Source organism: Streptomyces sp. NPDC025618 (assembly GCF_055558795.1).
In genome coordinates this window covers 1-46085 of sequence record NZ_JBVHLW010000033.1, presented here as the reverse complement: position 1 = coordinate 46085, position 46085 = coordinate 1, and the positions used below count along the sequence as shown (strand labels likewise).

The window sequence follows — 46085 nt, the reverse complement described above, 5'->3', positions numbered from 1 at the left end:
GTTCCGGGTCCGCGGATCACCGCGGTGCGCCCAGCTTGCCGCCGGAGCACGGCGGCGGGGAGGCCCGGCCGAGGGGGGGGGGGGGGGGGGGCCCCCCCCCCCCCCCCCCCCCCCCCCCCCCCCCCCCCCCCTCAGCCCCGGACGCGCACTCCGTAGCGCGTCCGCAGATGGCGCAGCTCCCAGCAGGAGACGGCCGTGACCGACAGCGGTCCGCCGAGGAACGCGGCGATCTTCACCAGCAGCGGCCCGTTCGGCAGCCCGTCGCCCAGCGAGACGAGATTGAGCACCCAGACCAGCACCACGGTCAGCACGGCCGGGAGGGCCGCGTGCACATCGGCGGTGTTGAAGGCGTACCGCGCGGCCGCGCCGGAGGAGAAGAACAGGAACGCCGCCATCCACAGCAGGACCGGCAGCAGCACGAGCGGCACCACCGCCGCCCCCAGCATTCCGGCGGTGCCGCCCAGCATCGCCATGCAACGGCCGCTCTGGCTGACGGTGTAGAGGCAGGCCACGGAGGCGGCCACCGCGCCCACGTACCAGCCGACGGCCTTCAGCGGATGGCGCAGCCGGGAGCGCAGCAGCGGGCGGTGCTCGGCCGGGGCGTACCGGATGAAGCCCAGGATCACGAGCGGCCCCACCAGGATGAGGATCAGCGGGGCCAGGAAGAGCTTGCTGACGCCGTCCTTGAAGACCCCGCTCCAGCCGCCGTCTATGCCGTACGTCCAGATCAGCAGGAACGAGGCCGCGGCGCCGATGAGGGCGCGGCCCTTCTGCACCCTGTCGATCGTCGGGTCCATGACACGCCCCGGGCCGGATGCGGTGAAGATCGAATCGGCCTTGACCCGCGCGGACCGGAGAAAGGCGCCGAGGCAGCCGCTCCGGCGGTTCGGCACCCGGGGCACCGGCGGAAAGCCCGGCCCCCACTGCGGCTGACGTGGACGCGGCTGTCTTCTCGCCATCGGTGACCCCCCTTGATCAACAACCCGGGAAGTCTATCCGCGGAAAGGACCGCCACGTCCGGTGTCCGAGGGCCGGGAGGGCCGGGCCGGGAGCACCCCCGTGACCACCGCGGCCACCGTCACCGGGCCGGACGTACGCCCCGCCAGCACCCCGGCCACGGCCGCCCGCACCTCACGCACCGTCTCCAGCGCACGGCGCCCCTCCGTCACGGCGAACTGCGCCTGCGCGTGGCACTTCCCCTCGCCGTCGTCGATCCGCACCGCCCGCCCGAAGAGCGGCACCAGGCCCGCCACGCCCGGCACGGAGAGCACGGCCCGGACGACCCCCGCGTCCCCCTCGGGGTCGGGAGGCTCTTCCTCCGGAACGGCCGCCTGGGCCGTCAGGCCCTCCAGCAGCTCCGTCGCCCGCAGGTCGACCGACTCGACCGCCGCTCCGAGCGTCCCCGAGGCCGCGGTCCGTACCGCCCTGCGCAGCTCGTCCGCGACCACCGGCAGCGGCCGGTCGAGCGCGGCCGCGAAGTCCGCCACCACGCGCAGCGGTCCCACCGGGAGGGCGCTCGGCGGGGGCGGTACGGCGGGCCCGGCCGCCGACGCCGGGTCGGCGAGCGAGAGCCGGAGCGCGCCGAGGCGGGCGTCCGGCACGGCCGCGGCCGCCGCCCGGCGCAGCGCGCCCGCCGCGGCCGACTCCACGATCCAGGCGCCGTCCGCGACGTCGCCGAGCGGCAGCAGCCTGCCGGGCGCGAGCTGCCCGCGTACGGCCTGTGTCCATCGGTCCGCGTCCACCGTCACCTCTCAGCCGTCAGGTGAGCCAACGAATCCAGCCTGCCGTACGCCGCGGCGCCCGCCCGTACGACTCACTCGAGCGGCAGCTTCCCCCGGTCTCCCGAGCGCGACGGGTGAACCCCACCTATGGTGGCAAAAGGAACCGTGGACCGTGATGTCCTCCCCCGGGAGAGAGGCGATCGACGATGACCGACACCACATCGAAGGAGCCGCTGGGCGCACCGGCCGACCGGGGCCGGACGACCATCGCCGACGGAGTCGTGGAGAAGATCGCCGGGCTCGCCGCCCGTGACGTGGTCGGTGTCCACGCGATGGGCAGCGGCCTCGCGCGCACCTTCGGCGCCGTGCGGGACCGGGTGCCGGGCGGCGCGAAGTCCGTGGCCCGGGGGGTGAAGGCGGAGGTCGGTGAGGTCCAGACCGCGCTCGATCTGGAGATCGTCGTGGATTACGGGGTCGCCATCGCGGATGTCGCGCGCGCTGTGCGGGAAAACGTCATCTCGGCGGTGGAGCGCATGACCGGCCTGGAGGTCGTCGAGGTCAACATCGCCGTGAGCGACGTCAAGCTGCCCGATGAGGAAGACGACGAGCCGGAGCCGAGGCTCCAGTAAGGAGCGCACGATGAGCATGGCCGTGGTGGGCATGATCGCCGGCATGGCGCTCGCATTCGCCGGGTACTTCGGTGGGTTCGGGGCGTTCCTGCTGGTGGCGGCCCTGGGCGCGATCGGTTTCGTGGTGGGCCGCTTCCTGGACGGCGATCTGGACCCCGGCGACCTCTTCCGTTCGCGGGAGCGGGACGACCGGCGGCGGTGAGGGGCCCGTGGACCGGGCGAGGGGTGCGGTGAGGACACGTGGTGGAAGCTGCTGAGCGCGGTGCGACCCATATCGCCGACCGCGTCGTCGCGAAGATCGCTTCGCAGGCGGCGCGCGAGGCGCTGCACGGCACGGGACCGGGGGTGGACGAGCCGGAGGGGGAGGACCGCAAGCCGCCGTACGCCACGGTGGCCGTGCGCGACGACTCCGCGCGCGTACGGGTCTCGGTGGAGCTCGGCTATCCCTCGGACATCCGCGCGCAGTGCGGTGCGGTACGCCGCCGGATCGCCGAGCGGGTGGGGGAGTTGGCGGGCATGGACGTGCCCGAGGTGGCCGTCACCGTCGAGCGGCTGCACTCGGCGCACACGCGGGGCGCGGGGCGGGAGAGGGTGCTGTGAGCGGCGACGGACTCGACACCGAGGGCGGCGCGCCGGCCGTCGAAGCCGCGGAGGCGCAGGGCGACGCCGCCCGCGCCGGACGGTTCTGGTCCGTCCGGCGGCTGCCCGCCGCGCTGGTCGCCGCGGTGGTGCTGGCCGCCGCCGGGCTCCTCCTCTACGACGTGGCCGCCGTCCGCGCCCACCGCCCCGCGATGGGCTGGCGCCGGCGGCTCGCCCACGAACTGGCCACCCGGGAGCTCGGGAACGCCTGGGTCGTCGCCTGCGCGGCCGTCGCCGTGCTCGCCGGGCTGTGGCTGATCGCGCTCGCCGCCACCCCGGGCCTGCGCGGTCTGCTGCCCATGCGCCGTGGCACTCCCGACGTACGGGCCGGGCTCGACCGCTGGGCGGCGGCGCTGGTCCTGCGGGACCGCGCGATGGAGATCTCCGGCGTGCAGTCCGTGCGCGTCGACGTCGGCCGCCGCCGGGTGCGGGCCCGCGCCGTCTCCCACTTCCGCGACCTGGACGACGTACGCGACGACCTCGGCACCGTACTGGCCGACGGCGTACGGCAGTTGGGCCTCGCCCGGAGCCCCGGGCTCTCGGTGCACGTGCGACGACCGGTGAAGAGGTGAACCCGCGGTGTTGAGGACCGTCAACCGGGTGCTGGTGGGGCTGGCCGGGGTCGTGCTCGTCGCGCTCGGCGCCGCCGTGCTCGTCGGCTCCCTGGACCTGCAACGGCACTGGCACTTCTCCCTGCCGTCCGCCTGGCCCTTCGACGGACCGCACGATGTGCTGCTCGGCGAGTCCGCGCGGCGGAAGTGGCGAGGGGAGGGCTGGTGGTGGCCCGCGGTGATCGCCGCGCTGGGCGTCGTGGTGCTGCTGGCCCTGTGGTGGCTGCTGGCACAGCTGCGGCGGCGCCGGCTGCGCGAGGTGCTGGTGGACAGCGGCGGGGGCGAGGCGGCGGTCGTGCGCGGCCGGGCGCTGGAGGAGGTGCTCGCCGCTGAGGCGGAGTCCCTGCCCGGCGTCGACCGGGCCCTGGTCCTCCTCTCCGGCCGCCGCTCGGCGCCGGAGGCGACGGTCTCCCTGACCCTCGCTCCGCACGCGTCACCGTCGGCGGCGCTGCTCGCGCTGGACGACGAGGTGCTGGCGCATGCGCGCGCGTCGACGGGTCTGGAACGGCTGCCGGCGCGGGTCCGGTTGGGTGCGGTGCGGCACCGGGCTGAGAGGGTGGAGTAGGGGGACGAGCTGGGGCGCGTGCCCCAGCCTCCGCCTGCGACGGGCCTTTTCCCCAGCCCCGCCCCTTCCCGGCTGTATCTGATGTGCGGCTCCGCCGTGTGGGGGGCTGCGCCCCAGACCCCGCAACACGCTTCGCGCGTTGTCCTCAAACGCCGGACGGGCTGAAATTGCGCACCCACATCAGCTAAAACCAGCCCGTCCGGCGTTTGAGGACGCGCCCACAGGGCGCTCCCGCCGCAGGCGGCAACGCACCCGCACCCAGACGAAAGGGGCAGCAGCCTGCTAAGGAAGCACGCCCCCATCCACCGGAATCATCGCCCCCGTCACATACGACGCCGCAGGCGACAGCAGAAAAGCCGCCGTCCTCCCGAACTCCTCCGGTGCCCCGTACCGCCGCAGCGGAATCGTCGCCTCGCTGGCCGCCCGCACACCTTCCGCGTCACCCGAGAGCGCGTCGAGCTCGCGCACGCGGTCCGTCTCGACGCGCCCGGGGAGCAAGCCGATCACGCGGATGCCGCGCGGGCCCACCTCCTGGGAGAGGGACTTCGCGAAGCCGGCGAGGCCCGGGCGGAGGCCGTTGGAGATGGTCAGGCCGGGGATGGGGGTGCGGACCGAGCCGGAGAGGACGAAGCCGATCACGCCGCCGTCGGAGAGTTCGGCCGCGGCCGTGCGGGCCGTGCGGACGGCGCCGAGGAAGACGGATTCGAAGGCGGCCCGCCACTGCTCGTCGGTGTTGTCCGCCGCGGACCCGGGCGGGGGCCCGCCCACGCTGATGAGGATGCCGTCGAAGCGGCCGAACCGCTCGCGCGCGGTGGCGATGAGGCGGGCGGCGGCCTCGGGGTCGGCGTTGTCCGCGGCGACGCCGAGCGCGCGGGGTCCCAGTTCCTCCGCGGCGGCCGTCACGGACTTCTCGTCCCGCCCGGTGATCACCACCTTCGCACCGTCGGCGACGAGTTCCCGGGCCGTGGCGTTGCCCAGGCCGCGGCTCGCGCCGGTGAGTACGTACACCCGGTCCTGCAGTCCAAGATCCATGCGCTCAGTCTGCCCTGCGGGGCCCCGGAAGGGCGAGGGTGGGGCGAGGGGTGACTACTCGGCGGTGGCCGCCGTCCGGGCCGCCTCGGGGTCCGGGCCGTCGGCGGACCGCGCGGCCTTCGCCGCCTTGGCGGCCTCCGCGTCCCGGTCCTTGCGCTCGCGGCGGACCAGGATCACCCAGCCGACGGGCACGAACGCGGAGAACAGCCACCACTGCACGGCGTAGGCCATGTGCGGCCCGATGCTGTCGTGGTCGGGCTCGGGCACGAGCTGGGGGCCCTTGTCGCCCGGGTCGGGGGCGGTGAGCTCGACGTAGCCGCCGAGCACCGGCCGGCCGAGGGCCTGCGCCTGGGTCCGGCTGTTGATGCGCATGACCTGGCGGGGCGGCAGGCCCCTGGTGTTCTTGATGCCGCTGGAGTCCGTCTCGTCGGCCTTGAGGCGGCCCGTGACGGAGACCTTGCCGGACGGCGGCGCGGGGACCGGGGGGAACTTCGTCAGGTCGTCACCCGCCGGGATCCACCCGCGGTTGACGATGAGCGTCTGTCCGGCGTCGGTGACCAGGGGGGTGAGGACGTAGTAGCCCTGCCGCTGCCCGTCCTTGTCGGTCCGCTGCCGGACCACGACCTCGCCCTTGGTGTCGTACGTCCCGTGGGCCGTGACCCGCCGCCATACGTCGTCGCCCGGCACGGGCCGGCCGGGCTTCGTCAGCTCGGTGACGGGGACCGGCTCGGCGGCCAGGCTGCGGGCCACCAGGTCGTTGTGCGCGACCCGGTTCTCATGGCGGTGGAACTGCCAGAAGCCCAGTTTGATCATCACCGGGATGAGGACGAGCCCCACGAGTGTGAGGATCACCCACTGCCGGGACAGCAGGAAGCGGTACACGCATTTGACGGTACCTGGCGGGGTTCGCCCCCCGGGCATCGGGTGCTTATTTGCCCTCGCGCGCCGGGACCACATGCAGCAGGAGCTGCATGAACGCCGCCTCGTCGATCACCGGGGTGCCGAAGGAACGCGCCTTGGCGGTCTTGGAGGTGGGGGAGCCGGGGTCATTGGTCACCAGCAGGCTGGTCAGCCGGGACACGCTGGTGGCGATGTGCAGCCCCGCCTCGATGGCCCGGTCCTCCAGCAGCTCGCGGTCGATGGAGGTGTCACCCGAGATCGCCACCCGCATGCCCTGAATGAGCTGTTCGCCCTCTTTGTACCTGCCGGGGTTGGGGTACGGGCACGCCGGGCGCTTGCGGCTCGCCCGCCAGGTCCCGGAGCGGTACGAAGGCTGGTAGCCGATGCCGGCGGAGCGCGTGGGGGCGGGCGCGTCGGACCACTCGGTCAGCGGCTGGCAGGCCAGCAGCGGCAGCCGCAGCCCGGTCTCGGCGGCGAGCTCCAGGCTCGGGCGGAAGGTCTCGGCGAGCACGCGCGCGTCGTCGAGGGCGTGGTGGGCGCGCTGCTGCACGACGCCGTAGTGCGCGGCGAGCGACTCCAGCTTGTGATTGGGCAGCGGCAGCCCCAGCTCCTTGGAGAGCGCGATGGTGCACAGCCGCTGCCGCACGGGAGCGGTGACCTTCGCCCGCGCGTACTCCCGGGCGAGCATCGACCAGTCGAACGCGGCGTTGTGCGCGACGAGCACCCGCCCGTCCAGCCGCTTCGCCAGCTCGTCGGCGATCTCCGGGAAGAGCGGCGCGTCCGCGAGGAGTTCGGTCGTGAGCCCGTGGATCCACACCGGCCCGGGGTCGCGCTGCGGGTTGACCAGCGTGTACCACTGATCCTCCACCTGCCCCCGCCCGTCCAGCTGATAGACGGCGGCCGACACTATCCGGTCGTCACGGGCGAGCCCGGTGGTCTCCACGTCGACGACCGCATACCCCTCGGGATACGCGGCCGGCCACGGGGTCGGCGATTCGTCGGCGGCACGGTCTACGAGCATGGTCACAGAGAATACGGGGCCGCACTGACAGCGTGGGTGGAGTGGGGCGGGAATGGGGCGGGTTGGGAGGCGCGAGGGTGATTTGGGTCACCCGGAAGAGAGTTGGCGAGTGCTGAGGGCCGCTCGCCCCACCCTGTCCTCCCCGGCCGGCGGAACCTCCGGTAACAGTCAGGAGTAACCCGTGGGTAACAACCCCTAGCGCCCCGCCCGGCGGCGCGTTTATCGTGCGGCCATGCCGCACCTTCCCGATGTCGTGCTGTGGTCCATACCCGCCTTCCTCCTGCTCACCGCACTGGAGTTGGTGAGCTATCGCCTGCACCCGGCCGAGGAGAGCCGGGCCGCGGGGTACGAGGCCAAGGACGCGGTCACCAGCGTCGGCATGGGGCTCGGCAGCCTCGTCTTCGACGCGCTGTGGAAGATCCCGATCGTCGCCGTCTACACCGCTCTCTACGAGCTCACCCCGCTGCGCGTGCCCGTGCTCTGGTGGACGCTGCCCCTGATGCTGCTCGTCCAGGACTTCTTCTACTACTGGTCCCACCGCGGGCACCACGTCGTACGGATCCTCTGGGCGTGCCACGTGGTGCACCACTCCAGCCGGAAGTTCAACCTCACCACCGCGCTGCGCCAGCCGTGGACCACGCTCACCGTGTGGCCGTTCTACCTGCCGATGATCGCGCTGGGGGTGCACCCGGCGGCGCTGGCGTTCTGCTCCTCGGCCAACCTCGTCTATCAGTTCTGGGTGCACACCGAGCGCGTACGGAAGCTGCCGCGGCCCTTCGAGTACGTCCTCAACACGGCCTCCCACCACCGCGTGCACCACGCCTCGCAAGGCGGCTACCTCGACCGCAACTTCGGCGGCATCCTCATCGTCTGGGACCGGCTCTTCGGCTCCTTCGTGCCGGAGGCCGAACCCCCGGTCTACGGCCTGACCAAGAACATCGACACCTACAACCCGCTGCGCGTGGCCACCCACGAATACGCGGCCATCCTGCGCGACCTGCGGGCCGCGAGGAGCTGGCGGGAGCGGGCCGGGCGGGTGTTCGCGGGGCCCGGCTGGCAGCCGGAGGCGGCCGTGGCCGAGCGGCCGTCCGGGACGCCGGCCCGCGCCCACGAGCCGGCCGCGTGAGCGGCGGCCGCGGAGCCCGCGCGCTCCAGGCCGCCTTCCTGGCCGTCGCCGCCGCCCATCTCTGCGCGCTGCTCGCCGGCTCCGTCGTCGCGCCCGTCACCAAGCCCGCGCTCATGCCGCTCCTCGCCGCGACCGTGCTCGCGCGCGGCGGGCCGCGGCTCCTCGCCGGGGCGCTGCTGTTCGGCTGCGGCGGTGACACCCTGCTGGGCGTCGGCGGTGACACCGTCTTCCTGCTCGGCATGGCGTCCTTCGCCGCCGGGCACGTCTGCTACCTCGCGCTCTGGGCCCGGCACGGCGGCCCGCGCGGCGGGCGGACGTACGCGCTGGCCGGTGCGTACGGCGTGGCCTGGCTCGGCACGGTGGTGCTGCTGTGGCCCGATCTGGAGGCGCGGCTGCGGATCCCCGTCGCGCTCTACAGCCTGCTGCTGACCGCGATGGCGCTCGGCGCGACCCGCGCCCGCGCGGCGGCCGCGGCGGGCGGGCTGCTGTTCCTGCTGTCGGACACGCTCCTCGCCACCGGCCTGGCCGACTGGCCACAGGCGCCCGTGCCCCAGTTCTGGGTCATGCTGACCTACCTCGCCGCGCAGTTCCTGCTGGCGGAGGGGCTTCTGAGGACGGTGCCCGCATCTGCGGCGCGGGAGGCTCCCGCGTACCGTGAGATGCGTACGACCTCCTGAGCACCACGACTTGAGCCGGCAAGGACGAGCACCATGCGCGCGACGACCATCCACGCTCCCCACGACATCCGGGTCGAGGACGTCCCGGACCCCCGGATCCAGCGGCCCGGCGACGCGATCGTACGGGTGATGCGGGCCTGCATCTGCGGCAGCGACCTGTGGGCCTACCGCGGTGAGGCGGCCCGGGAGCCCAGGCAGCGCATCGGCCACGAGTTCCTCGGCATGGTCATGGAGACCGGGTCCGAGGTGACCTCGCTCAAGCCCGGGGAGCTCGTCGTGGCGCCCTTCATGTGGTCGGACGGCGTGTGCGACTTCTGCGTCGAGGGGCTGACGACCTCCTGCGAGCACGGCGGCTTCTGGGGCGCGCCGGGCTCCGACGGCGGCCAGGGCGAGGCGGTCCGCGTGCCGTTCGCCGAGGCCACGCTGGTGCGGATCCCCGCCGAACTGGCCCCCGACACCCCCTACGGCGACAGCCGGCTGCTGGACGCGGTCCTCACGCTGTCGGACGTGATGGGCACCGGCCACCACGCGGCGCTGGGCGCGGGCGTGCGCCCCGGGGCCACGGTCGCCGTGGTCGGTGACGGCGCGGTCGGCCTCTGCGGGGTGCTGGCCGCCAAGCGGCTCGGCGCGGAGCGGATCATCGCGCTCGGCCGGCACGAGGCGCGGACCGCCATCGCCATTAAGTTCGGCGCCACCGACGTGGTCGCGGAGCGCGGCGAGGCGGCGGTGGCCGCGGTACGGGAGCTGACGCGCGGCCAGGGCGCGCACGCCGTGATCGAGGCGGTCGGTACCGAGCAGTCGATGCGGACGGCGCTGGGCATCACCCGGCCCGGCGGGGCCGTCGGTTACGTCGGCGTCCCGCACGGCAGCGGCAGCGGCCTCGACCTCCGGCTGATGTTCGACAACAACATCGCCGTCCGCGGCGGCGTCGCGCCCGTCCGCAGCTACATCCCCGAGCTGCTCCCGGACGTCCTGGACGGCACGATCGACCCGTCCCCGGTCTTCGACCTGACGGTGGATCTCGACGGCGTGCCGGACGGCTACCGCGCGATGGAGGACCGTACGGCCCTGAAGGTCCTGATCAAGCCCTGACGCCGGCCGGCGGGGGGAGCGGTGGCGGGTCCGCCGCCGTTGCTCCCCGGCTCTCCCCTCCGTCCGGGGCCCAGCACACCGGCCGGGCCCGGATGTGCCGTAGGCCGACGACCACGTGCGGCACATCCAGCCCCTCACACCCCCCGGGGCCCAAGGGCGGAGCCCCGGGGCGGGATCAGTCCTGGTCCTGGACCGCCGCCAGGGCGTCCACGATGCCGTAGCCGTAGAAGCCGTTGACCTGCGCCGTGCCCTTGCACGCGGTCTCGTCCTTGCCGCAGCCGGGGTTGTGCGCCTGCGCCTTGAGGATCCACTGGATCTCCTGCGGCGTCGACCGGGGGTGCGTGCTCTTCAGCAGCGCCGCCACGCCCGCCACGTGCGGACCGGCCATCGACGTGCCCTGGAGGAAGCCGTAGTCGCCGCCGGGCAGCGTGGAGAGGATGCGGCCGTCCTTGCCGGGCAGTTCGGGCAGCTGGTACTTGTCACCGCCGGGGGCGGCCACGTCGATCTGGCCCAGGCCGTAGTTGGAGTAGTACGCCTTGGCCGACTTCGCGCCGGTCGCGGCGACCGTGACGACACCGGGGAGCTGCGCGGGGACGTCGAGGCAGACCGAAGGGTCGATCTTGCGGGTCAGCGGTGACGTGCCGTCGTTGGGGCTGGACGCGTCGGTGAGCTCCTTGGCCGCCAGGTCGAAGGCAGAGTTGCCCGCGGAGGCGACGTTGACCGTGCCCTTGCTCTCGGCGTACTTCGTGGCGCGGCCGATGGACTCGGCTATGGCCTTCTGGTCGGGATCGTCCGTGCAGTTGAACATCCACGGGTCGACGTAATAGCTGTTGTTCGTCACCGCGATGCCGTGCTCCGCGGCGAAGACGAACGCGCAGACCACGCTCTCCGCGTAGAAGGAACTGGTCTTCGGCTGCGAGACCTTGATGGCCGAGACCCGCACGCCCGGCGCGACACCGGCCACGCCGATGCCGTTGCGGGCGGCGGCTATCGTGCCCGCCACGTGTGTGCCGTGGTAGTCCTTCGCCGGGTCGAAGGGCCGCCAGGCGCCGGGGCTGGTGTCGGCCTTGCCGGTGACGCAGCTCGCGGACTGGCTCCGGGAGAAGTTGGGGGCGAGGTCGGGGTGGGTGTCGTCCACGCCGGTGTCGATGACCCCGACGGTGACCTTCCGGCTGCCGTCGTCGACCTTGGCCGCCTCGTCCGCCTTGATGGCGGGCAGGTCCCACTGGAGGCCCTCCAGGGGCTCCTTGCCGGAGGCGAGCGAGCGGGAGGCGCTCAGGGCGCTGCTCTCGGGGGCCTGGACCTTCTCGGGCGGGCCGACGTCGGTGGTGGCGGACGGGACGATCGGCGCGGTGCGGGTGGCGCCCGCGGACTGCACGCCCGGTACGGCCCGGAGCGCCGCGGCGAAGCCGGGGTTCGCGGAGTGGGCGACGATCACGCCTATGCGCTCGTAGGAGGTCAGCACGCTGCCCCCGGCCGTGGTGACCGCCTCGCGCACCCGGGCGACGGTGGCCCGGTCGGCGGTGGTGTTGACGACGTACGACAGCACGGGCCCGTCCGTGGTGACGGGGGTCTTCGACGGCGGGGCGGCCGAGGCCGTGCCGGGGAGGAAGCCGAGCGAGGCGGTGAGGGCGAGCCCGGCGGGGAGGGCCAGCAGGCGGTGACGTCTGGTACGCGGGTCAGCCATGGGGTCTCCACATCATCCGAAAACCGCCGCGCGCCTGCCGCGCACGGACGGGTACATGACGAGTGAAGCTAGCGCCGGCCCCGGCCCCGGGCAATGATCCGCCCGCACAACGCCCTGATGATGCCGCTCTCCGACGGCATATGACGCTTCGTCAGGGCGGTGGCGGCAGGCTCGGGTCGCGCAACCCGTCGTAGCTCAGCGGAGGCAGCGGCACCCGCGGCCCGTACCAGCGGCCCGCGCGCGGGATCGTGGCCGACCGCCCGGTCGGCACCGCCGCTATGGGGGCCGTCAACCTGACGATCCCGAACGGTCGTCGGCCCGGGGGCCGCGGGGGAGGAAGTGGCTCATCGCTCACACCAGGGTCAACGAGGGTGCGGGCGGCCGGTGTCGCACCGCGCGCCCGCCCGCCCCGAATTCGCCGACGCTCCCCCTGTCGCATACTGCGACCTGCCTCTACGATGCGTGATCCAGATCACAGGCCAACGGTTCGCGCCTTCGTGCCACCCCCATCAGGAGAGACCGTGGATACCGCACCCACCACCGCCCAGGAACCGGAAGAGCCCGGCAGCCCCGACCTCGCCGTCGCCTCCGCCGAGCCCGACCCTTATCTCGCGATGCAGGCGAGCGAGGAATTCGGTGAACTGCGCCGCGCCCAGCGCTCGTTCACCTTCCCCCTCACCATCGCCTTCATCTCCTGGTACCTGCTCTACGTGCTGCTCTCCAACTACGCGGGCGGCTTCATGGGCACCCAGGTCGTCGGCAACATCAACATCGCCTTCGTCTTCGGCCTCGCCCAGTTCCTCACCACCTTCCTGATCGCCTGGTGGTACTCCCGGCACGCCGCCGAGAAGCTCGACCCCCGCTCCGAGGCCCTGCGCGCGCGACTGGAGGCCGGGGAATGATCCTCACTCTCGCCGCGGGCGCGGCCAGCGACCACCGCACGCTGATCATCACGCTCTTCTCGGTCTTCGTCGCCACGACCCTCGGCATCACCGTCTGGGCCGGCCGGCAGACCAAGGACGCCACCGATTTCTACGCGGGCGGCCGCTCCTTCACCGGCTTCCAGAACGGCCTGGCCATCTCCGGTGACTACATGTCCGCCGCGTCCTTCCTCGGCATCGCCGGCGCCATCGCGCTCTTCGGCTACGACGGCTTCCTCTACTCCATCGGCTTCCTCGTCGCCTGGCTGGTCGCCCTGCTGCTGGTCGCCGAACCGCTGCGCAACTCCGGCCGCTTCACCATGGCCGACGTGCTCGCCCACCGGCTCAAGCAGCGGCCCGTGCGCACCGCGGCGGGCACCTCCACCATCGTCGTCTCGATCTTCTACCTGCTGGCCCAGATGGTCGGGGCGGGCGCCCTGGTCGCCCTGCTCCTCGGCGCCACCGGCGAGGGCTCGCGCCGCTGGATCATCGGCCTGGTCGGCCTCGTCATGGTGCTCTACGTGACCATCGGCGGCATGAAGGGCACCACCTGGGTGCAGATCGTCAAGGCGGTCATGCTCATCGCGGGCACCCTGCTCATCACCGTCCTGGTGCTGAACAAGTTCCACTGGAACGTCTCCACCCTCCTCGGCGAGGCCGCCAAGGAGAGCGGCAAGGGCAAGGCGTTCCTGGAGCCGGGCCTGCAGTACGGCAAGGACGGCACCTCCAAGCTGAACTTCATCTCGCTCGGCCTCGCCCTCGTCCTCGGCACCGCCGGGCTCCCGCACATCCTGATCCGCTTCTACACCGTGCCCACCGCCAAGGCCGCCCGGAAGTCCGTGAACTGGGCCATCGGCATCATCGGCGCCTTCTATCTGATGACCATCGCGCTGGGCTTCGGCGCCGCGGCCCTGGTCGGCCCCAAGGCGATCACCGCGTCCAACGAGTCCGGCAACACCGCGGCCCCGCTGCTCGCCCAGGAGATCGGCGGCGGCGCGGGATCCACCGGCGGCGCGGTCCTCCTCGCCGTCATCTCCGCCGTCGCCTTCGCGACCATCCTCGCCGTGGTCGCGGGCCTGACCCTCGCCTCCTCGGCCTCCTTCGCCCACGACCTGTGGGCCAACGTCATCCGCAAGGGCCGCACCAGCGAGAAGGAGGAGATCCTCACCGCCAAGTGCGCGGCCGTCGTCATCGGCGCGATCTCCATCGTCCTCGGCATCTTCGCCCACCGCCTCAACGCGGCCGCGCTCGTCGCCCTGGCCTTCGCCGTCGCCGCGTCCGCCAACCTCCCCACGATCCTCTACAGCCTCTTCTGGAAGCGCTTCACCACCCAGGGCGCCCTGTGGTCGATCTACGGCGGCCTGGTCTCCTCGGTCACCCTGGTGATCATCTCGCCGGTGGTCTCCGGCAACCCCAAGGCGCTCTTCCCCGGGATGAGCTTCGACTACTTCCCGCTCGGCAACCCCGGCCTCGTCTCCATCCCGCTGGGCTTCCTGCTCGGCTGGCTGGGCTCGCTGCTCTCCAAGGAGCGGCCGGACCCGGTGAAGCACGCGGAGCTGGAGGTCCGCGCTCTCACCGGACACGGCGCGCACTGACGGCCTCATGGACCCGCCCGACGGCCCCTCGTCCCGCCAGGGACCGTACGCAGCCTCCCGGAATTCAACGAACTGTTGAACGTCAGTGGCATCGCGTACGCTGCGGAACACCGAACGAATACCGTTCCAGTCCGCGGGAGGGGCCGTAACCGTGCTCATCGACACCTACGGCCGCGCCGCCACCGATCTGCGCGTCTCCCTCACCGACCGCTGCAACCTCCGGTGCACCTACTGCATGCCCGAAGAGGGCCTCCAGTGGCTCGCCAAGCCCGACCTCCTCACCGACGACGAGATCGTCCGCCTCGTGCGCATCGCCGTCACGGCACTCGGTGTCACCGAGGTCCGCTTCACCGGCGGGGAACCCCTGCTGCGGCCCGGCCTCGTCCCCATCGTCGAGCGCTGCGCGGAGCTCCTGCCGCGCCCCCGGCTCTCCCTCACCACCAACGGCATCGGCCTCGCCCGCACGGCCGGCGCCCTGAAGGCCGCCGGGCTCGACCGCGTCAACGTCTCGCTCGACACCCTGCGCCCGGACGTCTTCCGCGCCCTGACCCGGCGCAAGCGGCACCAGGACGTCCTCGACGGCCTCGCCGCCGCCCGCGCGGCCGGCCTCACGCCGGTGAAGGTCAACGCCGTCCTGATGCCCGGCCTCAACGACGACGAGGCCCCCGAGCTCCTCGCCTGGGCCGTCGGACGTGACTATGAGCTCCGCTTCATCGAGCAGATGCCCCTTGACGCCCAACACGGCTGGAAACGCGAGGGGATGATCACCGCGGAGGACATCCTCGCGAGCCTCCGCACGCGCTTCCGCCTCACCCCGGAGGACGACGCCGAGCGCGGCTCCGCGCCCGCCGAGCGCTGGGTCGTCGACGGCGGGCCCGCCCGCGTCGGAGTGATCGCCTCCGTCACCCGCCCCTTTTGCGCGGCCTGCGACCGCACCCGGCTCACGGCCGACGGGCAGATCCGTACGTGCCTGTTCGCGCGCGAGGAGTCCGACCTGCGGGGCGTGCTGCGCTCCGGCGCGCCGGACGAGGAGATAGCCGAGTTCTGGCGGCACGCGATGTGGGGCAAGAAGGCGGGCTCGGGGCTGGACGACCCGTCCTTCCTCCAGCCCCGGCGCCCCATGTCAGCGATCGGCGGCTGACTCCCACTCCCGCAGGGGCACCACGTCCTTGAGGAAGCCGCGCAGATCAAGGAAGTTGGACAGGTGCTCACGGTGCTCGTCGCACGCGAGCCACGTCTTGCGCCGGTCGGGCGTGTGCAGCTTGGGGTTGTTCCACGCGAGCACCCACACGGCATCGGCGCGGCAGCCCTTGGCGGAACAGATCACAGCGGTATCGGGGGAGTTCACACCCCAGACTCTACGTGCCACGGCGCGGCCGGGAGCCACCTGGACACGGCGACGCCGGGCAGCCACGGGGGGAGCCGCCCGGCGTCGGTCTGTCGCTCCGACGGGGGATGCGGAGCGCTTAGGAAGTATGTCACGGGGTGACCGGCGCGCGGCACTGAAACCACATGATTGATCTGAGGTTTTCTTGAGCTTGGCGGCGTGTGCACCGGCCCGCGAGCCCACTCCCGCACATCAGTTGTGGTCACGCCCTTGATCGCCGGACAGCGGCCGGCCGTCGCCGCGGTCCGCTTCCGCCGCGGGTTCCGCCGGACCGGCCATGGGAGGGGGCATCAGCACCGGCCGGGTCGGCGCGGGGACGAAGGTGCCGGGCAGCGAAGGGGCGTTCTCCCGGCCCGCGTTGGCGATCACGACGGCGATATAGGGGAGCAGCGCCCCCAGGATCAGCGTGCCGATGGCCACATAGCGCTCGACGTTCCACAGCACCACGGTCAGCACCACCGAGAGGGTGCGGACGAGCATCGAGAAGACGTACCGCCGCTGCCGGCCGCGCACGTCCTCGGCCAGACCCCGTCGGGCCCCGGTGATCCTGATGACCTCCGGCCCGCCCAGCTTCCGCATCACGTTCCACCACCCGCTCGCCGCCGGGACGTGCCATTCGTCCAGGACGTATTCAACGTTACGCCGCGCCCCGCCCGCCCACGAGACCGGGGCGCCCCGTCCGACCCTCGCCCCGACCTGCATCTCTCTCATGCACGCGGCGTAGGGACCGGTCCGAAATGCGCCGTACCCCGGGCGGCCCCAGAATGGCGGGGCACGCCATATCGCGCCGCATGAGGAGGCGACATGAGCTGGTTGTGGGCCATCATCGTCGGTCTGGTGCTGGGCCTGATCGCCAAGGCGATCCTGCCGGGCAAGCAGCAGATCCCCATCTGGTTGACGATCATCCTCGGCATGATCGGCAGCCTGGTCGGCAACTGGGCGGCCACGGGCCTCGGCATCAACGACACCAAGGGCATCGACTGGGGCCGCCATCTGCTCCAGCTGGCCGGAGCGGTGCTCGTGGTCGGCATCGGGGACCGCCTGTGGGTGGGGTTGCGGGGCAACCGCAAGGCCCGGGCATGAAAGAGGCCGGGCGGGCCGGATGGACCGGCCCGCCCGGCGCCCGCTCGCGACCGGGGCCTACAGGCCGCGGAGCTCCGCGACCTTGCGGCCGGCCTTGAGATACACACCGGACGCCGCGGTGCCGAGCTTCGCCACGGCCTCCCCGACGACCTCGCCCAGCGGGCGGATCGCCTCGGACTCCGGGAGCACGACCGCCTCCTGGCCGCCGGAGTGCTCGACGATCAGCCGCAGACCGTTCTGCTTCGCCACCCGCCGCGCTGCGGAGGCGCTCGGCTGGAAGCCCAGCACCTGGCTGAGCACGGTCGTGGCCGCCTCGCCGCCGTGCTCGCCGAGCTCCACCACCGGCAGGCTCTCGACGTCGGTGAAGCTCTTCTTCGAGAACTGCGCGATGAAGCCGGCCCGGGCCGCCATCGCCGCCTCGACGCCGTACAGCGCGGTCACGACCTCGCCCGCCAGCACCTTCTTGAGGTCCATCGGGTGCAGCGACCGCTCCGCCACGCGGGCCAGGACGAGCGCGACCTCCTCGTCCGACCACTCCGTCCACGCCTTGAGGTACGGCTCCATCAGCCGGTCCGGCACCGACATGATCTTGCCGAAGACATCGTCGGCGGGCGCGGTCAGACCGACGTAGTTGCCCTTGGACTTGGACATCTTCGCGCCGGTGCCGTCCGTGCCCTCGATCAGCGGCATGGTCACCACGAGCTGCGGGCGCTGACCGCGCAGCTCCATGAGCTTGCGGCCCATCTGGAGGTTGAGCAGCTGGTCGGCGCCGCCCAGCTCCACGTCGCAGTCCAGCGCCACCGAGTCCAGGCCCTGCGCGATCGGGTAGAGCAGCTCCGACATGGTCAGACCGGAACCGGCGGCCAGCCGCGTGCGGAAGTCCTCGCGCTGGAGCAGCTGCGAGACCGGCACCTGCGAGAGCAGACCGAGCAGCTCGGGGAAGGTGTACGGCGCAAGCCACTCGCTGTTCTGGCGGAAGCTGACCTTCTCGAAGTCGAAGAACGGCCGGACCTGCTCGCGGTAGCCGGCCAGGTTCCGCGCGATGTCGTCGTCGGTGAGCGGCGGGCGCTCGGCCGTACGGCCCGTCGGGTCGCCGATCTTGGCGGTGAAGTCACCGATCAGCAGGGTGACGTCGTGCCCCATGCGCTGGAAGCGGTTGAGGATGATCATCGGCACGGCGTGGCCGAGGTGCACATCGGTGCCGGTCGGGTCGATGCCCAGCTTGATGCTCAGGCCCTTGCCCGCGGCCCGGCGCTCGTCGATGCGCGCGGCGAGCTTGTCCACGCCCGGCAGCACCTCGACCGTACGGGCCGCGATCAGCTCGGCCTGCTCCTTCGCCGACAGATCCGTCAGGTCGAGATAGCGCCGCGAGCCCGTCTCCGTGAGCAGCCGCTGGACGGTCTGGTCGGAGGAGAGGTCCTGCGCGAGGAGCTCGCTGGCGCGGGCGACGGATTCGCCGAGGCGTGTCATGACGTTCCTGGGGATCGAGAGGACGGATGAAGGAAGGAGAGAAGAGGAGGACGGGAGGGAGGGGGTGGGCGGACGCGCCCAGTCTATTCGGCCCGGCGGCGCGCCCCGGCTGTCCCACCCCCGCCCGCGCTCACACCCCCTGGCTGACCGAGCTCATGTTGAAGTCGGGCACGCGCAGCGCGGGCATCGCCGCCCGGCTGAAGTAGTCGCCCCACTCGCGGGGCAGCGTCGGCTCGGTGCGGCCCGCCTCCGTCGCCCGGGAGAGCACGGAGAGGGGGGACTCGTTGAAGCGGAAGTTGTTCACCTCGCCGACGACCTCGCCCTGCTCCACGAGATAGACGCCGTCCCGGGTGAGCCCGGTGAGCAGCAGCGACGCCGGGTCGACCTCGCGGATGTACCACAGGGAGGTCAGCAGCAGACCGCGCTCGGTGTCGGCCACCATCTCGTCCAGGGAGCGGTCGCCGCCCCCGTCCAGGATGAGGTTGTCGATGCCCGGGGCCACGGGGAGGTCCGTCAGGCCGGCGGTGTGGCGGGTCGTGATCAGCCGCTCGAGGACGCCCTCGCGGATCCAGTCCGTGGCGGCGAGCGGCAGCCCGTTGTCGAAGACCGAGGAGTCCTCGCCGGAGCTGCTCGTGAGCACGAACGGCGCGCACTGCAGACCCGGGTGGGCCGGGTCGCTGCGCAGCGAGAGCGGCAGCGCGGTCAGCTTCTCCCCGAGCCGGGTACCGCCGCCGGCCTTGGAGAAGACCGTACGGCCCTCCGCCGCCTCCCGGGCCGTCGCCGACCACGTCTGGTGGATCATGAGGTCCGCGACGGCGGTCGGCGGGAGCAGCGTCTCGTAGCGCCCGGCGGGCAGCTCGATCCTCGTACGGGCCCAGGCGAGCCGCCGGGCCAGCTCGGCGTCCAGCGCCGCCGGGTCCACGTCCGTGAAGTCACGCGTGGCGCGGCCCGCCCACGCGGAGCGCGTGCGGTCCGGGGACTTGGCGTTGAGCTCCAGGGTGCCGGTGGGCTGGTCGTGCCGGAGCCGCAGCCCGGCGGAGGAGCCCATGTAGTGCGAGTCCACCTGGTGCAGGGCGAAGCCGTAGAGCTCGCGGCCCTCGGCGCGGGCGCGGGCGAAGGACTCGCCGAGCGCGGGCGCGAAGGCGTCGAAGACCGCGGGGGAGGTCCCGGCGGGCGCGTCGGTGAAGTCGGGGGAGTGCGGGACGCCCGTCACCAGCGGCTGGGCGTCCTCGGCGGGGCCCGCCTCCCGGGCGGCGGCCTCGGCGGCCCGGACCAGCGGCTCCAGCTCGTCCGCGGTGACCGCCGAGCGGGAGACGACCCCGGAGGCCGTGCCCTCGGCGCCGTCGACGGTCGCGATCACGGTGACGGTGCGGCCGCGGGTGACGCCGTTGGTCGTGAGCGCGTTGCCCGCCCAGCGGAGATTGGCGGTGGAGTCCTCGCTCGCGATCACGACACAGCCGTCGGCACGCGACAGCTCCAGGGCGCGCTCGACGATCTCGTGCGGCTTGTTCCGGTTACGAGGGCTCACTGACCCGCCTCCTGCGTCGTGTTGAGACTGTGCTGGCCCGGGGGGCGCCCCCCGGACCCCCGGCCGGATCCGTGGTGCGCGCTCACTGACCCGCCTCCTGCGTCGTGTTGAGGATGTTGACGCCCTTGAAGAGCGCGGACGGGCAGCCGTGGGAGACCGCGGCGATCTGGCCCGGCTGGGCCTTGCCGCAGTTGAACGCGCCGCCCAGCACATACGTCCGCGGCCCGCCGACCGCCGCCATCGAGCCCCAGAAGTCCGTCGTCGTCGCCTGGTAGGCGAAGTCCCTGACCTGCCCGTCGAGGCGGCCGCCGCGGATCGCGTAGGCCCGCTGCCCGGTGAACTGGAAGTTGTAGCGCTGCATGTCGATCGACCACGACCGGTCCCCGACGATGTAGATGCCGTCCTCCACGCCCGCGATCAGCTCCTCCGTCGAGGGGCCGTCGGGCGCCGGCTGGAGGGAGACGTTCGCCATCCGCTGCACGGGCACATGCGCGGGGGAGTCGGCGAACGCGCAGCCGTTGGACCGCTCGAAGCCCGTGAGCTTCGCGATCCGGCGGTCGAGCTGGTAGCCGGTCAGAACGCCGTCCTTGACGAGGTCCCAGGACTGGGCCGCCACGCCCTCGTCGTCGTAGCCGATGGTCGCGAGGCCGTGCTCGGCGGTCCGGTCGCCCGTCACGTTCATGATCTTCGAGCCGTAGCGGAGGCTGCCCAGCTTGTCGAAGGTCGCGAACGACGTGCCCGCGTACGCCGCCTCGTAGCCCAGCGCCCGGTCCAGCTCGGTGGCGTGGCCGATCGACTCGTGGATCGTCAGCCACAGGTTGGAGGGGTCGATCACCAGGTCGTACGCCCCGGGCCGGACGCTCGGCGCGCGCATCTTCTCCGCCAGCAGCTCCGGCAGCTCCGCCAGCTCCGCGTCCCAGTCCCAGCCGGTGCCCGTCAGGTACTCCCAGCCGCGGCCGACGGGCGGCGCGAGGGTGCGCATCGTGTCGAAGCCGCCGGTCGCCGGGTCCACCGCCGTCGCCGTCAGCTGCGGGTGCACGCGGACGCGCTGCTGGGTGGTCGTGGTGCCCGCCGAGTCGGCGTAGAACTTGTTCTCCTGCACGGTCATCAGCGTGGCCTCGGTGTGCGACACCCCGTCCGCCGCCAGCAGCCTGCCGCTCCACTCCGCGAGCAGGGCGTTCTTCTCGGCGTCCGGCACCTCGAAGGGGCTGATCTCGTACGAGGAGACCCAGGTGCGGTCCGCGTGCACCGGCTCGTCCGCCAGCTCCACCCTCTCGTCGGACCCGGCCGCCGCGATCACCTTGGCCGACAGCTTCGCCATCGCGACGGCCTGCCCGGCCACCCGCGCGGCCGCGTCCATCGTCAGCTCGACGCCCGCGGCGAACCCCCAGCTCCCGCCGTGCACCACGCGCACCGCGTAGCCCAGGTCGGTGGCGTCCGACGAGCCCGCGGGCCGGGCGTCACGCAGCCGCCAGGAGGCGCTGCGCACGCGCTCGAGACGGAAGTCGGCGTGCTCGGCACCGAGCGCGCGGGCGCGGGCGAGGGCGGCGTCGGCGAGCGGCCGCAGCGGCAGCGCGAGGAATGACTCGTCGATGGAATGGGGCGTGGAACGGGGCACAGGGTCCTCCCGGAGGTCGTCCTGTGAATCATGCCGCCTCCCGGGCGACCCACGCACCGCGTTTCCGCTCGTCGGGCCGGGCCCGGGAAGCACCGCTTCTGTAGAGATCCAACAGTGTGCGCGGCGAGCCCCTGTCGCAGGTCGATTCCCTCTTCGATGACCACTACCGATACGTTTCGGTGTAGTCAGCAGCACCCATGGATGAAAACGGAAGGGTGATCCCTTGAGCCGCTCGGTTCTCGTCACCGGAGGAAACCGGGGCATCGGCCTCGCCATCGCCCGCGCGTTCGCGGAGGCGGGCGACAAGGTCGCCATCACCTACCGCTCCGGTGAGCCGCCGGAGGCGCTCGTGGAGCTGGGCTGCCTCGCCGTGAAGTGCGACATCACGGACCCGGAGCAGGTCGAGCAGGCTTACAAGGAGATCGAGGAGAAGCAGGGCGCGGTCGAGGTGCTGGTGGCCAACGCCGGCATCACCCGCGACCAGCTGCTGCTGCGGATGTCCGAGGAGGACTTCACCTCGGTGGTGGACACCAACCTCACCGGCACCTTCCGGGTCGTCAAGCGCGCCTCGAAGGGCATGCTGCGGGCCCGCAAGGGCCGCGTGGTGCTGATCTCCTCCGTCGTCGGCCTCATGGGCTCGGCGGGGCAGGCCAACTACGCCGCCTCCAAGGCCGGCCTGGTCGGCTTCGCCCGCTCGCTCGGCCGCGAGCTGGGCTCCCGCAACATCACGGTCAACGTCGTCGCGCCCGGCTTCGTGGACACCGACATGACCCGCGTGCTCAGCGACGAGCAGCGGGCGAACATCGTGAAGCAGGTGCCGCTCGCGCGCTACGCGCAGCCCGAGGAGATCGCCGCCTCGGTCCGCTTCCTCGCCTCCGACGAGGCCGCATACATCACTGGAGCCGTCATTCCTGTCGACGGCGGATTGGGCATGGGTCACTGAACGTCATGAGTGGAATCCTCGCAGGCAAGCGCATCCTGGTCACCGGCGTCCTCACCGAGGCGTCGATCGCCTTCCAGGCCGCGAAGGTCGCCCAGAACGAGGGCGCCGAGGTCATCCTCACCGGCTTCGGCCGTCTCTCCCTGGTCGAGCGCATCGCGAAGCGGCTGCCGAAGCCCGCTCCGGTGATCGAGCTCGACGTCAGCAACCAGGAGCACCTCGACGGCCTGGCCGACAAGGTGCGCGAGCACCTCGGCGAGGGCGTGGCCCTCGACGGCATCGTGCACTCCATCGCCTTCGGCCCGCAGGGCGCCTTCAACTTCCTCGAGGGCACCTGGGAGGACGTCTCCACGGCCGTCCAGGTCTCGGCGTACTCCTACAAGTCGCTGGCCATGGCCCTGCTCCCGCTGATGCGCGAGGGCTCCTCGATCGTGGGCCTGACCTTCGACGCGCAGATCGCCTGGCCGAAGTACGACTGGATGGGCGTGGCCAAGGCCGCCCTGGAGTCCACCAACCGCTACCTCGCCCGCGACCTCGGCCCCAAGGGCATCCGCTGCAACCTGGTCTCGGCCGGTCCGCTCAAGTCGATGGCCGCCAAGTCCATCCCGGGCTTCGAGGAGCTCGCGGACGTCTGGAACCACCGCGCCCCGATCGGCTGGGACCTGACCGACCCGGAGCCGGCGGGCCGTGGCGTCGTCGGTCTGCTGTCGGACTTCTTCCCGCGCACCACGGGTGAGATCGTCCACGTCGACGGCGGAGTGCACATGATGGGCGCCTGAGCCAGGGCCCCAAGGCGTACGAAGGCCGCGCGGCCGTCCGGTGGACAGCCGCGCGGCCTTCGCGTACGCGCATACGGGGAGCGACCGCCCGAGTCGAGAACCTCGCCCATCGCCCGCACACTGTTGGGGACGGGAGGAGGTGCGGAGATGAACTTCCCGCTCCGCCGGACGGCGGCCCTGCTGTTCGCCGGTGCCGCCCTGGTCGGTGCCGTGTGCCCGCCCGCCCTCGCGGCGCCCGCGCCGGTCGCCACGAGGGAGGCCGAGTGCGGCGTCCGGATCCGGGGCTCGCACGCCACGGCCGACTGTTTCAACGGCAACTCCACCATCGATCGTGTGCAGCTGCACATCGAGTGCGTCCGCTGGTGGGACCCGGACATGGACACCGCGCCCGCCGAGGTCACCCCGGCCCGCCACATCTCCCTCACCCAGCGCTGCTGGCTGGGCATACGCCACGCCTGGGTGACGCACGACCCCGGCTGACCCTCAGCGCACGCCCCGGCAGCCGTACGGATAGCGGCCCGCCTCCTCCTCCGCCGTCCGCTCGTCACCGTCCCTGATCGCGGCCACCAGCCTGCCGTGATCGGCCAGCCCCTCGGGCCTCATGTCGGTGCCGACGTCCGCGCGCAGGAACTGGCGGAGCACCCCGCCGAGATCCGCGTACACCTCCGCCAGCACCTCGTTGTGCGCCGCCGAGACCACCGCCGTGTGCAGCGTGGCATCGGCCTCCACGAACCGCTCCGCGTCCTGGGAGCGCCACGCCTCCTCGCGCCGTTCCAGCAGCGCCGTCAGCTGTGCGAGGTCCTGCTCGGTGCGCCTGCGGGCCGCCAGCCGGGCCGCCTGGGTCTCCAGGGCGCTGCGCAGCTCCGCCACGTGCAGCGGGTCCGCCTGCGCGAAGCGGCGGTTCATCACCCCGGCGAGCTCGCTGGTGGCGAGGACATAGGTGCCCGAGCCCTGGCGGATGTCCAGCAGGCCGTTGTGCGCCAGGGCGCGCACGGCCTCCCGCACGGTGTTGCGGGCCACGCCGAGCTGCTCCACGAGCGCGGGCTCGGTCGGGATGCGCGAGCCGACGGGCCATTCGCCGGACGTGATCTGGTTGCGCAGTTCCGCGATCACCTGGTCGACGAGCGGGGAGCGGCGGGGAGAGGTCAACGGCATTGTCGTGCTCCATTCATCCCATGATTCTATGATGCCGCTATGGCACACACGGCAGACGAAGAAGTCACGACGGCGGGCACCGCCGTACCGACCCCGGCCCCCGGCACCCCCGAGCCTGCCCCGGCGGCCGGGCGCGCCCCCGTCGGCTGGCAGGCCAGGCTCCTCGCGGCCGGCCTCGTCATCGCCGCGCTCAACCTCCGCCCCGCCGTCACCAGCCTCGGCGCCCTGATGAAGGAGGTCCGGGCCGGGCTCGGCATGGGCGGCGCGCTCGCCGGGCTGCTCACGTCCGTGCCCGCGCTGTGCTTCGCCCTCTTCGGCCTCGCCGCGCCCCGGCTGGCCAGGCGCTGGGGGCCGGCCGCGGTGGTCTGCGCCGGGATGACGGCCATCGCCGCCGGACTGGTGCTGCGGCCCTTCCTCGGCGGGGTCCCCGGCTTCCTCGTCCTGTCCGCCCTCGCGCTCGCGGGCATAGCCGTGAGCAACGTCCTCATGCCGGTCGTCGTCAAGCGCTGGTTCCCCGACCGGGTCGGGACGATGACCGGCCTCTACTCCATGGCCGTCGCGGGCGGCGCGGGCATCGCCGGGGCCGTCACCGTGCCGCTGACCCACGCGCTGGGCGGCAGCTGGCGGCTCGGCCTCCTCTCCTGGGCCGTGCTCGCCGCCGTCGCGGCGCTGACCTGGCTGGCGATCAGCGCCCGCGGGCGTACGGGCGAGGACGCCGCTCCCGCGCCCGGCGCCGCGCCCGCCGCCGTCGGCGCGAGCATCACCCGCAGCCCCACCGCCTGGGCGCTGGGCATCTTCTTCGGCCTCCAGGCCACCGGCGCCTACATCGTCATGGGCTGGCTGCCGGCGATCTTCCGGGACGCCGGGGTCTCCGCCTCCACCGCCGGTCTGATCTCCGCCCTGACGATGGTCGTGGGCGTACCGCTGTCCTTCATCCTCCCGCGCGTCGCCGCCCGCCTCTCCCACCAGGGCGTCCTGGTCGTCGTCCTCGCCGTGTTCGGGCTGTCCGGCTACACCGGCCTGTGGCTGGCCCCGGCGGGCGGGGCGTGGGTGTGGGCGGTGCTGCTGGGCATCTCCAACAGCGCCTTCCCGCTGGCCCTCACCATGATCGGCATGCGGGCGCGCACCGGCGCGGGCGTCGTACGGCTGTCGGCCTTCGCCCAGAGCGTCGGCTATCTCATCTCCATCCCCGGCCCGCTGCTCGTGGGCTGGCTCAACGGCGCCACCGGTGGCTGGAACTGGCCGATCGCCCTGATGGCATCGCTGATGGTGCCTCAGATCGTGGCGGGTGTGCTGGCCGGGCGCGACCGCACGGTGGAGGACGAGATCTGACCCGGCCGAAAGCCGCCGGGCGGGGGTGCGACACTGGTGGAATGCAGCAGCCCGTGCTCGACCCGAATCCCAAGAACGGCCAGAAGACGCTTCTCGCCATCCTCGGCGCGATGCTCGCGATCACCGTCGTCATCGCGGTGATCGCGACCCTCGCCTCACCCTGACCCGGCGGTTTCCCGCAGGAGGGAGGGGGGCTAACCCCCGTCCCCTAGGGGGGCCCGCTCAGGGGTAAGTGGGTGGTTCACCGGATGGGAGCGGGACGCCGTTCTCCGTAGGTTCGTAGTACACCGCGAGGCGCGGTGACCCACGGACCTACGCGGAGGAGAACCTCATGTCCGCCGGCACGAAGCACCGGACGCACGGCCCCGTGCAGACCAGACTGCCGTGGTGGGGCCTCCTGCTCCCGGCAGTGGCCTTCGTGACCCTCTTCCTCGTGCTGGCCTCGCCGGCGTCGTCGGAGGCCCACGCGACGAGCGGCGCGATGGCCTCCGTGGCTCGCGTCGCCGACTTCGTCCAGCACACGCTCGGCGGGTAGCTCGCACGTGCCACCGAGGGGGGAACGGCCTCCCAACACCCCGCGCCTCGCCGCCCTTTTCATGCGAAGCTGGAAAGCATGAGCGCCGAACCGACCCGCAGGATCGTCCTCCTCCGCCACGCCAAGGCCGACTGGCCTGACGTCGACGACCACGACCGCCCGCTCGCGGACCGCGGCCGCCAGGACGCCCCGATCGCCGGCCGCCGGCTCGCCTCCGCCGGCATCATCCCCGACCTGGCCCTCTGCTCCACCGCCGCCCGCACCCGCGAGACATGGAAGCTCGCCGTCCATGAGCTGCCGCAGCGCCCGCGCACGGTCTACGAGGACCGGCTGTACGAGGCGTCGGTCGGCGAGCTCATCGCCGTGATCAACGAGACGCCGGACGATGTGGCGGACCTGCTGCTCGTGGGCCACAACCCCGGCATGCACGGCCTGGCGGACGCGCTCGCGGGAAGCGCGGAGGGTGACGCGCTCGCCCGCCTGAACCGGACGGCGTTCCCGACGGCGTCGATCGCGGTGCTCACGCTCACGGGCTCGTGGAAGTCGGTCGAACCCGGCGGCTGCCGCTTGACGGCTTTCTGGCCGCCGCACGCGTAGGTAGCCCTGCCGCCGCCTGCGGCGGGCTTTTCCCCAGCCCCGCCCCTTCCCGAACTGGGGCTGCGCCCCAGACCCCGCAACACGCTTCGCGCGTTGTCCTCAATCGCCGGACGGGCTGAGTATTCAGCCCGTCCGGCGATTGAGGACGCGCCCGAAGGGCGCTGGGGTCCGGGGTCTCCCCGGTTTCGGGAAGGGGCGGGTAGGGGAAAAAGCCCGCCGCAGGCGCCACAAACCCGCACAAAGCAACGGCGAGCAACCCGAACCCACCGCCCCCATCACTCGTGCGTATTCGCCGCCTCAACCTCTTCCCGCGTCACGCCCAACAGATAAAGCACCGTGTCCAGGAACGGCACATTCACCGCCGTATGCGCAGCCTCCCGCACCACCGGCTTCGCGTTGAAGGCCACCCCCAGCCCCGCCGCGTTCAGCATGTCCAGATCGTTCGCACCGTCACCGATCGCCACCGTCTGCGCGAGCGGAACCCCCGCTTCCGCGGCGAAGCGGCGCAGGAGGCGGGCCTTGCCGGCGCGGTCCACGATCTCGCCGGTGACCCGGCCGGTCAGGCGGCCGTCGACGACCTCAAGGGTGTTCGCCGAGGCGAAGTCCAGGCCGAGCCGCTCCCGCAGGTCGTCCGTGACCTGAGTGAACCCGCCCGAGACCACGCCCACCTGATAGCCGAGCCGCTTGAGCGTACGGATCAGGGTGCGGGCGCCGGGAGTGAGCCGGACCTCGGCCCGTACCTTGTCCACCACGGACTCGTCGAGCCCGGCCAGCAGCGCCACCCGGGCGTGCAGCGACTGCTCGAAGTCCAGCTCGCCGCGCATCGCCTGCGCGGTCACCTCCGCGACCTCCGCCTCGCACCCGGCGTGCGCCGCGAACAGCTCGATGACCTCGTCCTGGATCAGCGTCGAGTCGACGTCCATCACGATCAGGCGCTGCGCCCGCCGCTGGAGCCCGGCCGCCACGACCGCCACATCCACCCCACGCGCCGCGGCCTCCATGGCCAGCGCGGTCCGCAGGGACTCGGTCTCCGCGCCGGAGACGGCGAACTCGACTGCCGTGACGGGGTACTTGGCGAGCCGGAAGATGCGGTCGATGTTGCCGCCGGTGCCGGTGATCCGGGCCGCGATCGCGGCCGTCGACTCGGCGGTCAGCGGGTGGCCGAGCACCGTGACATGGGAACGCCCCGTGCCACGCGGCCTGTTGTCGCCCCGGCCCGAGATGATCTCCGCCTGGAGGTGCAGCGAATCCGCCCAACTGTGCACCGTCGCCCGCAGCTCACCTTCCATCGGCCCCCCGCCCGACGGGGCGGTGACCAGCGCGCAGAGGGTGATGCGCCCTCGGGTGACGACCTGCTCGATGTCGACGACGTCGACGGCGAACGCGGCGAGCGTGTCGAACAGCCCGGCGGTGATGCCCGGCCGGTCCTTCCCGAAGATCTTGACGAGGAGGGTGGGTTCGTCGTCGCCGGTGACGGCGGTGGCAGGCGAGGTCTGCGATGCGCTCATGGTGGTCCCACCGTATCCGGCCCCGCGGGGGATCCGTACACCTGTCCCGCCGACCGGACGGCGAAGAACAGGGCTACGGCGCGTTAACTCTGTCCGTCCGGCCGCCCGGGCGGAGCTCCGGGCGGCCGTCCCGGAGGCGGCGGGCCCTCTCCGGGGGCGGGCGCACCGTAGCCGTACCCCCGGCGCGGCCGGGGCGGTGGCTTGGGCATCGCCGGCTGCGTCGGCGCGGTGTAGGGGCTGTCGGCCTGGGGGCTCCCTGGCTCCCGCATGTACGGATTCGTCTCGTCCCGCGCGGGTCGCCTGTACGGGTTCGTCTCGTCCCGCGCGGGCCGGTGGACCGGTGAAGGGTTGTAAGGGCCCGGCAGATAGGCCAGGTCAGGGTACGTACGGGCACCCGCGCGCCCGCCGCCGGGCCGCACCGCGCGCCTTCCCGCCGCCCCCACCGCGCAGGCCAGCAGGCCCCCCGCCGCCCCGGCGGCCGTGCCCCACAGCGCGCCCAGGCCCAGGGCCATCGGAGCGTCGCCCGTCAGCTCCAGGCCCGCCCCGGCGGCGTCGAAGCCCAGGACCGACAGGCCCGCGTCCGCCCTGACGCGGGTCGCCAGCACCAGCAGCGGCAGCGCGAGCGCGGTCGCCACGCCCAGTGACACCGCGCAGCGCCCCGCGAAGGCCAGGAGGCCCAGCTCGCCCCGGGGCGTGCGGACCGCGGTGAGCACCCCCGCCGCGAGGATCAGCAGCGCGCAGGCGAACCCCAGCAGCCACGCCCGGCTGTCGAGCTCCGCGAGCCGCCCCAAGGTCACCGGCTCGTCGGCCCTGGCGTTGAGCAGGTCGTCCAGCGGCGACGGCAGCACCTGGACGAGCGCGCCGGTGGCCGTGCCCCGCCAGGAGACCAGGAGCCCCAGCGGCACCCCGAGCCACACCCCGTTCGGTGTCCCGAGCAGCGCCGCGCCCAGCACCCGCCCGGGGTGGGCGTCGACCGTCGCCGCGTAGACCGCCGCCGCCAGCCCCGCGCCGACCGCGAGGACCAGCACCGTGCACAGCGCCGAGACCGCCGGGCGCACGCCCCGGTGCAGCACCTCCCAGCGGCGCGGCAGCGGTGCGCGCCGGGCGGCCAGCACGGTGATCAGCAGGACGCCGAGCACCCACACCGCCCCGCCGAGCAGCGAGGGGCCGGTCCGCACGGAGAAGCCCACCGACGCCTTGGCCCGCGCCAGCCCGGCGAGCCGGTCCGGCAGCCCGCCGCCGATGTTCCCGATGTCCCCGAGCCCCGGGATCACCAGGCCACCACCGCCGTTCGTGCCACCGAGGCCGAGCCCGCTGCCGTCGATCGTGACCGTGTCCGAGCCCACCCAGGCCAGCCCGCCGAGCAGCAGCAGGAAGAGCACGGCCACCGTGCCCGCCCGCAGGGCGAGTTCGCGCGGCGGCAGCGTGGCACCGGCGGTGCGCAGCGACCGCGCGAAGACCAGGCCCAGCAGGAGCGCGCCCGCCAGGCTCACGCCCAGTGGCGCGATTTCGATGGCGCTGTGCGCCGCGGCGCCCTTCAGACCGAAGGCTTCGAGATCGCCCGAAGGAGTGACGGAGCCGCCCACCGCGAGGACGACGGCGGCCGCGGTCATCGGACCCAATGCACCCGCCGTATCCGCACCGAGTAAATGCAGCCCGAGCGCCGCAATTCCCGCCATAGCAAGAAAAGCCCAGCTCACAGCGGCTATTGAGGTAAGAATCAGTTCCGCAGTGGAGAGGGAGCCGATCCTGCGCCCACGCCTTTTCCCGATCATCACGGACCCCCCGATCCCACCGCGCTGCCCGGATCCGCATGATCCGTACGTATCCGTGGTGGTAACCACTCTCAGGGTGTGTTTCGGGTCCGTCAACGGCGCTCGTCGAGGGGTCGCGCCCGTCCCCGACTTTCGGTTCGGGGACTGTGCCTGAAATAGTTCCTCCCGATGTTCGCCATCCCTAGACTCCCTGTGCAGGGGGCTCATCGGGGGACAAGTAGTGGGGCATGGAGTGCCGGAACTCGTACTGGAATTGAATGGACAGACCTGGACGCTCGATCCGTCCCGGTCGTACACCCTGGGGCGCGATCCGCAGGGTGACATGGTCTTGCAGGACGCTCGCGTCTCATGGAGGCACGCCACCGTGCGGTGGGGCGGGCGTGGCTGGGTCATCGAGGACCACGGCAGCACCAATGGCACATACGTGCAGGGGCAGCGGATCCACCAGATGGAAATCGGCCCAGGTTCGACCGTGCACCTGGGCAACGCGACGGACGGCCCGCGGCTGAATCTCGCCGCCGCCGGTGCCGGTGCCGGCGTCGGAGCCCCCGCCCCGGATCTCTACAGCGCGCAGACCGCGATGGCCGCCCCGCCGGCTCCGGCGCACCACCAGCCGCCGCAGCACCAGCAACCCGGGGCCGGCTGGCAGCAGCCGCAGCCTCCCTACCAGCAGCAAGGGCAGGACGCCTGGCAGCAGCACCAGCAGCAGCCGCACCAGCAGCAGCCGCAGGCGTATGTCCCGCAGCAGGCGCCGGAGCCCGCGCAGCAGCCGCCGGCGCACGGTGGCACCCCGCCGCAGGGCGGCGGCGCCCCGCCGGTCTACGGCGACCGCAGCCCGACCAGCTTCCACCAGATGGCCGTCGGCCGCGGTGTGATGCGCATCGGCCGTGCCCTGGAGAACGAGCTGGTCGTCTCCGACCTCCAGGTCTCCCGGCACCACGCCGAGTTCCGGGCCACCGGTGACGGCCGCTTCGAGATCGTCGACCTCGGCAGCCACAACGGCACCTATGTCAACGGCCAGCCGGTCAGCCGGCAGCTCATCGGCCCCCACGACATCGTCGGTGTCGGCCACTCCACCTTCCGCCTGGTCGGCGACCGGCTGGAGGAGTTCGTCGACACCGGCGACGTCTCCTTCTCCGCCCGCCACCTGACGGTCACGGTCGACGGCGGCAAGCAGATCCTCAAGGACGTCTCCTTCGGCGTCCCCGAGAAGTCCCTGATCGCCGTCATCGGCCCGTCCGGCTCCGGCAAGTCCACCCTGCTCAAGGCGCTCACCGGCTACCGCCCGGCCAACGAGGGCGACGTCCTCTACGACAACCGCAATCTCTACAAGCAGTTCGCCGAGCTGCGCCAGCGCATCGGTCTGGTCCCGCAGGACGACATCCTGCACAAGGAACTCACCGTCCGTAAGGCGCTGCGCTACGCGGCCAAGCTCCGCTTCCCCGGCGACACCGCGGCCTCCGAGCGCGAGGCCCGGATAGGCGAGGTGCTGACCGAGCTCAAGCTCGACATCCACGCGGAGAAGAAGGTCACCTCCCTCTCCGGCGGTCAGCGCAAGCGCGTCTCCGTCGCCCTGGAACTGCTCACCAAGCCGTCCCTGATCTTCCTGGACGAGCCCACCTCCGGCCTCGACCCGGGCATGGACCGAGATGTGATGCAGCTGCTCCGCGGCCTCGCCGACGACGGCCGCACGGTCCTGGTGGTCACCCACTCCGTCGCCGAGCTCGCGATCTGCGACAAGCTGCTGGTCATGGCGCCGGGCGGCTCCGTCGCCTACTTCGGGCCGCCCGAGGAGGCGCTCAACTTCTTCGGCTACGACACCTGGGCGGACGTCTTCTCCGCCTTCGAGAACTACCGCGACTACGACTGGTCGGGCCGCTGGCGCGGCTCGCAGCACTACCAGATGTACGCCGCGGACATCGACGCCGTCGCCCCGCAGTCCGTACACGTCCAGCCGCAGATGGTCCGCCCGCCCAAGCCGCAGAGCTGGGGCTCCCAGCTGTGGACCCTGATGCGCCGGTACATCTCGGTCATCGCCTCGGACCGCGGCTTCATGGGCCTGATGCTGGTCCTGCCCGCGGTGCTCGGCGGGGTGAGCTGTGTGATCCCCTCCGACTTCGGCCTCGCGCCCCCGGACAAGGGCCACTTCAACCAGGACGCCGGCACGATCATCCTGATCCTCGCGGTCGGCATGTGCTTCTCCGGAGCCGCCAACTCCGTGCGCGAGCTGATCAAGGAACGGGTCATCTACGAACGGGAACGCGCCGTCGGCCTGTCCCGCTCCGCGTATCTGATGTCCAAGGTCGTCGTCCTCGGCGCGATCACCGCGGTGCAGGCCGTCCTCATCTGCGCCATCGGCTTCTCGGTCCGCAAGCTGCCCGAGCAGGGCCTGATCCTCACCTCCGTGCCCGCGGTCGAGCTCTGCCTCGTGATCACCGCGCTCGGCTTCACCTGCATGATGATCGGCCTCGTGATCTCCTCCCTGGTGAAGACCAGCGAGAAGACCATGCCGCTGCTGGTGATGTTCGCGATCGTCCAGGTCGTCTTCACCGGCATCATGTTCAAGATCTACGATTCGCCCGGCATCGAGCAGTTCGCCTGGCTGATGCCGGCCCGCTGGGCCATCGGCGGCCTCGCCGCGACGCTGGACCTGTCGCACATCATGGCGCCGATGGACAAGAACGACCGCAACAACGTCGACCCGCTGTGGGCGCACACCGCGAGCCAGTGGGGCATCGACGTGGTCGTCCTCATCGCCCTCGGCGTCCTCTGCGGCTTCGCGGTCGTCCGGCTGCTGCGCCGCCACGAGCCCGAGGTCATGCGCAAGTAACGCCACCCCCACGAACGCCGAAGGGCGGCACCCGGACCGGGTGCCGCCCTTCGGCGTTCGTGCTGTCCGTCGAGGCCGCTCAGTAGGCGGAGTTGACGTTGTCCATCGAGCCGTACACCTTGGCCGCGTAGTTGCAGGCGGCGGTGATGTTGGCGACCGGGTCGTAGATGTCCCAGGAGGTGCCGTCGACGTGGTACGCCTTGAAGGTCGGGTCGATCACCTGGAGCAGACCCTTGGAGGGGATGCCCGCGGCGGCGTTGGAGTCCCAGTTGTTGATCGCCTGGGGGTTGCCCGTCGACTCACGCATGATGTTGCGCTTGATGCCGTCGTAGGTGCCGGGGATGCCCTTGGCGCGCATGATGTCGAGCGCCTCGTTGATCCAGCCGTCGAGGTTGTTGGCGTAGGTCTTCTTCGCGGGGGCCGGGGCGGGGGCGGCCTGGACCGGCTTGCGCTCCTCGGAACGGCTCGCGGCCTCCTTGTCGGCCCGCTCCTTGTCGGCCTTCGCCTTGGCGTCGGCCTCGGCCTTCTGCTTGGCCTCGGCCTCGCTCTTCGCCAGCTTGGCGGCGTTGTCCGACTGCTTGCCGAGCTGCTCCTGCTGGTCCTGCACGCCGAGGGCGGAGGCGCTCCACGCGACGGGCTTGACCGCGATCGACTGGGTGTCGGCGTCGGCCTTGCCGCCGGGGACGGCCGCGAACGCCAGGGCTGCGACACCCGCCGCGGCGATGCCGGCGGCGGAGAACTTGTGGACCTTCGTCAGACGGCTATAGCCGGAGATGGGGGAGCGCATGCTGAGCTGAACCTCTTCCAATCGCTTGAGTCGCAGTGGCCCGGATCGGCGCGTTCGAATGAGCGCCGCGTCTCGATCGACGGCGCCCTGCGACTGGGCAATTGTTAGCGGCCGCAAAATGCTGTGGCAAAGGTGTGACGTACTACCCGGCTTCGTTGCGGAGGGGCTCGCGCGGGGGTGCCGGAACAGGGCGGAATCGCCCCGGCTACCCGCTTACGGCGGCCTTACACATCCACTAGTCCGGGTCGTAGGTGATCTGCGTCCTATGCCGGGGCTCACACCGGGGACAGCCGTGCCTCACCCGGTGTGAGCGCCCTGGAGCTTTGCGTATGTGATCGTTTGCTCAGATCTCCACCAGCACCTGGTCCAGGCTCTTGCGGACCAGGTCCGGCACTTCGCAGTCCGTGGCCGGATACCCGACCGGGATCACCGCAAACGCCTTCTCGTTCACCGGCCGCCCCAGCACCTCGGACAGGAACCGCATCGGGCTCGGCGTGTGCACCAGGGCCGCCAGCCCCGACAGGTGCAGCGCCGAGAGCAGCATCCCGACCGCGATGCCCACCGACTCGTCCACGTAGTAGTGCTTGCGCTTGTCACCGCCCGCGCCCAGCCAGTACCGCTGCTGGAAGACGACGATCAGGGCGGGCGCGTCCGTCAGGTGCGGCTTGACCTCGTCCGTGCCCAGCGGCCGCAGCGCCGCCAGCCACTCCTCGCCCAGCCGCCCGTCGTAGGAGATCCGTTCCTCCTCCTCGGCGGCCGCGCGGATCCGCCGCCGCACCTCGGGATCCTTCACCAGGACGAACGTCCACGGCTGCTGGTGCGCCCCGGAGGGCGCGGTGGCCGCGCACGCGATCGCGTCCCTGACCACCTGCTCCGGCACCGGGTCCGTGGAGAACTGCCGTACGGTCCTGCGCCGGTCCATCCGCTCGCGCAGCTCGGCGGCGCGGGCCAGGGACTCGGCGGCGGGCATCCGCTCGGGGCGATAGGGCACCGGCCGGTAGGGATCGCCGTGGGTCGGTGTCCACTGTGTCGTTGGTATAGACATGCTCCGAGTCTGGTCCGCGACGGCGGCCGTGCGGGGCGGATCGCGGAAATCGCCCGCCGACCTCTCCGCATCCACCGGCCCGGACCGGCCCGGATCAGGGACCGACCAGGGCGGATCGGGGGGCGGACCGGGACCTCCGACCTAGGCCGCCGGTCCGGGGCCCGGGCCTCCGGCGGCCCGATACGCCCCCTGACCCACCTCGGTACCGTGACCACATGACCACCGGCCCACGCTCCGGCCTCACCGCCGTGAGCACCGCGCTCCTCGCCATGAGCAGGCACCTCCAGGTGCACGACGTCCTCAAGACGATCGTCGTCTCCGCCCGCGAACTCCTGGACGCCGAGTACGCCGCGCTCGGCGTGCCGGACGACCACGGCGGCTTCGCGCAGTTCGTCGTCGACGGCGTCAGCGAGGAGCAGTGGAAGGCCATCGGGCCGCTGCCCCGGCAGCACGGCATCCTCGCCGCGATGCTCCACGACGCCACCCCGCAGCGCCTCGGCGACGTCCGCGAGGACCCCCGCTTCGAGGGCTGGCCGGAGGCCCACCCCGACATGAGCGACTTCATCGGCATGCCCGTCGCCGACGGCGAGGAGATCCTCGGCGCCCTCTTCCTCGCCAACAAGAGGTGTCCCAAGCCGGCCGGCGGCTGCGCCTTCACCACGGAGGACGAGGAGCTCCTCGGCGTCCTCGCCCAGCACGCCGCCATAGCCCTCACCAACGCCCGGCTCTACGAGCGCAGCCGCGAGCTCACCATCGCCGGGGAGCGCGCCCGCCTCGCCCACGAGCTGCACGACGCCGTGGCCCAGAAGCTCTTCTCCCTGCGCCTGACCGCCCAGGCCGCCACCGCGCTCGTCGACCGCGACCCCGCGCGCGCCAAGGACGAGCTGCACGAGGTGGCCCGGCTCGCCGCCGAGGCCGCCGACGAGCTGCGCGCCGCCGTGGTGGAGCTGCGCCCCGCGGGCCTCGACGAGGACGGGCTCGTCGCCACCCTGCGCACCCAGGTCCAGGTCCTGGACCGGGCCCACACGGCCCACGTCACCTTCGCCTCCCACGGCGTACGGGCCCTGCCGGCCGCCCAGGAGGAGGCGCTGCTGCGCGTCGCCCAGGAGGCCCTGCACAACGCCCTGCGGCACTCCGGCGCCGAGCACGTGGACGTCACCCTCACCCGCGTCGGCCAGGGCGCCGGGCTGTGCGTCACCGACGACGGCCGTGGCTTCGAGCCCGGCACCGTCCGCCGGGCGGGCCGCCACCTCGGACTCGTGTCCATGCGCGACCGGGCGGCCGGTGTCGGCGGCAGTCTGACCGTTACCTCGGCGCCCGGGAAGGGCACCGCGATCGAGATGGAGGTGCCAGGTGGCTGAGGAAAGCGCGATCCGGGTGCTGCTGGTCGACGACCACCAGGTGGTCCGCCGGGGCCTGCGGACGTTCCTGGAGGTCCAGGACGACATCGAGGTGGTCGGGGAGGCCGCCGACGGTGCCGAGGGCGTGGAGCGGGCCGAGGAGCTGCGCCCCGACGTCGTCCTCATGGACGTGAAGATGCCCGGCACCGACGGCATCGAGGCGCTCCGCAGGCTCCGGGAGCTCGACAACCCCGCCCGGGTGCTGATCGTCACCAGCTTCACCGAGCAGCGGACCGTGATCCCCGCCCTGCGGGCCGGCGCGGCGGGCTATGTCTACAAGGACGTGGACCCCGAGGCCCTCGCCGGTGCGATCAGGTCCGTGCACGCCGGGCACGTCCTGCTGCAGCCCGAGGTGGCGGGCGCCCTGCTGTCCCAGGAGGAAGCGGGCAACGGCCAGGGGAGAGGCAACGCGCTCACCGAGCGCGAGCGGGAGGTGCTCGCCCTGATCGCCGACGGCCGGTCCAACCGCGAGATCGCCCGCGCCCTCGTCCTGTCCGAGAAGACTGTCAAGACCCACGTGTCGAACATCCTGATGAAGCTGGACCTCGCCGACCGCACCCAGGCGGCCCTGTGGGCGGTCCGACATGGCATCGGAGCCTGATCGCGGGTAAGCGGAACGTCGTCTTCAGATCAGAGATTCATACGGTCGTGTGGTGGTCCACCTGGCCCCGCAACCTGACCGTCCGTGACCCGTTTTCCATGGCGTACCGCGGCGGCTGGCCGTGGCAACGTTCCAGGAAGGTCATCAGAAGAGTGAAGAACATGAAGAAGGCCGCTGCTGTCACGATCGCCATCGGCGGTCTCGCGCTCGCGGGCGCCGGTGCGGCCTCCGCCAACTCGGCCGAGGGCAAGGCGGAGCAGTCCCCCGGCGTCGCCTCCGGCAACGTCGTCCAGGTGCCGGTCGGCGTGGACCTGAACGCCTGCGGCAACACCGTCAGCGTCGTGGGCGTGCTCAACCCGGCGTCCGGGAACCTCTGCGTCAACAAGTAGTCGACGTATCGTCTGCCCGGCTCCGCGCGGCTGCGGGTCCGGGCAGACGGGGGCGATCACTCGTCCGAATGAGGGCAAACACCGCCGATGGCCGTGCCATCGGCGGTGCGCTGGCGTTCATATCTACGCGACCCCGCGGCTGGGGTCGTCAAGGACATCAGCAGAAGGAAGACCCCTCCATGAACAGTGCCAAGAAGGTTGCCCTCGTCCTGGCCGCGACGGGCATGGCGCTCGGCGCCTCCGTCGGCGCCGCCGGCGCCCACGACTTCGACGGCGCCCTCGCCGACGGCGTCGCCAAGGGTTCGCCCGGCATCATCTCCGGCAATGTCATCCAGATCCCGGTGCAGGTGCCGCTCAACGTCTGCGGCAACACCATCGACATCCTGCTCGCGATCCTGAACCCGACGTTCGGCAACACCTGCGTCAACTCCTGATTCGACGCGCGCCGCCTCAGGGACCGGCAAGGCCCCGCGATCCTCGCGGGGCCTTGCCGCTGCCCTCGGGTGTCCTCAGGGTTTTTCAGACCCGCCGCTCGACCATCGCGTTGTACGCCGCCACCTGTGCCCGCCGGGCGACCCGCTCCACCGGTCGCAGCGCCTGGGCCCGCGCCGTCATCTCCGACGCGCTGACCGCACCGCCGTGCTCACGGCCCTGGCCGTCCCCCGGCGCGTACGCGATCGAGATCAGCGCGCCCACCCGCTGCGCCAGCTCCAGCACCCGCACCGCGCGCGGCGGATATCCGGGAGCGAGCACCTCGCGGCCCCGCTCGGCCCGTGCGCGATAGGCCTCCAACGCAGCCTGGGCCACCGGGCCCGAGCCCGCCACATCCAGCCGGGTGAGCGCCTCGGTCGCGTCGCGCAGCGCCTCCGCCAGCTCCCGCTCGGCCTCGCCGAGCGAGGGCACGTCCGCGGGCGGGGCCTCGCGCACGGGCAGGCAGTGCCACACCACCTCCACGTGCACATCACCGGCCGGGCCCGCCTCGTAGACCTCCGGCACAAGGCCCAGGGCGGCACCGCACGCGATGACCGCCTCCTCGGCCTCCAGGGCCCGCGCGTTGAACTCCGGCGGCCCGCTGAGGCCCAGCGGATGGCCGGGCACCGGCAGTGCGAGGCGCAGCCCCGTCGCCCCGAGCGCGCGGAGCCGGCCGAGAGCCAGCGTCAGGCCGACCGGCCCGGACTCCCCGGGCAGACCGGTGACGCGGTGCACGGCGTCGTCACCCGTGATCCGGTGCGCGGCGTCATCGGGAGAGGTGAATCCGGCAATGAGGGCATTTCCCCACGCAGTGAGCCGTCCTGAACGGTGTTCGTCGAGCATGGCCCCAGCCTAAGGACCGGCACCGACAACGGGTGGCGTAAGTTCTTCCCTGGGGGCTGTCCCTGGGGGCTTGGCCTTACAGGCGCAAGCGACGACGACACTGCAATGGGAGACAACGCGCTCATGAGCGAAGTGCTGGAACTGGTGGACGTATCCGTGGTCCGCGAGGGCCGGGCTCTGGTGGACCAGGTCTCCTGGTCGGTCAAGGAAGGGGAGCGCTGGGTCATCCTCGGCCCCAACGGCGCCGGCAAGACCACCCTCCTCAATGTCGCCTCCAGCTATCTCTTCCCCACCACGGGCACCGTCAAGGTCCTGGGGGAGAAGCTCGGCGCGGTCGACGTCTTCGAGCTCCGCCCCCGCATCGGCGTGGCCGGCATCGCCCTCGCCGACAAGCTGCCGCGCAGCCAGACCGTCCTGCAGACGGTCCTCACCGCCGCCTACGGCATGACGGCCACCTGGCAGGAGGACTACGAGGAGGTCGACGAGCAGCGCGCCCGCGCCTTCCTCGACGTCCTCGGCATGACGGAGTATCTGGACCGGAAGTTCGGCACCCTCTCCGAGGGCGAGCGCAAGCGCACCCTCATCGCCCGCGCGATGATGACCGACCCCGAGCTGCTGCTCCTCGACGAGCCCGCCGCCGGCCTCGACCTCGGCGGCCGCGAGGACCTCGTGCGCCGCCTCGGCCGCCTCGCCCGCGACCCCCTCGCCCCCTCGATGCTCATGGTCACCCACCACGTCGAGGAGATCCCGCCGGGCTTCACCCACGTCCTGATGATCCGTCAGGGCAAGGTGCTCGCCGCCGGCCCCGTCGAGCTCGAGCTCACCTCCCGCAATCTCTCCCACTGCTTCGGCCTCCCCCTGGTCGTCGAGCGTCAGGGACAGCGCTGGACGGCCCAGGGCCTGCCCCTCTCCTGACCCCTCGTCCCACCGCGCGCCCGTCCCCGCGCACTGTCCGGCGGCCGCCGCCACGCCTACCATGAACACGTGGACACATGGGTGTGGTGGCTGGTCGCCGCCGTCGGACTGGGCATTCCGCTCGTCGTCACCGCGATGCCCGAGTTCGGCATGCTCGCCGTCGGAGCCGTGGCCGCCGCCGTCACCGACCGGCTCGGGGGCGGTGCCGTCAGCCAGTTCGTCGTCTTCGCCGTCGTCTCGGTCGCCCTCATCGCCGTCGTCCGCCCGATCGCCAACCGCCACCGCTCCCAGCGCCCCGCCCTGGAGACCGGCGTCGACGCCCTGAAGGGCCGCCAGGCGATCGTCCTGGAGCGGGTCGACGGCAACGGCGGCCGCATCAAGCTCGCCGGCGAGATCTGGTCCGCGCGCTCCTACGACGCCGAGCGCAGCTACGAGGCGGGCCAGCAGGTGGACGTCGTCGAGATCGACGGCGCGACGGCCCTCGTGCTGTGACCGCCGCCGACCGCCCCCGCGCCACGGCGGGGCACACCCGGAAACGACCCGCGCACGGCTTGATATGCCCTCATTACCTGCACGGCGACGCCGCGTTCTGAAAGACTTCACCGGAGAGATCAACACCGACAGGCACGGGGAGCCACGATGGAACCGATCATCATCGTCCTGATCATCTTGGTGGTGCTCGTCTTCATCGCCCTCATGAAGACGGTCCAGGTGATCCCACAGGCCAGCGCCGCCATCGTCGAGCGCTTCGGCCGCTACACCCGGACCCTCAACGCCGGTCTGAACATCGTCGTCCCCTTCATCGACTCCATCCGCAACCGCATCGACCTCCGCGAGCAGGTCGTGCCGTTCCCGCCGCAGCCGGTGATCACCCAGGACAACCTCGTCGTCAACATCGACACCGTCATCTACTACCAGGTGACCGACGCGCGCGCCGCGACGTACGAGGTCTCCAGCTTCATCCAGGCCATCGAGCAGCTCACCGTCACCACCCTGCGCAACATCATCGGTGGCATGGACCTGGAGCGGACCCTGACCTCCCGTGAGGAGATCAACGCGGCTCTGCGCGGCGTGCTCGACGAGGCCACCGGCAAGTGGGGCATCCGCGTCAACCGCGTCGAGCTCAAGGCGATCGAGCCGCCCACCTCCATCCAGGACTCGATGGAGAAGCAGATGCGCGCCGACCGTGACAAGCGCGCCGCGATCCTCACCGCCGAGGGCATCCGGCAGTCCCAGATCCTGACCGCCGAGGGTGAGAAGCAGTCCGCGATCCTGCGCGCCGAGGGTGAGGCCAAGGCCGCCGCCCTGCGCGCCGAGGGCGAGGCCCAGGCGATCCGCACGGTCTTCGAGTCCATCCACGCCGGCGACCCCGACGAGAAGCTGCTCTCCTACCAGTACCTCCAGATGCTGCCGAAGATCGCCGAAGGTGACGCCAACAAGCTCTGGATCGTGCCCAGCGAGATCGGCGACGCGCTCAAGGGCCTGAGCGGCGCCGTCGGGAACTTCGGCCCCATGGGCCCGTCGCGCTCCGGCGGCGGCCAGAGCCCGAAGGTCACCAAGGAGACCCCCCGCCGGGAGCAGCCGCCCATCGACTGACGCCCGGCTCCGCGCCAGGTCAGCGACCCTCGACGGACGCCGGACCCTTCCTGCATGATCAGTAAGGCCCCTCGACCCCCTCAGGGCGGGGAGGCGACACACTGACCATGAAGGAGATGGCCTTGTCCATCTGGGAAGCACTCGCGATCTTCGCCGCAGGCATCGGCGCGGGCACCATCAACACCATCGTCGGCTCCGGCACCCTCTTCACCTTCCCGGTGCTCCTCGCCGTCGGCCTCCCCCCGATCACCGCGAACGTCTCCAACACCCTCGGCCTCGTCAGCGGCAACGTCAGCGGCGCCATCGGCTACCGCCGCGAACTGCGCGGCCAGCGCCGCCGCGTCCTCCGCTTCGGTCTCACCGCCCTGATCGGCGGCCTCGCCGGAGCGATCCTGCTGCTCGCGCTCCCCTCCAGGGCCTTCGACACGATCGTGCCCGCCCTCATCGGCCTCGCACTGCTCCTCGTCGTCCTCCAGCCCCGGCTCGCCCGGGCACTCGCCCGCCGCCGCGAACGCAACGGCACCGCCGACGCCCCCACCGACGGCGGCGTCGCCCTCCTCCTCGGCCTCCTGCTGGCCAGCGCCTACGGCGGTTACTTCGGCGCGGCCCAGGGCGTCCTCTACCTCTCCCTGATGGGCCTGCTGCTCCGCGACGACCTCCAGCGCGTCAACGCCCTCAAGAATGTCCTCGCCGTCGTCGTCAACGGCGTCGCCGCGCTCTTCTTCCTCTTCGTCGCCGACTTCGACTGGACCGCCGTGCTCCTCATCGCCGCCGGCTCCACCCTCGGCGGCCAGCTGGGCGCCAGGATCGGGCGCCGTCTGCCGCCCACCGCGCTGCGCGGCGTCATCGTCGTGGTCGGCGTCGTGGCCATCGCGCAGATGCTGCTGAAGCACTGACGAAAACGGTGAGGGGCCGGGGGGACAGTCCCCCCGGCCCCTCACCGCTCAGACGGACACCGCCACCCGGCCCGCCAGCCACTCCGGCAACCCCTCCCGCGCGCCCAGCGCGAGCACGAGCGCGTCCGCCGGGGTCGGCTCGAACGGCGCGGCCAGCAACCGCATCCCCGCCTGCTCCGGCGTACGGTCCGCCTTGCGGTGGTTGTCCTCCGCGCACGCCGCGACCGTGTTCAGCCAGCTGTCCTCGCCCCCGCGCGAGCGCGGCACCACGTGGTCCACCGTCGTCGCCCGCCGGCCGCAGTACGCGCACCGGTGCCCGTCCCGCACCAGCACCCCGCGCCGCGACCACGGAGCCCGTCTTCGGAACGGCACCCGTACGTACCGGCGGAGCCTGATCACCTGAGGCACCGGAACCTCGACCGCCGACGCCCGGACCCGCCGTCCCGGCCGCGCCTGCTCGACCACGGCCTTGCCCTGGAGCACGAGCACCACCGCACGCCGCAGCGACACCGTCGCCAACGGCTCGAAACTCGCATTGAGCACCAACGTCTCCCGCATCGCACACCTCCCGGCCCGTCCCCGCCCCAGCGGCAAAGATGGCTCAACTGTGCCCCTGGACAGATCGGCAGACAACGTAATTTCGGTGCGATGAAAGGGAGTTGAAGAACAAGGAAAACGGGGGGGGGACGCTCCGGACCCTTCCCCCGTGTGTCACAGGGCCCGGAGCGTACGACAGCGGACGCGGCCGCCCGGCGCGATGCCGGCCTCCGGCAGGCGGCCGGCGCACGCGCGCCCCGCCGCCCCCGCCACTGCGGTGTCCACTGTCCGACGGCCATGCGGAGCCGTCAGCCACGCACCACTGTGCGATCCGGGGCGGCGGGGCGCAACGGATTTTCCGGTCGGCCCCGCCGGTACGGGCCTCAGCCGGCGGCCGGCGCCTCGTACTCACCGATCAACTGCGCCCGGCCCAGGGTGTGGAAGCGCAGGTTGAAGCCCACGACCGCGGGCGACGCGTCGGCGTCCGGGCCCAGCTTCTCCTTGTCCACCGCGTAGACCGTGAACACGTAGCGGTGCGGGCCGTCGCCGGGCGGCGGGGCGGCACCGCCGAAGTCCCGCGTGCCGTAGTCGTTGCGCGCGTGGACGGCGCCCTCGGGCAGCCCCTTCAGCTCACCGCTGCCCGCCCCGGCCGGCAGTTCCGTCACCGACACCGGAAGGTCGAACAGCACCCAGTGCCAGAAGCCGCTGCCGGTCGGCGCGTCCGGGTCGAAGCACGTCACGGCGAAGCTCTTCGTGCCCTCCGGGAACCCCTCCCAGCGCAACTGCGGCGAGAGATTGCCCCCGGAGAAGACCTGGGCGTCGCCCAGCGTCCCACCGGGCGTCAGATCATCGCTCACCACCGTGAACGAGGCCACCGGCGGGTGGAATTCATGGGGGAGCGGCGGTCGCTTCTGCTCGGGCACTTCGGTGCCTCCTTCTGCGCGCGGACGATGAAACCGCCAGCCTAACCAGGCACCGCCCGCGCGGGCTGCGACCATACGGAGTGTGCTCCGACAGCTTCTTCTCTCCCGCCGACGACCGGCCGGGCGCGCCCTGCGCGCGCTGACCGCCCTCCTCGCCGCCCTGCCCCTGCTCCTGCTGCCCGCCTGCTCGTCCGGCGGCCACAAGAGCGGGAAGACGACCTCGACCGCGAGCCCGGCGCGCGACACCCCGGGCTCCGCCGGGGCCCCCGCCTGGGCGAAGGGCATGCGGACGATCACCCCGGACCGGCTGCCCCCCGAGGCCCGCAAGACCCTCGAACTCATCGACAAGGGCGGCCCCTTCCCGTACGACAAGGACGGCACCGTCTTCGGCAACTACGAGAACCGGCTGCCGAAGCAGGCCCGCGGTTACTACCACGAGTACACCGTCCCCACCCCCGGCTCCCGCACCCGCGGCGCGCGCCGCATCATCACCGGGAACCACGCCGAGCGCTTCTACACCGGCGACCACTACGAGACCTTCGAAGCGGTGGTAAAACCATGACCGGCCCACTGCCCGCACCCGGCCTCACCGGCCTCTTCATCGGCACCGTCCCGCCGGGGCTCTACCGGCTGCCGCCCACCGAGACCGCATCCCGCGTCATCTCGCTCGCCGCCGAGGCCGACTGGCGGACGGCCACCGTGCCGCTGGGGGGAGTGACGGGCAAGGCCGGTTTCCTCGACCGCTGCGCGACCGCCCTCGACTTCCCCCAGTGGTTCGGCCACAACTGGGACGCCCTCGCCGACTGCCTCACCGACCTCTCCTGGTGGCGCGACGAGAGCAAGGCCCGCGGCTACCTCCTCCTCGCGGAGGGCTGGGACGCCTTCCGCGAGGCGGCCCCCGAGGACGCCCGCACGGCGGAGGCGGTCCTCGGCGACGCCGTCGACTACTGGGCCGACGGCGAGTCACCTCTCGCGGTCCTGCTCGGCTGACCTCGCACCCGCCGTACGGACCGGTCTCCTTCCGGCCCGTACGGCGCGGGCGACGGCCCCGGTCAGAACCAGTTGCGCCCGCCGCCGACCTCCGCGAGCCACTGGTGGAGGTAGGCGGCCCAGTCCGTCTGTCCGTACGACGACAGGTCGACGGTGAACGAGCGGTATGTGTCACTGCCCTCGCTGAAGAGCCCGGACTTCTTGTCCATCTCCAGCACCACATCCATCTCGCGGTCGTCCGCGACGAACGACAGCTCGACCTCCTCCAGGCCGCGGTACTGCGACGGCACCCGGAACTCGATCTCCTGATAGAAGGGCAGCCGCTGCCGCGTCCCGGAGATATGGCCCTGCTCCAGATCCGCGCTCTTGAACGCGAAGCCCAGCCGGCCGAACGCGTCGAGGATCGCCTGCTGAGCGGGGAGCGGATGCACGTGCACCGGATCCAGGTCGCTGGAGTCCACGGCCCGGGCGATCGCCAGATGAGTGGTGACACCGACCCGCATGCCGGTCAGGTGCCGCCCCAGGAAGGTCGTCACCGGCGTCTCCCAAGGCACCTCCAGCCCGAACGGCACCACGTGCACCGCACCGGCCTGCACCTCGAAGGCGCCACCCAGCTGCACACGGGTGAATTCGACGTCCTTCTTGTACTCCTCCTCGCCGCCCTCGACCTCCACCCGGGCCTGGAGCCCCACGGACAGCCCCTGGATCCGCTGCGCGACCGAACCGCCCTCGATCCGCACCTCGCCCTGGACGACCCCGCCGGGGAGGACGTTCTCCTCGAACAGCACCGTCTCGACCGAAGCACCCCCGGCCCCCAGACTCGCCAGCAGCTTCTTGAACCCCATGCCCCTCTTCTTCCTCCCCGAGCCCGCCCGTCTCACGGGCCCTTCCAGTACGCTCGATCAGCATGATCGCCGCGCCTGACCGTATGCCAATCGCCCGGCACTTCTTCGACCGTCCCGTGCTGGAGGTCGCCCCCGACCTGCTCGGCCGCACCCTCGTACGGACCAGCCCGGCCGGATCGATCGAGCTCCGCATCACGGAGGTCGAGGCATACGCGGGCCAGGCGGACCCCGGCTCGCACGCCTACCGCGGCCGTACCGAGCGGAACGCCGCGATGTTCGGACCCCCGGGTCATGCGTACGTCTACTTCATCTACGGCATGTGGTTCAGCCTGAACCTCGTCTGCGGCCCGGAAGGCACGGCGAGCGGAGTCCTGCTGCGGGCCGGCGAGGTACTCAAGGGCGCGGAGCTCGCCCGCGAGCGACGCCCGAAGGCACGGAAGGACCGCGAACTCGCCCAGGGCCCGGCACGCCTGGCCACGGCGCTCGACGTCGACCGCAGCCTCAACGGCGCCGATCTCTGCGCGGGCCCCGACGCACCGCTGTCCCTCCTCACGGGCCACCCGATCCACCCCGGCCGGCTGCGCAGCGGCCCCCGGACGGGAGTGGGCGGCGAGGGCGCGACCCACCCGTGGCGCTTCTGGGCGGACGGCGACCCGACGGTCAGTCCCTACCGCGCACATGTGCCGCGCCACCGGGGCAAGAGGGACGCGTAGGAACGGTGCTTGACTCCGGGCCGCGGAAGACCTAACGTAGCCCGAGCCGCTTGAGACGGACGGCGCCTTGTGCGCGGACCGGTCGGCGGCACAACCACTACTGACGAGGACCACCCCGGATCGGGGTCTTATTTCGCTGTGCCGAAATATGACTCGATCGGCTCGATTAGGAGCCGCACGGGAAAGCCGCTAAAGTGGTGGACACGCCGGAAGGCGCGAGAAACCCCGCTCCAACAGGGGGCCGGAAATGAATTCCGAACCGACTGCTTCTTCTGGAAGCGGGGGGCACGGAAAACGGATCTGGTAAGGTTGGAAACACGAAATACCGAAGGGAAGCGCCCGGAGGAAAGCCCGAGAGGGTGAGTACAAAGGAAGCGTCCGT

Annotated in this window: 52 protein-coding genes; 31 read left to right on the top strand and 21 right to left on the bottom strand. The window is 72.1% G+C overall.

What is annotated here, in order from left to right; genetic code table 11:
* Positions 1-131 precede the first annotated feature (131 nt).
* Both ACZ4A5_RS24330 and ACZ4A5_RS24325 read right to left on the bottom strand, forming a co-directional pair.
* Positions 132-797 carry a hypothetical protein gene (locus tag ACZ4A5_RS24330; protein ID WP_467587990.1) on the bottom strand — a complete coding sequence of 222 codons (666 nt, stop codon included), beginning with the start codon at positions 795-797 and terminating at the stop codon, positions 132-134.
* 195 nt (positions 798-992) lie between these two features.
* Positions 993-1742 (bottom strand): hypothetical protein, encoded by a 750-nt coding sequence (locus tag ACZ4A5_RS24325; protein ID WP_467587987.1) that lies wholly within the window; start codon positions 1740-1742, stop codon positions 993-995.
* A gap of 185 nt (positions 1743-1927) precedes the next feature.
* On the opposite strand from ACZ4A5_RS24325, the gene ACZ4A5_RS24320 reads away from it, so the two are divergent.
* Genes ACZ4A5_RS24320 through amaP form a run of 5 tightly spaced genes read left to right on the top strand, consistent with a single transcriptional unit; the run spans position 1928 to position 4165 of the window.
* Positions 1928-2350 (top strand): Asp23/Gls24 family envelope stress response protein, encoded by a 423-nt coding sequence (locus ACZ4A5_RS24320; protein WP_467587984.1) that lies wholly within the window; start codon positions 1928-1930, stop codon positions 2348-2350.
* 10 nt (positions 2351-2360) lie between these two features.
* Positions 2361-2552 carry a hypothetical protein gene (locus ACZ4A5_RS24315; protein ID WP_366008410.1) on the top strand — a complete coding sequence of 64 codons (192 nt, stop codon included), beginning with the start codon at positions 2361-2363 and terminating at the stop codon, positions 2550-2552.
* Positions 2553-2593: 41 nt separating this feature from the next.
* Positions 2594-2950: an Asp23/Gls24 family envelope stress response protein gene (locus tag ACZ4A5_RS24310; protein WP_467587981.1), complete on the top strand. Its 357-nt coding sequence runs from the start codon at positions 2594-2596 to the stop codon at positions 2948-2950.
* Positions 2947-3561: a DUF6286 domain-containing protein gene (locus tag ACZ4A5_RS24305; RefSeq protein WP_467587978.1), complete on the top strand. Its 615-nt coding sequence runs from the start codon at positions 2947-2949 to the stop codon at positions 3559-3561. The genes ACZ4A5_RS24310 and ACZ4A5_RS24305 overlap by 4 nt, the downstream gene beginning before the upstream one ends.
* A gap of 7 nt (positions 3562-3568) precedes the next feature.
* Entirely contained in the window at positions 3569-4165 is a 597-nt protein-coding gene (gene amaP / locus ACZ4A5_RS24300) for an alkaline shock response membrane anchor protein AmaP (RefSeq protein WP_467587974.1), read from the top strand.
* 282 nt (positions 4166-4447) lie between these two features.
* On the opposite strand, the gene ACZ4A5_RS24295 is transcribed toward amaP, so the two are convergent.
* The 3 genes from ACZ4A5_RS24295 to ACZ4A5_RS24285 are packed head-to-tail and all read right to left on the bottom strand — an operon-like array spanning position 4448 to position 7118.
* Positions 4448-5197 (bottom strand): SDR family oxidoreductase, encoded by a 750-nt coding sequence (locus ACZ4A5_RS24295; protein ID WP_467587971.1) that lies wholly within the window; start codon positions 5195-5197, stop codon positions 4448-4450.
* Positions 5198-5251: 54 nt separating this feature from the next.
* The gene (locus ACZ4A5_RS24290) at positions 5252-6079 is read right to left on the bottom strand and encodes an SURF1 family cytochrome oxidase biogenesis protein (protein ID WP_467587967.1); all 828 of its coding nucleotides are present in this window, start codon (positions 6077-6079) and stop codon (positions 5252-5254) included.
* A gap of 46 nt (positions 6080-6125) precedes the next feature.
* The gene (locus ACZ4A5_RS24285; RefSeq protein WP_467587964.1) at positions 6126-7118 is read right to left on the bottom strand and encodes a DEDDh family exonuclease; all 993 of its coding nucleotides are present in this window, start codon (positions 7116-7118) and stop codon (positions 6126-6128) included.
* A gap of 232 nt (positions 7119-7350) precedes the next feature.
* Here ACZ4A5_RS24285 and ACZ4A5_RS24280 point away from each other — a divergent pair, with 232 nt between their 5' ends.
* The 3 genes from ACZ4A5_RS24280 to ACZ4A5_RS24270 are packed head-to-tail and all read left to right on the top strand — an operon-like array spanning position 7351 to position 10013.
* Positions 7351-8244, top strand: a complete 894-nt coding sequence (locus tag ACZ4A5_RS24280; RefSeq protein ID WP_467587960.1) for a sterol desaturase family protein — start codon at positions 7351-7353, stop codon at positions 8242-8244.
* Entirely contained in the window at positions 8241-8921 is a 681-nt protein-coding gene (locus tag ACZ4A5_RS24275) for a lysoplasmalogenase family protein (protein ID WP_467587957.1), read from the top strand. The genes ACZ4A5_RS24280 and ACZ4A5_RS24275 overlap by 4 nt, the downstream gene beginning before the upstream one ends.
* Positions 8922-8954: 33 nt before the next feature.
* Positions 8955-10013: a zinc-dependent alcohol dehydrogenase family protein gene (locus tag ACZ4A5_RS24270; protein ID WP_467587954.1), complete on the top strand. Its 1059-nt coding sequence runs from the start codon at positions 8955-8957 to the stop codon at positions 10011-10013.
* Between the two features lie 175 nt (positions 10014-10188).
* Here the strand turns inward: ACZ4A5_RS24270 and ACZ4A5_RS24265 are convergent, their stop codons facing one another.
* Complete coding sequence (locus ACZ4A5_RS24265) at positions 10189-11700, bottom strand: S8 family peptidase (protein WP_467587951.1); 1512 nt, start codon at positions 11698-11700, stop codon at positions 10189-10191.
* A gap of 151 nt (positions 11701-11851) precedes the next feature.
* Entirely contained in the window at positions 11852-11992 is a 141-nt protein-coding gene (locus ACZ4A5_RS24260) for a hypothetical protein (protein ID WP_467587948.1), read from the bottom strand.
* 322 nt (positions 11993-12314) lie between these two features.
* On the opposite strand from ACZ4A5_RS24260, the gene ACZ4A5_RS24255 reads away from it, so the two are divergent.
* From ACZ4A5_RS24255 to moaA, 3 genes are all read left to right on the top strand, one after another.
* Entirely contained in the window at positions 12315-12602 is a 288-nt protein-coding gene (locus tag ACZ4A5_RS24255; RefSeq protein ID WP_467588042.1) for a DUF485 domain-containing protein, read from the top strand.
* A complete protein-coding gene (locus tag ACZ4A5_RS24250) occupies positions 12599-14215 on the top strand; it encodes a solute symporter family protein (protein WP_467587945.1) in 1617 nt (538 codons plus the stop codon). Before ACZ4A5_RS24255 ends, ACZ4A5_RS24250 begins: the two co-directional genes overlap by 4 nt.
* 151 nt (positions 14216-14366) lie before the next feature.
* Positions 14367-15356, top strand: coding sequence for a GTP 3',8-cyclase MoaA (moaA, locus tag ACZ4A5_RS24245; RefSeq protein ID WP_467587942.1), 990 nt, complete (start codon positions 14367-14369; stop codon positions 15354-15356).
* Here the strand turns inward: moaA and ACZ4A5_RS24240 are convergent.
* Together ACZ4A5_RS24240 and ACZ4A5_RS24235 are read right to left on the bottom strand one after the other, a co-directional pair.
* A complete protein-coding gene (locus tag ACZ4A5_RS24240; protein WP_398867076.1) occupies positions 15339-15563 on the bottom strand; it encodes a hypothetical protein in 225 nt (74 codons plus the stop codon). The two genes, moaA and ACZ4A5_RS24240, sit on opposite strands and share 18 nt — an antisense overlap.
* Before the next feature lie 231 nt (positions 15564-15794).
* Entirely contained in the window at positions 15795-16313 is a 519-nt protein-coding gene (locus ACZ4A5_RS24235) for a DUF3099 domain-containing protein (protein WP_467587938.1), read from the bottom strand.
* A gap of 93 nt (positions 16314-16406) precedes the next feature.
* On the opposite strand from ACZ4A5_RS24235, the gene ACZ4A5_RS24230 reads away from it, so the two are divergent.
* Positions 16407-16685 (top strand): GlsB/YeaQ/YmgE family stress response membrane protein, encoded by a 279-nt coding sequence (locus tag ACZ4A5_RS24230; protein ID WP_467587935.1) that lies wholly within the window; start codon positions 16407-16409, stop codon positions 16683-16685.
* 57 nt (positions 16686-16742) lie between these two features.
* On the opposite strand, the gene tyrS is transcribed toward ACZ4A5_RS24230, so the two are convergent.
* From tyrS to ACZ4A5_RS24215, 3 genes are all read right to left on the bottom strand, one after another.
* Positions 16743-18155 carry a tyrosine--tRNA ligase gene (gene tyrS, locus ACZ4A5_RS24225; RefSeq protein WP_467587932.1) on the bottom strand — a complete coding sequence of 471 codons (1413 nt, stop codon included), beginning with the start codon at positions 18153-18155 and terminating at the stop codon, positions 16743-16745.
* Between the two features lie 130 nt (positions 18156-18285).
* Positions 18286-19683 carry a metallopeptidase TldD-related protein gene (locus ACZ4A5_RS24220; RefSeq protein ID WP_467587929.1) on the bottom strand — a complete coding sequence of 466 codons (1398 nt, stop codon included), beginning with the start codon at positions 19681-19683 and terminating at the stop codon, positions 18286-18288.
* Positions 19684-19765: 82 nt separating this feature from the next.
* The gene (locus ACZ4A5_RS24215) at positions 19766-21301 is read right to left on the bottom strand and encodes a TldD/PmbA family protein (RefSeq protein WP_467587927.1); all 1536 of its coding nucleotides are present in this window, start codon (positions 21299-21301) and stop codon (positions 19766-19768) included.
* Positions 21302-21524: 223 nt separating this feature from the next.
* On the opposite strand from ACZ4A5_RS24215, the gene fabG reads away from it, so the two are divergent.
* The 3 genes from fabG (at position 21525) to ACZ4A5_RS24200 (ending at position 23500) form a co-directional block, all read left to right on the top strand.
* On the top strand, positions 21525-22244 hold the full coding sequence (fabG, locus tag ACZ4A5_RS24210; protein WP_467587924.1) for a 3-oxoacyl-[acyl-carrier-protein] reductase: 720 nt from the start codon (positions 21525-21527) through the stop codon (positions 22242-22244).
* A 5-nt stretch (positions 22245-22249) separates the two neighbouring features.
* Positions 22250-23020 carry an enoyl-ACP reductase FabI gene (fabI, locus tag ACZ4A5_RS24205; RefSeq protein ID WP_467587920.1) on the top strand — a complete coding sequence of 257 codons (771 nt, stop codon included), beginning with the start codon at positions 22250-22252 and terminating at the stop codon, positions 23018-23020.
* Between the two features lie 147 nt (positions 23021-23167).
* The gene (locus ACZ4A5_RS24200; protein ID WP_467587917.1) at positions 23168-23500 is read left to right on the top strand and encodes a hypothetical protein; all 333 of its coding nucleotides are present in this window, start codon (positions 23168-23170) and stop codon (positions 23498-23500) included.
* Between the two features lie 3 nt (positions 23501-23503).
* Here ACZ4A5_RS24200 and ACZ4A5_RS24195 read toward each other — a convergent pair whose 3' ends face one another.
* Positions 23504-24175: a FadR/GntR family transcriptional regulator gene (locus tag ACZ4A5_RS24195; RefSeq protein WP_467587914.1), complete on the bottom strand. Its 672-nt coding sequence runs from the start codon at positions 24173-24175 to the stop codon at positions 23504-23506.
* 39 nt (positions 24176-24214) lie between these two features.
* Between ACZ4A5_RS24195 and ACZ4A5_RS24190 the strand changes: the two genes are divergently transcribed.
* The 4 genes from ACZ4A5_RS24190 to ACZ4A5_RS24175 all read left to right on the top strand — a co-directional run bounded on the left by ACZ4A5_RS24190 (position 24215) and on the right by ACZ4A5_RS24175 (position 26639).
* Positions 24215-25507, top strand: coding sequence for a CynX/NimT family MFS transporter (locus ACZ4A5_RS24190; RefSeq protein WP_467587911.1), 1293 nt, complete (start codon positions 24215-24217; stop codon positions 25505-25507).
* Positions 25508-25548: 41 nt separating this feature from the next.
* Positions 25549-25671: an SGM_5486 family transporter-associated protein gene (locus ACZ4A5_RS24185; RefSeq protein WP_361528238.1), complete on the top strand. Its 123-nt coding sequence runs from the start codon at positions 25549-25551 to the stop codon at positions 25669-25671.
* Between the two features lie 167 nt (positions 25672-25838).
* Positions 25839-26042, top strand: a complete 204-nt coding sequence (locus ACZ4A5_RS24180; protein WP_467587905.1) for a hypothetical protein — start codon at positions 25839-25841, stop codon at positions 26040-26042.
* Positions 26043-26120: 78 nt separating this feature from the next.
* Positions 26121-26639 (top strand): SixA phosphatase family protein, encoded by a 519-nt coding sequence (locus ACZ4A5_RS24175; protein WP_467587902.1) that lies wholly within the window; start codon positions 26121-26123, stop codon positions 26637-26639.
* A gap of 275 nt (positions 26640-26914) precedes the next feature.
* Here the strand turns inward: ACZ4A5_RS24175 and serB are convergent, their stop codons facing one another.
* Both serB and ACZ4A5_RS24165 read right to left on the bottom strand, forming a co-directional pair.
* Entirely contained in the window at positions 26915-28147 is a 1233-nt protein-coding gene (serB, locus tag ACZ4A5_RS24170; protein WP_467587899.1) for a phosphoserine phosphatase SerB, read from the bottom strand.
* 83 nt (positions 28148-28230) lie between these two features.
* A complete protein-coding gene (locus ACZ4A5_RS24165) occupies positions 28231-29922 on the bottom strand; it encodes a streptophobe family protein (RefSeq protein ID WP_467587896.1) in 1692 nt (563 codons plus the stop codon).
* Between the two features lie 220 nt (positions 29923-30142).
* Between ACZ4A5_RS24165 and ACZ4A5_RS24160 the strand changes: the two genes are divergently transcribed.
* The gene (locus ACZ4A5_RS24160; RefSeq protein WP_467587894.1) at positions 30143-32752 is read left to right on the top strand and encodes an ABC transporter ATP-binding protein/permease; all 2610 of its coding nucleotides are present in this window, start codon (positions 30143-30145) and stop codon (positions 32750-32752) included.
* Positions 32753-32831: 79 nt separating this feature from the next.
* On the opposite strand, the gene ACZ4A5_RS24155 is transcribed toward ACZ4A5_RS24160, so the two are convergent.
* Positions 32832-33539, bottom strand: coding sequence for a transglycosylase SLT domain-containing protein (locus ACZ4A5_RS24155; RefSeq protein ID WP_467587891.1), 708 nt, complete (start codon positions 33537-33539; stop codon positions 32832-32834).
* A gap of 343 nt (positions 33540-33882) precedes the next feature.
* A complete protein-coding gene (locus ACZ4A5_RS24150) occupies positions 33883-34584 on the bottom strand; it encodes a nitroreductase family protein (protein ID WP_467587888.1) in 702 nt (233 codons plus the stop codon).
* Positions 34585-34799: 215 nt separating this feature from the next.
* On the opposite strand from ACZ4A5_RS24150, the gene ACZ4A5_RS24145 reads away from it, so the two are divergent.
* The 4 genes from ACZ4A5_RS24145 (at position 34800) to ACZ4A5_RS24130 (ending at position 37408) form a co-directional block, all read left to right on the top strand.
* Positions 34800-35945: a GAF domain-containing sensor histidine kinase gene (locus ACZ4A5_RS24145; protein ID WP_467587883.1), complete on the top strand. Its 1146-nt coding sequence runs from the start codon at positions 34800-34802 to the stop codon at positions 35943-35945.
* Positions 35938-36585, top strand: coding sequence for a response regulator (locus ACZ4A5_RS24140; RefSeq protein WP_467587880.1), 648 nt, complete (start codon positions 35938-35940; stop codon positions 36583-36585). The genes ACZ4A5_RS24145 and ACZ4A5_RS24140 overlap by 8 nt, the downstream gene beginning before the upstream one ends.
* A gap of 152 nt (positions 36586-36737) precedes the next feature.
* A complete protein-coding gene (locus tag ACZ4A5_RS24135; protein ID WP_467587877.1) occupies positions 36738-36974 on the top strand; it encodes a chaplin in 237 nt (78 codons plus the stop codon).
* A 179-nt stretch (positions 36975-37153) separates the two neighbouring features.
* Positions 37154-37408, top strand: a complete 255-nt coding sequence (locus ACZ4A5_RS24130) for a chaplin (protein ID WP_467587874.1) — start codon at positions 37154-37156, stop codon at positions 37406-37408.
* Positions 37409-37493: 85 nt separating this feature from the next.
* Here the strand turns inward: ACZ4A5_RS24130 and ACZ4A5_RS24125 are convergent, their stop codons facing one another.
* On the bottom strand, positions 37494-38288 hold the full coding sequence (locus ACZ4A5_RS24125) for a hypothetical protein (protein WP_467587871.1): 795 nt from the start codon (positions 38286-38288) through the stop codon (positions 37494-37496).
* A gap of 123 nt (positions 38289-38411) precedes the next feature.
* On the opposite strand from ACZ4A5_RS24125, the gene ACZ4A5_RS24120 reads away from it, so the two are divergent.
* The 4 genes from ACZ4A5_RS24120 to ACZ4A5_RS24105 all read left to right on the top strand — a co-directional run bounded on the left by ACZ4A5_RS24120 (position 38412) and on the right by ACZ4A5_RS24105 (position 41695).
* Positions 38412-39203: an ABC transporter ATP-binding protein gene (locus tag ACZ4A5_RS24120; protein ID WP_366007904.1), complete on the top strand. Its 792-nt coding sequence runs from the start codon at positions 38412-38414 to the stop codon at positions 39201-39203.
* Positions 39204-39272: 69 nt separating this feature from the next.
* On the top strand, positions 39273-39695 hold the full coding sequence (locus ACZ4A5_RS24115) for an NfeD family protein (protein WP_398867054.1): 423 nt from the start codon (positions 39273-39275) through the stop codon (positions 39693-39695).
* Positions 39696-39842: 147 nt separating this feature from the next.
* Entirely contained in the window at positions 39843-40799 is a 957-nt protein-coding gene (locus ACZ4A5_RS24110) for an SPFH domain-containing protein (protein WP_467587864.1), read from the top strand.
* Between the two features lie 122 nt (positions 40800-40921).
* Positions 40922-41695, top strand: a complete 774-nt coding sequence (locus tag ACZ4A5_RS24105; RefSeq protein WP_467587861.1) for a sulfite exporter TauE/SafE family protein — start codon at positions 40922-40924, stop codon at positions 41693-41695.
* Between the two features lie 48 nt (positions 41696-41743).
* On the opposite strand, the gene ACZ4A5_RS24100 is transcribed toward ACZ4A5_RS24105, so the two are convergent.
* Together ACZ4A5_RS24100 and ACZ4A5_RS24095 are read right to left on the bottom strand one after the other, a co-directional pair.
* Positions 41744-42253, bottom strand: coding sequence for an HNH endonuclease (locus ACZ4A5_RS24100; RefSeq protein ID WP_467587858.1), 510 nt, complete (start codon positions 42251-42253; stop codon positions 41744-41746).
* A 362-nt stretch (positions 42254-42615) separates the two neighbouring features.
* Positions 42616-43155, bottom strand: coding sequence for a YbhB/YbcL family Raf kinase inhibitor-like protein (locus tag ACZ4A5_RS24095; protein ID WP_467587855.1), 540 nt, complete (start codon positions 43153-43155; stop codon positions 42616-42618).
* An 82-nt stretch (positions 43156-43237) separates the two neighbouring features.
* On the opposite strand from ACZ4A5_RS24095, the gene ACZ4A5_RS24090 reads away from it, so the two are divergent.
* Together ACZ4A5_RS24090 and ACZ4A5_RS24085 are read left to right on the top strand one after the other, a co-directional pair.
* The gene (locus ACZ4A5_RS24090; RefSeq protein WP_467587850.1) at positions 43238-43717 is read left to right on the top strand and encodes a guanyl-specific ribonuclease; all 480 of its coding nucleotides are present in this window, start codon (positions 43238-43240) and stop codon (positions 43715-43717) included.
* A complete protein-coding gene (locus ACZ4A5_RS24085; RefSeq protein ID WP_467587847.1) occupies positions 43714-44145 on the top strand; it encodes a barstar family protein in 432 nt (143 codons plus the stop codon). Before ACZ4A5_RS24090 ends, ACZ4A5_RS24085 begins: the two co-directional genes overlap by 4 nt.
* Positions 44146-44207: 62 nt before the next feature.
* Here the strand turns inward: ACZ4A5_RS24085 and ACZ4A5_RS24080 are convergent, their stop codons facing one another.
* The gene (locus ACZ4A5_RS24080; RefSeq protein WP_467587844.1) at positions 44208-44990 is read right to left on the bottom strand and encodes a sporulation protein; all 783 of its coding nucleotides are present in this window, start codon (positions 44988-44990) and stop codon (positions 44208-44210) included.
* A 62-nt stretch (positions 44991-45052) separates the two neighbouring features.
* On the opposite strand from ACZ4A5_RS24080, the gene ACZ4A5_RS24075 reads away from it, so the two are divergent.
* A complete protein-coding gene (locus ACZ4A5_RS24075) occupies positions 45053-45703 on the top strand; it encodes a DNA-3-methyladenine glycosylase (RefSeq protein ID WP_467587839.1) in 651 nt (216 codons plus the stop codon).
* Positions 45704-46085 lie beyond the last annotated feature (382 nt).

Excerpts from the sequence above, each read along its gene's own strand:
- ACZ4A5_RS24285 (WP_467587964.1), bottom strand. The coding sequence starts at position 7,118 with ATGCTCGTAGACCGTGCCGCCGACGAATCGCCGACCCCGTGGCCGGCC.
- ACZ4A5_RS24075 (WP_467587839.1), top strand. The coding sequence starts at position 45,053 with ATGATCGCCGCGCCTGACCGTATGCCAATCGCCCGGCACTTCTTCGAC.
- ACZ4A5_RS24130 (WP_467587874.1), top strand. The coding sequence starts at position 37,154 with ATGAACAGTGCCAAGAAGGTTGCCCTCGTCCTGGCCGCGACGGGCATG.
- ACZ4A5_RS24295 (WP_467587971.1), bottom strand. The coding sequence starts at position 5,197 with ATGGATCTTGGACTGCAGGACCGGGTGTACGTACTCACCGGCGCGAGC.
- ACZ4A5_RS24175 (WP_467587902.1), top strand. The coding sequence starts at position 26,121 with ATGAGCGCCGAACCGACCCGCAGGATCGTCCTCCTCCGCCACGCCAAG.
- ACZ4A5_RS24315 (WP_366008410.1), top strand. The coding sequence starts at position 2,361 with ATGAGCATGGCCGTGGTGGGCATGATCGCCGGCATGGCGCTCGCATTC.
- ACZ4A5_RS24330 (WP_467587990.1), bottom strand. The coding sequence starts at position 797 with ATGGACCCGACGATCGACAGGGTGCAGAAGGGCCGCGCCCTCATCGGC.
- ACZ4A5_RS24190 (WP_467587911.1), top strand. The coding sequence starts at position 24,215 with ATGGCACACACGGCAGACGAAGAAGTCACGACGGCGGGCACCGCCGTA.
- ACZ4A5_RS24110 (WP_467587864.1), top strand. The coding sequence starts at position 39,843 with ATGGAACCGATCATCATCGTCCTGATCATCTTGGTGGTGCTCGTCTTC.
- ACZ4A5_RS24185 (WP_361528238.1), top strand. The coding sequence starts at position 25,549 with ATGCAGCAGCCCGTGCTCGACCCGAATCCCAAGAACGGCCAGAAGACG.
- ACZ4A5_RS24145 (WP_467587883.1), top strand. The coding sequence starts at position 34,800 with ATGACCACCGGCCCACGCTCCGGCCTCACCGCCGTGAGCACCGCGCTC.
- ACZ4A5_RS24250 (WP_467587945.1), top strand. The coding sequence starts at position 12,599 with ATGATCCTCACTCTCGCCGCGGGCGCGGCCAGCGACCACCGCACGCTG.
- ACZ4A5_RS24255 (WP_467588042.1), top strand. The coding sequence starts at position 12,315 with ATGCAGGCGAGCGAGGAATTCGGTGAACTGCGCCGCGCCCAGCGCTCG.
- ACZ4A5_RS24150 (WP_467587888.1), bottom strand. The coding sequence starts at position 34,584 with ATGTCTATACCAACGACACAGTGGACACCGACCCACGGCGATCCCTAC.
- ACZ4A5_RS24100 (WP_467587858.1), bottom strand. The coding sequence starts at position 42,253 with ATGCGGGAGACGTTGGTGCTCAATGCGAGTTTCGAGCCGTTGGCGACG.
- ACZ4A5_RS24085 (WP_467587847.1), top strand. The coding sequence starts at position 43,714 with ATGACCGGCCCACTGCCCGCACCCGGCCTCACCGGCCTCTTCATCGGC.
- ACZ4A5_RS24200 (WP_467587917.1), top strand. The coding sequence starts at position 23,168 with ATGAACTTCCCGCTCCGCCGGACGGCGGCCCTGCTGTTCGCCGGTGCC.
- ACZ4A5_RS24155 (WP_467587891.1), bottom strand. The coding sequence starts at position 33,539 with ATGCGCTCCCCCATCTCCGGCTATAGCCGTCTGACGAAGGTCCACAAG.
- fabI (WP_467587920.1), top strand. The coding sequence starts at position 22,250 with ATGAGTGGAATCCTCGCAGGCAAGCGCATCCTGGTCACCGGCGTCCTC.
- ACZ4A5_RS24120 (WP_366007904.1), top strand. The coding sequence starts at position 38,412 with ATGAGCGAAGTGCTGGAACTGGTGGACGTATCCGTGGTCCGCGAGGGC.
- ACZ4A5_RS24180 (WP_467587905.1), top strand. The coding sequence starts at position 25,839 with ATGTCCGCCGGCACGAAGCACCGGACGCACGGCCCCGTGCAGACCAGA.
- ACZ4A5_RS24165 (WP_467587896.1), bottom strand. The coding sequence starts at position 29,922 with ATGATCGGGAAAAGGCGTGGGCGCAGGATCGGCTCCCTCTCCACTGCG.
- ACZ4A5_RS24270 (WP_467587954.1), top strand. The coding sequence starts at position 8,955 with ATGCGCGCGACGACCATCCACGCTCCCCACGACATCCGGGTCGAGGAC.
- serB (WP_467587899.1), bottom strand. The coding sequence starts at position 28,147 with ATGAGCGCATCGCAGACCTCGCCTGCCACCGCCGTCACCGGCGACGAC.
- ACZ4A5_RS24265 (WP_467587951.1), bottom strand. The coding sequence starts at position 11,700 with ATGGCTGACCCGCGTACCAGACGTCACCGCCTGCTGGCCCTCCCCGCC.
- ACZ4A5_RS24080 (WP_467587844.1), bottom strand. The coding sequence starts at position 44,990 with ATGGGGTTCAAGAAGCTGCTGGCGAGTCTGGGGGCCGGGGGTGCTTCG.
- ACZ4A5_RS24280 (WP_467587960.1), top strand. The coding sequence starts at position 7,351 with ATGCCGCACCTTCCCGATGTCGTGCTGTGGTCCATACCCGCCTTCCTC.
- ACZ4A5_RS24195 (WP_467587914.1), bottom strand. The coding sequence starts at position 24,175 with ATGCCGTTGACCTCTCCCCGCCGCTCCCCGCTCGTCGACCAGGTGATC.
- tyrS (WP_467587932.1), bottom strand. The coding sequence starts at position 18,155 with ATGACACGCCTCGGCGAATCCGTCGCCCGCGCCAGCGAGCTCCTCGCG.
- ACZ4A5_RS24125 (WP_467587871.1), bottom strand. The coding sequence starts at position 38,288 with ATGCTCGACGAACACCGTTCAGGACGGCTCACTGCGTGGGGAAATGCC.
- ACZ4A5_RS24230 (WP_467587935.1), top strand. The coding sequence starts at position 16,407 with ATGAGCTGGTTGTGGGCCATCATCGTCGGTCTGGTGCTGGGCCTGATC.
- ACZ4A5_RS24235 (WP_467587938.1), bottom strand. The coding sequence starts at position 16,313 with ATGAGAGAGATGCAGGTCGGGGCGAGGGTCGGACGGGGCGCCCCGGTC.
- ACZ4A5_RS24320 (WP_467587984.1), top strand. The coding sequence starts at position 1,928 with ATGACCGACACCACATCGAAGGAGCCGCTGGGCGCACCGGCCGACCGG.